The following is a 47,662-nucleotide window of genomic DNA, read 5'->3' as shown; positions in this document are numbered from 1 at the left end:
ACGGCGATCACGGGTACGCCCCCCGCCGCCAGCCGCTCCAGCTGAACCTGGAGCCGGCCCGGATCGAGACCGCCCTCGGGCCCGGTGGGCACCCGCACCAGGGCCTGGGGCGGCAGCCCCATCACCGTCAGCGCCTTGGCCAGGGAGACATGGGCATCGGCGCTGCAGACCACCACGGCATCGCCGCGGCAGCCCAGTCCAGCGGCCTGACGGGCCGTCACCAGGGCCATGAGGTTGGAGAGCGAGCCGCCACTGGCTGCCACCCCCCCGGCCCCCTTGCCGAGTCCGAGCTGCTCGGCCAGCCAGGCAGCCAGGCTCCGCTCCAGCCTGGAGAGGCTCGGCGAGAGCTCCTCGGCCAGCAGGTTGTTGTTGAGGCCGGCACAGATCAGATCCGCCGCAATCGAGGCGGGCAGAGGCGGGGGATCCAGGTGGGCCAGGGCGCCGGGATGGCTGGGGCTGAACGCGCCATCCATCACCAGCTGCAGATCCGCCAGCAACACCTCATCGGACAGGCCCAGCCGCTGGGGCTCGATGCAGGGCAGCACGCTGAGGCCCGGCAGCGGCGAACGGCTCGCAGCGCTTCCCAGCCAGGCACAGAGCTGGGCCGACGCCTGCTCGAGAAAGGCCTGCAGCCTGGCGTCGGGCTGGTCGGGGCTGGCGAAGGGGAGGGGCGGGATCGCCCGCGGTGCTGGTGGCGCGCTTGCCAACGGCGGGCTGTCGGGTGGGGCCATTCTCACCTGTGGTCGTGGGCTACAAGGGAGGGATGGAAGCCAGAGGCATGGAGGCCAGAGCAGCCGGGCCCAGCCCCGGCGAGGCCGAGGAGCGGCGCCATCGCTTCTGGATGGAGCGCCTGCTGCGCTGTGCCGAGCGGGTGGGGATGCGGGGCGAGATCCCGGTGGCGGCTGCCGTGCTCGATGGGCAGGGGCGCTGCATCGGCTGGGGCAGCAACCGACGCCACCGCGAAGGGGATCCCCTCGGCCACGCCGAACTGATGGCCATCGGCCAGGCCTCGCGGCTGCTGGGTGACTGGCGGCTGAACAGCTGCACCCTGCTGGTGACCCTCGAGCCCTGCCCCCTCTGTGCGGGAGCCCTGGTGCAGGCCCGGGTCGGCACCCTGGTGTTCGGCGCGCCCGATCCGAAGCGCGGTGCGGTGGGGGGCAACCTGGATCTGGTCCATCACCCCAGTGCTCACCACCACACCCGCGTGCTGCCGGGCGTGATGGCGGCGGAGGCGAGCCAACAGCTCGGCGACTGGTTCAGACGGCGACGGCGGCTGGGCGGCCTGTCTGGGCACCGGGCCTGAAGGCCGGCAGCTCCGTGCGGAACAGTTCCAGCAGGAGCTCCACATTCTCCGCACGGCTGTTGTAGCCCATCAGGCCGATCCGCCAGACCTTGCCGGCCAGGGCACCGAGCCCACCGCCCACCTCGATCCCGTGCTTGTTGAGAAGGTGGAGCGTGAAGGCCTTGCCATCCACCCCCTCCGGGATCCGCACGGTGGTGAGGGTGGGGAGGCGGAGATGCTCCGGGGCATGGAGTTCGAGACCCAGGGCTTCGAGCCCGGCCCAGAGACTCTCGGCGTTGCGCCGGTGCCGCGCCCAGGCGTGCTCAAGCCCCTCTTCAGCCAGCAGGCGCAGGGCCTCCCGCATCCCGAAGTTCATGTTCACCGGAGCCGTGTGGTGGTAGACCCGGTCCGTGCCCCAGTACTGGTTCAGCAGGGTCACATCGAGGTACCAGTTGGGCACCTTGCCCCGGCGCGCCTCCATCTTGGCCTCGGCGCGGGGGCCCATGGTGAAGGGGCCCAGACCCGGCGGGCAGCTGAGCCCCTTCTGGCTGCAGCTGTAGGCGAGGTCGACCTGCCAGTCATCGAGGTGGACGGGAACGGCACCCAGGGAGGTGACGGTGTCCAGCAGCAGCAGACAGCCGTACTGGCGGCAGAGTTCACCGACGCCCTCCATCGGCTGGAGGATGCCGGTGGAGGTCTCGGCATGGACCATGCCGAGGATGGCGGGGCGATGCTCCCTGAGCGCCGCTTCGATCTCCTCGAGCGTGAAGGCCTCGCCCCAGGGGCGCTCGATCGTGACCACATCGGCCCGGTAGCGGCCGGCCATGTCCGCCAGGCGCAGGCCGAAGTAGCCCTTCACGGCGATCAGCACCTTGTCGCCGGGTTCGAGGGTGTTCGCGAGGGCGGCTTCCATGGCCGCACTTCCCGTGCCGCTCATGGGAATGGTGAGGCGGTTGTCGGTCTGCCAGGCGTAGCGCAGCAACTCCTGCACCTCACCCATCAGCTCGACGTAGAGGGGATCGAGATGGCCGATCGGGTTGCGCGACAGGGCCTGCAGCACCGTCGGATGGGCGTTCGAGGGGCCCGGTCCGAGCAGAAGCCGATCGGGTGTGGCGATCGGTCCCAGCGCGCGGCGGTGGGCGTTGTTGACGGTGTGCAGCGCAGACAAGGGGCCGGAAACGGGGTGGACGGGAGGGATGGCCTGAGCCTACGCAGCTGAGGATCCGGACACGGAGGTCAGCGCAGCCGCACGTCGCTGGCGGCCAGGCCGCGACAGAGATGGTCGAACGGGACGCGAACCACCGCCGCCAGGGCGGCAGCATCGCTGAGCCCCTCGCTGCCGAGCATTTCGCAGACCACATCGGCCATCAGCGCGATGCTGCGCACGGTGGGGCCGGTGGGGACGCCCAGGCTCTTGTAGGTGTCATCGAGACCGTTCAGCACCCGCTCGTTGAGGATGGTGGCGTCGTCGGCGATCAGCGCGTAGCTGGCGTAGCGGAGGAAGTAATCCATGTCCCGCAGGCAGGCCGAGAGACGGCGGGTGGTGTAGGCATTCCCCCCGGGCAGGATCAGCTCGGGATCGTCGAGCCAGAGGCGCTGGGCCGCTTCCCGCACGATTTCGGTGGCCTCGGCGTTGATCAGCTCGACGGCCCGGAGCCTCAGCTCGGCTTCGGAGTAGTAGGTGTTGATCCGATCCATGGCCGCCCGGTCCAGATAGCGGCCCAGCTGGTCGTAGCGGCCAATCAGACCGGTGATGGCATCCCGCATGGCTGGAGTGGATCGACGCACCTGGGCCGGAAGCTAGCACCAGCAACTGGCCAGATCGCAGGTTGGAGCAGGGATCTGGCGGATCTGACAGAAACAGTTACGCAGCCCGGTCCTGTCATTCGGTTACGACAGCTACATAGCGGCGGTCCGGCTGCTCCGTACGTTCCAGCGACGCCGGCACCGGGACGGCACCCAACCGACATCGTCATGGCCAACACAGCCCAGGAGGTCCTTCGTCAGATCCAGGACGAGGGCATTGAGCTGATCGACCTCAAATTCGTCGACCTGCATGGCAAATGGCAGCACCTCACGGTGTGCAAGGACCTGATCGATGACGAGGCCTTCACCAGCGGCGTTGCCTTCGATGGTTCCTCGATCCGGGGCTGGAAGGCCATCAACGAGTCGGACATGGCCATGGTGCCCGACCCGAAGACCGCCTGGATCGACCCCTTCTACGGCCACAAGACCCTCAGCCTGATCTGCTCGATCCAGGAGCCGCGCAGCGGCCAGCCCTACGGCCGCTGCCCCCGCGCGCTGGCCCAGAAGGCCCTCGAGTACCTCGGCTCCACCGGCATCGCCGACACGGCCTATTTCGGACCCGAACCGGAGTTCTTCGTCTTCGACGACGTTCGCTACACCTCCGGCAGCGGCAGCAGCTTCTACAGCGTCGATTCGATCGAAGCTCCCTGGAACAACGCCCGTCTGGAGGAGGGGGGCAACCTCGCCTACAAGATCCAGTTGAAGGAGGGCTACTTCCCGGTGTCGCCCAACGACACCCTCCAGGACATGAGGACCGAGATGATCCTCACCATGGCGGCCCTGGGGGTGCCGATCGAGAAGCACCACCACGAGGTGGCCACGGCCCAGCATGAACTGGGCATGAAGTTCGCCGAACTGATCAGCGCGGCGGACAACGTGATGATCTACAAGTACGTCGTGCGCAACGTCGCCAAGAAGTACGGCAAGACGGCCACGTTCATGCCCAAGCCCGTCTTCGCCGACAACGGCAGCGGCATGCACGTGCACCAGAGCCTCTGGAAAGGCGGCAACCCGCTGTTCTTCGGGGAGGGCACCTACGCCAACCTGTCCCAGACCGCCCGCTGGTACATCGGCGGACTGCTCAAGCACGCCCCGAGCTTCCTGGCCTTCACCAACCCCACCACCAACAGCTACAAGCGTCTGGTGCCCGGATTCGAGGCGCCGGTGAACCTGGTTTACTCCCAGGGCAACCGCTCAGCGGCGGTGCGCATTCCCCTCACCGGGCCGAGCCCCAAGGCCAAGCGCCTGGAGTTCCGCTCCGGTGATGCCCTCTCCAACCCCTACCTGGGCTTTGCGGCCATGCTCATGGCCGGCATCGACGGCATCAAGAACCAGATCGATCCCGGCGACGGCACCGATGTGGACCTCTTCGAGCTGTCCGCCGAAGAGCTGGCGCGCATCTCCACCGTGCCCGCCTCCCTCAACGGTGCCCTCGAGGCCCTCGACGCCGACAAGCACTATCTGATGGAAGGCGGAGTCTTCACCGAGGACTTCATCAGCAACTGGATCGCGATGAAGTACGAGGAGGTGCAGCAGCTGCGTCAGCGGCCCCACCCCCATGAGTTCGTGATGTACTACGACGCCTGATCCCCGCCGGGACCTCGGCAGCTCCACTGGGGGGCCTGACCTGGGCCCCACCTAACCTGGCCCGATGGCGACCGTCGTTTCCAGCCCTCCTGCCCTGCGACAGCCGCAGCGGCCGGAGGGCTTTCCGCAGCACCGCAGCAGCCCGCCTCCGCCGCTGTTCCAGGCCCTCGGCCTCGCCGAGGACCCCCGCCGGTTCCGCGCTGCGGCCCGATGCCTGCGGCGTTCCGGCCTGGTGGTCATTCAGGGCGCGGTGGGGCCGGACGAGCTGGCTGCCCTGCAGCCGGTGGTCGCCGCGGCGCGCGCCCATGCCGCCAGCCCCGCCGCCGGGGATGGAAGCGCCCGTGTGCTGCTCAACCGGGGTGGCCAGCGGGCCATCCGCGGCTACCGGCGCATGGTGGACTCCGCGAAGGCGGTGATCAGTGTCCGCGACGATGAGGACGGCGGCATGGTCGATGTCTTCCATCCCGAACTGCTCCTCGAGAGCTGTACGGAGAATGTCGTCGGCGCGCTGCAGGACAGCCTGGTCACCGGGCTGCTGGAGCGGGCGTTCCGGCGGCCCTTCCGGGTGCACGTGCGCAACCTGTACCTGAACGCAGGTGTGACCACCACCCGCGGCCTGCACACCGACGGCGGCGGCATCAAGGCCAAGGCCTTCCTCTACCTCTCGGACGTGACGAGCCTGGCCGAGGGGCCGTTCTGCTACGTACCCGGCTCCCATCGGATGCCCTGGCTGCGCGGCTTGAACCGCCTGTGCAACGCCCGCCGCGGACGGCGACGGGATGACTGCCCCATCCTGCTGGGCCTGAAGCCGATCCCGGTGTTCTGCCGCGCCGGCGACATGGTGGTCGCCATGCAGCAGGGGGTGCATCGCGGCCATCCCCAGGCCCCATGGGCCGAGAGGGCCGTGCTGCTCAGCATGCTGCAGCCCTCGGGCTGAGGCGGCTCAGCCGCCCTGGAAGCGGATCTGGGCGATGGCACTGTCGTGGAGATGCTTGGCATGGGCCTGACGCAGGGCCCAGGCCTGCAACTGATGCACCGCGTCTCCGGAGGGGTTCAGATCGTGATGCTCGGTGATCTGGGCGATCTCGGCACCGTGACGGCGGCGATCCCGCTGGTGATGGTCAGCCCAGGCGAGAAATTCCCGGGGATGCAGGCCCTGGGCGGCGGCATTGGCAGGGAGGGGGAGGTTGAGCGCAGCCATGGGACAACTCCTCTGGTTCGACTTCACTCTCCTGCAGTTCTGTAGCTGTTGATACCAGAACTAGGATTGCTTCACAAGTCTTGAGCTCCCCGCTCGGGCCGCCGCGCTGACCCTGCTGCCGGCTGCGGAGGCTGCGTGCGTCTGCCGGAGCGGCAGCCTGCGGCTTGGGGCGCCGCCCTCGGGTTACTCGAGTTGCTCGAGCTGGGCGCCGATCCTGGCGTTGGCGGGATGGAGCTGGCGGGCTCGCTCCAGCACCTGACGGGCCTCGGCAGGACGTTCCGCCTGCAGCAACAGAGACGCCAACTCGAGAAAGCTGCGGGGGTGGGGACGCGGCCGGGACAGCACCGTGGCATGGAGCGTCGCGATCGCCTTGTCGCGGTCATCGAGGGCGCCGGCCTGGCAGCGGGCCAGATGGATCCGCCCCCTTTCATCGTTGAGGCGGCGCAGGGTCCGCTGGGGCCAGCCGCGGAAGCGCATGGCGCTGTTGACGTACCAGTCGTCATGGCCGCTGAGTTCCCGGAAGACGCGTTGGAAACCCTGCTGCTTCATCAGGCGACGAATCCGCGGACGCTGGGCGGAATAGTTGTGTTCAACCGTGAGGCAGGCAAAACGATAGCGATCCAGGGGCAGATGGGAGAGAATCATCTCCTCGGCGCCTTCCACATCCAACGAGAAGTAATCAATCCGCTTCGGCGCTTTCTCCCGATCGAGGAGATCGCCGAGCGTGATGGTCTGCACCTCGATCGACTCGGTGTAGGCGGCGCGGGCCTCCTGGACGAGCCGTTCACCCGCCTCCTCCAGCCCGCCATAGAGCCCGTTGCAGGCGAAGTGCAGCACATCGCCGCTGGTGGCATAGAGCGCCTCCGCGACCACGGGGATCGAACGCCTGGCCTGGGCCAGTTCCCTCAGCACAGGGTTGGGCTCACCGCCGAGACCCTTCCAACCCAGCAGTTCGAGCAGCAGCGTGTTGGAGAGTGACGTGCCGTTGGCCAGTCCGAACTCCAGGAAATAGCCGGGTCCAGGCCCCTTGCAGTAGAGGGCAAAGAGATCCTGGAGGGACTGGGAATTGGTGAGGTGTTGAAAGGCCTCGCAGAAACGAAGGAACCGCTCGCTGGAATCAAACAGCCCGATCACACAGCAGCAGCGCCCGTGGGCCAGAAGCTAGCACCGTTGCGTTGGCCCACCGGGCCAGGCGGCGGCTCAGCGCCGCAGCAGCCAGGTGATCAGCAGACCCACCGTCCCCCAGCGCAGCCAGCGCCAGAAGAGGATCTCGAGGCGGTGCGGCGGCACGAGCTCCGGGGGGGGTGGATCGAGCAGCCGCTGGCTCAGGGCGAGCCGCTGCCGCTGCCGCCGCCGCACCGCCCCGCTGCTGTGGCTGGCCAGGGAGGCCTGGGTGAACAGCCCATCGAGGAGATGCAGCACCCGCACGGGCTGACGGACACCCGGCGGGGTCTCCGAGCGGAAGCGGCGGGGATGGGAGGGCCGCATGGCTGGGAACGGCCCGGGGCCGACGTTCTCCGGCCAGGATGGAACCCCGTCCCGTGGTTCGTCCAGTGGAGCTCGCCTCGATGCACGCCGCCGAGTCCCCATCAGCCAGCTCCCCAGTGACCAGCTCCCCAGGGGTCGGCAGGGGTTGGCCGGAGGGCACGGCCGACCAGGCCCGAGAACTCCAGCGCCGGCTCGCCATCCACGAGCGGGAGTGGCATGCCCTCAAGAGCCAGCGCCCCAGGCGCGCTGCTGAGCAGCTGGCAGCGGCGATGGTGCATCTCCTCCAGGCCGACGATCCCGCCCAGCGCCAGATCACGCCCGCCCGGGAGCGGGCCATCGAACTGGTGGAGCACGCGCTGCTCTGGCTCAAGGCCGAGATCAGCGACCCCGGCTGCCCAAGCCACGGGCGCTGACGGCCGGGCCCAGGCGTCCTCGCCGCACGGCCAGCTGGAGGCGGTTGCCGCGGGCGCTCCAGCGCACGTCATCGAAGCAGTGGTGGATGAGGAAGAGCCCGCGTCCATCGGTGGCCTCGGCTTCCGGCAGCAGCTGCCCGCCACGGGCTTCGCGGGGCACCCCATGACCTTCGTCCTGCACCTGCCACACAACCCAGCGGGGGGTTTCGATCCGCCGGATCCGCAGCGTCTTGGCAGGGTCGCAGCCGTTGCCGTGCCGCACCGCATTGACGAGGGCCTCGTGCAGGCCGAGCTGCAGTTCCGCCTGCGCCTGAAGGCAGCGGATCGGCTCGAGCAGCAGTTCGACCAGGGGCGCCAGTTGCAGGGTGGACGGGGTGATGAAGTCTGACCAGCGCAGGGCCATCAACCTGGATCCGCAGGTGCCGTCTTGACCCTAAGCCGCTGGCGGCACGACAGCCTTCAGGCGTTGATGCGTTGTTGCAGCGCCGGATGGTTCAGCAGGGCATCCATCAGGCGCACCCCCCGCAACTGGTTGACCAGGGGCATGTGACCCTCGGGAGCCTCGATCGACCACTGGAAGGAGCCGGGATAGCGCGTCCACTGGCCGCCGTCCTTCCAGGCGAGCCTGGGCCAGAGCTGCTCCCAGCGGCCATTGCAGGCCCGCAGCAGGCGACCCTGCACCGAGAAGCCGAACCGCCCGCGGGAATAGCAGACCCACAGCCGGTCCAGGCTGTCGAGATCGGGGCCAGGTATCGGCGGCACCTCGCTGTAGTACACGTAGCCGCGCCGCACGGCATCCGGGCCGGCCAGCTCGCGCAGGAAGGTGCTGGTAAGGCGGTCCGCAGCCTCGTACTCCATCAGGGCCAGGTGGTGCTGGAGCGGGCTGTAGTCGATCGCTGCCGCACTGGGGGTGGCGAGCCAGCCGTCGGGATGGCGCTCGAGAAACGCCTGCCGCTCGGCCCCGTCCCCGGCCAGCAGCAGCTGAATCAGAGCCCCCGCGCCCCAGTCATCGCCGGTGGCATCGAGGGCCGCCAGGTGATCCGGAAGGAGCGGCCGCAGTTCCTCGGCTCGCTGCTCAAGCTGCCTCAGAAGGGTGCGCCGCTGGCGCGCGGCGGCAGCCTGGAACCGTTCGAGCAGGCCCTCAGGGGTGACATTGGCGGAAACCGGAGGGCCGGAAAGCATGGAAGACCGTGCCTGAGCGGAGCCAGCTTGCGCCCACTATGTCAGGAGGTGTCAGGCCCGGGGCTGTCCAGGCCGGGCCAGCCGAGCGGAAGTCCCCCCCTAGGATCCATTTTTGCCACACCCCTATGGGCGCAGCCATACAGTTCTTCCGCGGCGTGGACGAACCGGTCGTGCCCGACATCCGTCTCACCCGGTCCCGCGACGGTCGCACCGGCCAGGCCATGTTCGTGTTCGAGGAGCCCGAAGCCCTGGCCCCCGAAGCGATGGGCGACATCACCGGGATGTTCATGGTGGACGAGGAAGGGGAACTGGTCACGCGGGAGGTGAAGGCCCGGTTCGTGAATGGCAAGGCCAGCGCCCTCGAAGTGACCTACACCTGGAAGAGCACCGCCGACTTCGAGCGGTTCATGCGGTTCGCCCAGCGCTACGCGGACAGCCATGACCTCGGCTTCTCCGGGAACCAGGCTGACGAACAGGCTTCCGCTCAGTAGGGAGACACCCCCCTTGCGATTCGGCCAGTGGCTCGGCCTTCTCGGCCTCACCTCCGCCTTGGTGCTGCTGTGGAACCTGCGGCAGAGCCTCATGTTCCTGTTCGCCGCCGTGGTGCTGGCGATGGCGCTCTGCACCCTTGTGGGCTGGGTACGCGAGCGCCTGGGATGCCGGCGCCCCCTGGCGGTCGTGCTCAGCCTTCTGCTGGTGCTGCTGGTGGTGACCGTGATCGGCACCGCCGTCATCCCTCCGTTCGTGGAGCAGTTCGCCGAACTGATCGGCAAGCTGCCGGCAGCCGCCGAGACCCTGCTGAATCTGCTCCGCCAGGCCATGGCCTCGGCCAGTCGGATGCTCTACGGACGCTCCGATGGAACGCTGGAGTGGCTGCGGCAGGGCCTGGTCAGTGGGGACAGTCCCGCCAACCTGCGGGAAGGACTGCTCCGCCTGCTCGGGCTGGCCGGTGGAGTGGGCTCGGGGCTGCTGCAGCTGCTCTTCGTGGTGGCCGTGGCCCTGATGGTCACTGCCCAGCCCGAGGCCTACCGCGAGGCCGCCGTGCTGCTGGTGCCGTCCTTCTACCGCCGTCGCTTCCGGCGGGTTCTGATCCAGTGCGGCGATGCCCTGAGCGGCTGGATGGTGGGGGTGCTGATCAGTTCGCTCTGTGTCGGCATCCTGGCGGCGATCGGGCTGTCGCTGCTCGGGGTCAAGCTGGTGGCGGCCAATGCGGTGCTGGCCGCTCTGCTCAACATCATTCCCAACGTCGGGCCCACCCTGAGCACCGTGTTCCCGATGTCCGTGGCGCTTCTGGAGTCGCCGCTCAAGGCCGTCGCGGTGCTGGTGCTCTACGTGGCCGTGCAGAACCTCGAGAGCTACGTGATCACCCCCTCGGTGATGCACCACCAGCTCAAGCTGCTGCCGGGCCTCACCCTCACGGCCCAGCTCCTCTTCACCGTGCTGTTCGGCCCGCTCGGACTCCTTCTGGCCCTGCCCCTGGCAGTCTGCCTCCAGGTGATGGTGCGTGAGGTGCTGATCCACGACATCCTCGACCCGTGGAAGCGCCATGCCGAAACCAGCTGATGGAGGCTTCAGCCTGACCGGGCGCACGGTGCTCGGCGCCCTGGTGCTCGTGGTGCTGGGTCTGTTGACCTGGGAGCTGCGCTGGGTGCTGCTGGTGCTGTTCGGCGCCGTGGTGCTGGCGGTCTCCCTCGATGTGCCGATCAGCCTGCTGATGGCCCGCTGCCGCCTCAACAGGCCCGCAGCGCTGGGGGTGGTGGTCGCGATCCTGATCGTGCTCGGCAGCTGGCTGACCCATCAGCTCCTGCCGGAACTGCTGCAGCAGGTCAGCGAGCTGGGCGAACTGATTCCCGCGGTGGCGGCGAGGCTGGTGGCGATGACCTCCACGGTCGACTGGTTGCCGAACCTCGATGGCGATCTGGCCAGTCTGGACAGCTGGGATCGTCTCCAGCCCCTCGGGGGGCAGCTGATCGGGTTTGCCGGAGGGGCCGCGAACACCACCATCCAGCTCTCGCTGATGGTGCTGCTGGCGATCCTGCTCGCCCTGGATCCACGCAGCCACCGCCGGCTGGTGATCGCCCTCACCCCAAGTTTCTGGCGTGGGCGGATGGATAACTTGCTGGACGAATGCCGCCATGCCCTCGGCGGTTGGTTGGCCGGCATGACCCTCTCGGCCGTCACCGTGTTCCTGCTCACCTGGGCGGGGCTGGCGCTTCTGAAGGTCCCCCTGGCCCTGCTGAGCGCCCTGGTCTGCGGACTGCTCACCTTCGTGCCCACGATCGGCCCCACGGCGGCGACCCTGCTCCCCCTGGCGGTGGCCCTGCTGGTCTCGCCGGCCAAGATGCTTCAGGTGCTGCTGCTGCGGCTGGTGCTTCAGAACGGCGAGGCGTTTCTGCTCACGCCGATGCTGCTCAGCCGCACGGTCAGCCTGCTGCCCACCGTGGCGCTGATGGCCCAGCTCTGCCTCGGCACCCTCCTCGGCCTGCCCGGCGTGCTGCTGGCCCTGCCCCTGGTGGTGGTGCTGCAGGTCATCTGCCGAGAGGTGGTCGTCCGCGGCGTGATGGACCGCTGGACCTGATCGAACCCTTGTCCCGCGGCACTTTCAGCGAGCGCCGGGAGGATCAGCGCCGGGCGGATCAGCGGTAGCGACGCCAGAGGTCCGGCGTGAGGATCAGCACCGTCACGGCCAGCGGGTGGTAGAGGAGCGCGAACCAGAGCGATGTGAGGGTGAAGTGATCGGCGAGCAGCTGCAGCTCGGGCCGCAGATCGAGCAGGGCCAGCAGGGCCAGGCCGATGGGGAGAACCCGCATCGAACGCCTCACGGCAGGAACCTCATGGACGCGAGAAGAGGGGGAGCAGGGTCGGGGCGATCGCCACGCTCGACCAGGCGCCGACCACCACACCGATGCTGAGCGCCACAGCGAACCAGAAGAGGGTGCTGCCGCCGAACAGCACCAGGGCGAGCAGGGGCAGCAGGGTGGTGAAGCTGGTGTAGAGGGAGCGGGTCAGGGTGGCGGCCACGGCCGCATCCGCCTGGTCGGCCAGCGAGGATCCCTGCAGCTGGGTGCGCTTTTCCCGGATCCGATCGAAGATCACCACGGTGTCGTTCACCGAATAGCCCGCAATGGTCAGCAGGGCCACGGCGAAGAGGCTGTTCACCTCGACGCCGGCCAGCAGGCCGAGCCAGGCGAACAGGCCACAGGTGATCAGCACATCGTGCGCCAGGCAGAGCAGGGCCAGCAGGGCAAACACCCGGTCGTAGCGCACGCTGATGTACAGCGCGATGCCGAGGAAGCTCACCAGCAGGGAGATCAGGCTGGCGCGCAGCAGGCGGGAGCCCAGGGTCGGACCGATGGTCTCGACCGAGAGGCCCCCAGGGACGGTCTCACCCAGGACCGGCGTCAGGGCGTCGATCACGGCCTGGCCCTGTTCCGGGCTGAGGCTGGGCAGACGCAGCAGCAGCTGCCGGCCGCCGTCGAGCAATTGCACCCCCGCCCCCCGCAGGTTCGGTGGCAGCTGATCGTTGTCGGGAGGCAGGGCCAGCGAAGCGAGCCGGGCCTCCACCTCCGAGCCCCGCAGGGCGCCACAGCCGTCAGCGCAGCGGCGTTCGATCTGGATCTGGGTGCCGCCGGTGAAATCCAGACCCGGGCGCAGCGGCGCCCCGATCGAGGGGGAAGTCCAGCACAGGGCGATGCCGATCACACTCAACAGCAGGGCCACCAGGGAGATGGCCCAGAGCTGCCGGCGGCGCTGGTTCACCCGCAGGCTCACGATGGCGTGGCGTAGGAACATCCGTACAGGGGGCTCTTCGGGGAGGGGGGCTGGTCAGGGGGGCTCGTCAGGAGGAGGCCGCAGGCAGTTCGGCCCGTGGGAGGAAGTTGGTGGGCCGGCGCAGGGCGGGGTAGCTCATCAGCAGCCGCAGCAGGGTGCGGGTGCAGGTGAGGGCGCTGAACAGACTGAGCAGCACTCCGATGCCGAGGGTCACCGCAAAGCCCTTGACCAGTCCCGTGCCCAGGGAAAACAGGGCCAGGCAGCTGATCAGGGTGGTGAGCTGGCCATCGAGGATCGAGGAAAAGGCCAGGGAGAAGCCGGTGTCGATCGAGCGGATCAGGGTGTTGCCCTCCCGCAGCTCGTCCTTGATCCGCTCGAAGATCAGCACGTTGGCATCCACCGCCATCCCCAGGGAGAGGATGAAGCCGGCAATCCCCGGCAGGGTGAGCGTGACGGGAATCAGGGCATAGGCCGCCAGGTTGAACAGGGCGTAGAGGCTCAGGGCCAGAACCGCCACGACCCCGGCCAGCCGGTAGACGACGACCATGAACACCGCCACCAGGGCCAGGCCGCAGAGGGCCGCCACCAGGCTGGTTCGCACATTGTCGGCTCCCAGCGAGGGCCCCACGGTGCGCACCTCCACCACCCGGACCGGCAGGGGGAGGGAGCCGCCGCGCAGCTGCACCTCCAGCTCCCGGGCCTCCTCGGCGCTGAAGTTGCCGGTGATGCTGGCCGAGCCGCCGGTGATCCCGGCGGCCTGGAATTCGGGTCCCACGGTGGCCTCACTGATCGAGCGGCCATCCAGCACGATCCCCAGCAGGCGACCGCTGCCGGCGATCGCCTGGGTGAGGCGGGCGAACGCCTCACCGCCGGTGGGAGTGAAGCCCAGGGTCACCTCCCAGCCGGTGCCGCTCTGCTGCTGCTGACGGCCCGCGGTCTTCAGCTCCTTGCCGGTGAGGGCGGCCGGTTCATACAGCGCCACGATGCGGGTGTTCACAGCATCGAGCAGGAGTTCGAGCTGCTCGGTCTCACTGGCGCCGGCGGGGACCGCGATGCCCAGCTCCCGAAGGGCGGTGGCCAACTCCTGGGCGGGGAAGGTGGGGGTCGACGGGGACGGTGAGGGGGTGCCGTCGTCAGGCGAGGTGAGGGCGGTGCGACGGGCCCGCTCGCGGTTCAGCACGGCCTCGGCCTGGCGCTTGAGGCGCAGCAGACCCTGCATCTGCTGTTCGGTTCCGGCCTTCTGGGCGCGGAACTCGAGCAGGGCGGTGGAGCCCAGCACCCGGGCGGCCCGGCTGGGATCCTGCTCGCCCGGCAGCTGGAGCACCAGCTGGTCGGCGCCGACGGTCTGGAGCGTCGATTCAGCGACGCCGAGACCGTTCACCCGCCGCTCGAGCACCTCCTGCACGGCCTCGAGCTGTTCCTGGTCGACCCGGGTGATCGCGCCGGCCGGCATGACCTGGAGCGTGAGCTGGCTGCCACCGCGCAGGTCAAGCCCCAGCTGCAGGGGGAAGCTGGCCAGCAGGGCGCCTGCGGCGATCGCGAGGGCCAGGATGAGGGCGAACCAGCCCTGTTGACGCGCCATCTCAGAGCAACCCGGCCTTGAGTTGCCGCGCCGCTTCAACGATCTGGTGCGGCTGGATGATCGTGAGGTTCTCCAGAGCGCCGTTGTAAGGGGTGGGGATGTCCTGGGAGGAGAGGCGCACCGGACGGGCGTCCAGATCGTCGAAGCACTGCTCGGTGATCAGCGCGACCAGTTCGGCCCCGATGCCACCGGTCTTCATGCACTCCTCCACGACGATCACGCGGTGGGTCTTGCGGATCGAGCGGGCAATGGTCGCCATGTCGAAGGGCTTGAGGCTGATCAGGTCGATCAGTTCGACGTCGACACCCTCGGCCTCCAACTGCTGCACGGCCTTGAGGCAGTGATGACGCATGCGGGAGTAGGTGAGGACGGTGACGTCACGGCCCTCCCGCACCACCTCGGCCTGATCGAGGGCGCAGATGTAGTCCCCCTCCGGGATGTCCTCGGAGAGGTTGTAGAGCAGCACATGCTCGAAGAAGAGCACCGGGTTGTTGTCCCGGATGGCCGCCTTCATCAGCCCCTTGGCATTGGTGGGGGTGCTCACCGCCACGATCTTGATGCCCGGAACGGCATGGAAGTAGGCCTCCAGCCGCTGGCTGTGTTCGGCGCCCAGCTGCCGGCCGACGCCACCGGGGCCGCGCACCACGGCCGGGATGGTGTAGTTGCCGCCGCTGGTGTAGCGCAGCATCCCCATGTTGTTGGAGATCTGGTTGAACGCCAGCAGCAGAAAGCCCATGTTCATGCCCTCCACGATCGGCCGGAGACCGGTCATGGCGGCGCCCACCGCCATCCCGGTGAAGCTGTTTTCGGCAATCGGTGTGTCGAGCACGCGCAGCTCGCCGTACTTCTCGTAGAGATCCTTGGTGACCTTGTAGGAGCCGCCGTACTGCCCCACGTCCTCCCCCATCACGCAGACGTGGGGATCACGGGCCATCTCCTCGTCGATGGCTTCGCGGAGAGCGTTGAACAGCAGCGTTTCGGCCACGCGTTGGCTTGCACCGGGTGGGCGCCAACCTATCTCAGGCGGCGACGGGGGCAGATCAGCCGCCGGCCGCAAAGGTGCTGAGGATCAGCACCGAGAGCAGCATCCCGGGCAGGAGCAGGGTGACGAGCAGGCCCAGATCGTGGGGAGTCATGGCCGGAGGCTAGGGGGTTTCCTCGGCACCGGCCCGCTCCGGTGAGGATCCGGGCAAGAGGCTGCGCACGAACACCAGGGTCAGCCCCAGGGCGATGAACCCGAAACTGAAGGTGGCCAGGAACACCATGCCCACGAGCAGGGTCTTCACCGCCGTGGCGATGCTCTGGGCGACGGCGGAGCTGTAGTGGGGCGGGTGCGCGCCGTAGTACAGCACGGTGCGCTGGCTCAGACCCAGGCAGAGCCAGCCGAGCAGTCCTGCCGTCAGGGCGCCCGAGAGGTAGCTCAAGGGGCCCTTGCGGGGAGGCTCCGAGGCCGTGGCGCGGGCCTGGGTCCCACGCGCCTCATCAGCAGCGGGGTCTGAGGCGGTGCCGCCCATGGCGGAGCTGGGGCGTGGGTCGTTCACGGCTCCAGGCTGACACCCCGGGGGCGGAAGGCACAGGCCCAGCTCTCGAATCCCGCGGCCGTGCAGGCGGCGGCCAGCGCGGCCTGGGCCGCCTGGGCGCAGTCGAGGTCGGGGAACACGGCAAACAGACTCGGTCCGGATCCGCTCATCGCCACCGCCAGGGGCCGATCGCTGCGGCGCAGCAGCTCCAGCCCCTCGCGCACGCTCGCGACCTCCGGCTCCACCACCTCCTGGAGGTCGTTGCGGACGGGGGGCATCGCAGCGGTCCCCGCCAGGCCGGCCAGGAGCGGCGATCGGCGCAGGGCCTCCCGGCGCTGGGCGAAGGCGTGCGGATCGCGGAGGTAGGCATGGCCGCGCAGCTCCCGGCAGCGGCCATAGGCCCAGGGCGTGCTGACGCTGCTGGCCGGGTGTTTCAGCAGCAGCACCGCCAGGGGGTCGCCCTCCGCTGGGGGAACCTTCTCCAGCACCTCTCCCCGACCGAAGCAGAGCTGGGTGCCTCCGTCCAGACAGAAGGGCATGTCCGAGCCCAGCTCGGCGGCCATGGCCAGCAGTTCGGGGTGGCTGAACCGCAGCCCCCAGAGCGCCTGGAGACCCACCAGGGCAGCCGCCCCATCACTCGATCCCCCCGCCAGGCCGGCGCCCACCGGAATCCGTTTCTCGAGCCGGATGTGGGCCCCCAGCTCCGGCAGACCACTGCGCTCACGCAGCATCGTGGCGGCCCGCACGATCAGGTTGCTGCCATCCACCGGCAGATCCGGGCGATCGCACCGCAGGCTGATGGTTCCATCCGCGCTGGGGGCGAGGTGAAGGGCATCGACCAGCTCGATCGACTGCATGACCATGGCCAGCTCGTGGAAGCCATCCGCCCGCAGGCCGAGCACCTCGAGGTGGAGGTTGATCTTGGCGGGAGCGCACACCGTCAGTTCAGCCATCACGCCGCCCCTCAGCACGCCGCCCCTCAGCACGCCGGTCCACCATCGGGTCCACCCTCCGCTGGCCCGCATCATCGGAGCTCGGCTTCGGGGAGCTCTCGCTGGCGCGCTGCAGGCCGGCCGCCAGCTCGAGCCAGGCCCGGGGGGCGATCTCCTGGGGACGCTGCTCCAGGGAGATGCCGATGCCGCTGGCGATGTGCTGGAGCTCCGCAGCGCCCACCAGGCCGCCGAGGCTGTTGCGCAGCATCTTGCGACGGGCCGCGAAGCAGCGCCGCAGCAGCTGTTCGGCAGCGCGGGCCAGCCCGAGCTCCGGCCGGAGCTCCGGCGGGAAGGGTTCGATCAGGATCACCTCCGACTGCACCCGCGGCGGCGGCTGAAAGCAGCGCGGCGGCACGGCACAGACCGGGCGGCAGTCGCCCAGCAGCTGCATCCGCACACTCAGGGCCGAGTAGGCGCTGCTGCCCGGGCTGCAACGGATCCGCTCGCCGACCTCCTGCTGCACCAGCAGCACCAGACGCCGGTACGGCTCTGCCACCGGCCGGTCCAACCGCCCCACCAGCCGTTCCAGCAGCGGGCCGGTGATGTTGTAGGGGATGTTCGCCACGACCTTGTCGGCGGCGGGCAGCGGCACCGACAGGGCATCGCCCTGCAGCAGCGCAAAGCGGGCATCCGCGTCGAAGCGCTGGTGCAGCCCCTGGACCAGGTCGCGGTCCAGCTCCACCGCCCCCACCGCGGCGACGGGCGTCTGCAGCAACCGCTCGGTGAGGGCCCCCCGCCCCGGACCGATCTCCAGCACCCGCTCCCCCTGGCGCAGATCAGCCGCCGCCACGATCCGATCCAGCACCGCGGCATCGGTCAACCAGTGCTGGCCGAAGCGCTTGCGGGTGCGGTGGGCGGCGAAACTCATGGAGGCCGGCGGATCCGATCCAGATTGCCTGCCGGGGTGGCTTTCCGGAGCTAGAGCGGAGATCAGAGTCTCCGCTGAACCGATGCGCCGCTCCCTCGGCCGGCCGGCCTCCCCGTCGTCCAGCCGTCCCTGGGTGCTGGTGCTAGCCGGCGCCGCTCTGCTGCTGCCAGCCCCGGCCGTGCTGGCCGGGAGCATCACGTCGTCCTCGGTCTGGAACCGTGAGAACGCCCTGCAGCGGGCCCGCGAGCAGATGCCTGCGGGGGCCACGGTCACCCGCGAGCGCTGCGAGGAGATCGGGGTGGGCTTCGACAACTTCCGCTACCGCTGCACCGTCTGGTTCACCACCGCCCCGGATCCAGCCCCAGCCCCAGCCCCGGATCTGGCCCCGGATCCGGCACCCAGTCCTGCCCCAGCTCCCTGAGGCCCCGCAGCCCTGGGTCAGGGCCAGGCGCGGATCCATCGCACCGGCCGTCGCGACGGTGGCAGGGGCACCAGCGCGAACACCAGCTCTGCCGTGGCGTTCGCCCAGCCGGGGTGCTCCACCAGCCAGCAGCTCCAGGCCCGTTCCAGACGCAGCCGCTTGGCCCTGCCCAGCGCAGCCCGGCCCCAGCCATCGGGGCCGGGCCGGCCCCGACCCTTCACTTCCACCAGCAGCAGTCGCTCTCCCTTGGCGACGACCAGGTCCAGTTCGCCCCAGCGGCAGCGCCACTGGCGGGAGAGCAGCACCCAGCCCCGGGTGCGCAGCAGCCGCAGGGCCCGCTGTTCGGCCCAGTCGCCCAGCAGCGCCGTGCGCCCCCGGCTGGCCATCGGCTGAAGCTCCATCCACGGCTTCAGCATGGCCACAGCATCCGCCTGGCCAATGCTCTCCAGCGGCCCCCGGGTCGGCCAGGATGGTCAGGGCCCCCGGTTCCGCCAGCATGGCTTCTGCGATGACCCTCCCCCAGCCGCCTGAACCGATCCAGCCCGCGCCGCGCCGCAGCCGGTGGCGCGGGCTGTGGCGCGGGCGGCTGGGCAGCGCTCCGCTGGTCGCTGTGGTGCTGCTCCTCGGCGCCCTGTTGCTGCCCCTCGGCCTGTGGTTCCCATCGCCGGCCCTGGCGGCCATGGATGTGGCCAAGCAGGTGCTGATCGGGGCGGACTACCACGGCGAGGACCTCAGGGGCGCCACGTTCAACCTCAGCAACCTCCGGGACGCGAATCTCGCGGGCGCCGACCTGCAGGGGGCCAGCCTGTTCGGCGCCAAGCTCCAGGACGCGGACCTGAGCAACACCAACCTGCGTGAAGCCACGCTCGATTCGGCCATCTTCAACGGCACCGACCTCACCAACGCCGTGCTGGAGGACGCCTTCGCCTTCAACACCAAGTTCACGGACGTGACCATCGACGGTGCTGATTTCACCAACGTGCCGCTGCGCGGCGATGCCCTCAAGGCGCTCTGCGCGGTGGCCAGCGGCACCAACCCCGTGACGGGCCGCCAGACCCGCCAGACCCTCGGCTGCAGCTGACGGCACCCTCACGACGATCCCCGCGCCATCGCCATGAGCTTCGACCCCCGCAGCCTTGAGCGGCTCCGCCAGCTCGGACGCACCCTGCCCCAGCCCCTGCCGCAGCCCCTGGCGGCGCCCCCACCCCAGCCGGCGCCCCAACCATCCGGCCAGGGGCGTCACAAGGTGGAGACGGAGACCGATCCGGAGGCCCTGTTCCGCGAACTGATGCAGGCCAGTGCCGACGGCACCGTGCCCCCCCACCTGCTGGACCGGCTGCGTCAGCTCGAGGCTGGCCGCCGGCTCAGGCAGGCCGATGCCGGGGCTGGAGAGGGGGCCATGGCGCCAGGCTCTGGTTCTGCTGCCCAGCCACGGCCTGCCCAGCCGCGGCCTGCCCAGCCACGGCCTGCCCGCCAGCGGGACCCGGCAGGGCAGGGCCGCCCGGATCCGCGGCTGGCCCGTGAGCACGGCGACCTCTATACCGCATTCCAGCAGTTGCTTCTGGAGGACGAGGAGCCCTGAGCGTGCATCCTCCAGCGGCGTGGAGCTCTCCGCCAGGGGCGTCTGCCCGGTTCACCGCGCTGGTCGGCCTGCTGCTGCTGGCCGCCGGCCCCTGCGCCCCCGCGGCCCGGAGTCAGGCCGAGCCCCCCAAGCCGCCCCTGGGCAGGAAGGAAGCCTTCATGCTCATGTTCGGCAAGGGGAACGGGGCGATGCGCACCCTCTGCGCCCTCGAGCGCGACGGAGTGATCAGCCAGGCCCAGCGCCGCCACTACAGCGAGGCGCTGCTTCCCGTGCTCACCGAGGCGGCGGACGGAGCCAGCGCCCGCCGGGACGTGCGCATCGGCATGGCCTTTGCCGATGGGCGTTCCAGCCTCTGTCCCGAGGGGATCTTCAGCTCTGGGGAGGGCGCTCCGTAGGCTGAGACCCACACCGTTTTCCCTTCGCTGCGCACCATGACCATCCGCATCGGCATCAACGGTTTCGGCCGTATCGGTCGCCTCGCCTTCCGCCGCGCCGTGAGCCTCGGCGATGTGGAGGTGGTGGGCATCAATGATCTGATCGCTGTGGAGTATCTGGCCTACATGCTCCGCTACGACTCCACCCACGGCCGCTTTCAGGGGGATATCGCCGTGGAGAACGGTCAGCTGGTGGTGAACGGCAAGACGATCCGCATCACCGCGGAGCGCGATCCCAACAACCTCCGCTGGGGTGAGATCGGTGCGGACTACGTGCTGGAGAGCACCGGCTTCTTCCTCACCGATGAGTCGGCCCGGGCCCACATCAACGCCGGCGCCCGGCGGGTGGTGATGAGCGCCCCCTCCAAGGACGCCACGCCGATCTTCGTGATGGGCGTGAACCACAGCAGCTACGCCGGGCAGGACATCGTCTCCAACGCCAGCTGCACGACGAACTGCCTGGCCCCGATGGCCAAGGTGCTGCACGACAACTTCGGCATCGCCAGTGGTCTGATGACCACCGTGCACGCCACGACGGCCACCCAGAAGACCGTGGACGGCCCCTCGGTGAAGGACTGGCGCGGTGGCCGCGGTGCCGGTCAGAACATCATTCCCAGTTCCACCGGTGCCGCCAAGGCGGTGGGTCGGGTGATTCCCGAGCTCAACGGCAAGCTCACCGGCATGGCCTTCCGCGTGCCCACACCCGATGTGTCGGTGGTGGACCTCACCGTGAACCTGGCCACCCCCGCCAGCTACGACCAGGTGAAGGCCGCCATGAAGGCCGCCGCCGAGGGCGAGCTGGCCGGCATCCTCGGCTATACCGAAGACGACGTGGTCTCCAACGATTTCGTCGGCGAGAGCTGCACCTCGGTGTTTGATGCCGGTGCCGGGATCGCCCTCACCGACACGTTCATGAAGCTGGTGGCCTGGTACGACAACGAGTGGGGCTACAGCTGCAAGTGCATCGATCTGATGCGGCACATGGCGAGCGTCGGCTGAAGCCTCCGGCCCGCCGCCCCTACCCCAGCGTGGAGCACAACGCTTCACGACAATCGCCGGCAGACACGGGCGACGACGTCTAAACAGCGTCGTCGCCCTTCCCCTCCCATGCCCCTGATCGACGCCTACACATCCGCCTGGATCCGCTCCTTCGATTACGAGGGCCGCTCCAACCGTGGGGACTACTGGTGGTTTGTGCTGGCCAACCTGATCGTGGCCATCATCACGGCCCTGATCTCCCCGCGACTCAACACGATCTACACGGTGGCGACCCTGCTGCCGGGCATTCCCCTCTGCGTGCGCCGGCTCCGCGACATCGGCAAGCCCTGGCCCTGGATCTTCATCGGGCTCATTCCCATCCTCGGGGCGATCTGGCTGATCGTGCTGTTCTGCCAGCCGTCCGTGACCGGCTGATCCCCGCCCTGGAGGCGCTCTGCGGTTCTGCCGCCTCGGGCTGGGACGGCCCGGGCACTGGCAGGGGGAGGTCTCCCCACCCCCTGCCGTGGTCGCCGCCGTGATTTCCCTGCTCTCCCTGAGCCGTCCCGTTCAGCACCACTGGTGGCTGGCCGCGGGAGGCTCTCCCCACCAGCTCGCCGATCTGCTCGGCACTCCGCTCCGCCGTACCGGTGCCCCTGCCACCAGTCTGCGGGAACTCCTGCTGGTCTTCGCCCCCCTCCCGGCTCTGGAGGCCGCCACGGCCAACCCGGCCAGCCGCCAGGCCCGTTTTCGCTATCTGATCTGCTTCCACCGCGCTGGCCCGCGCCTCTCCTGCTGGCGCCGCAGGCCGGACGGCATCGGCTGGCAGCGCCGCTGCGGCCCCATGCCCCTGGCGGGTTTCGTCGCCCGCTTCCGTGCCGCCCCGGCCTGATCGGCTTCCTGCTCAGGGCGTGCGAGCGGGGTTGGAGCCGGCCGGGAGCCAACTGCGGCCAGGCAGCCAACACCGGGCAGGCAGGCTGGCACCCCCGCGCCTGGATTCGGGTTCCATGGCTGCCAGGCTCGTGCAGCATCCCCACCCGCCTGCACCGCCGATCCGCCCACGGCGCGACGCCCGGCACCCGGCCAGTACATCTGTACTACGCTGATGGGCCGTGGTGCTCCGGCCGTGGTCGACAGCTCCAGGGGGCATCCGGCGCCCCCGTACCCCCTCCAGCGCGGCGATCGGCCCGAGCCGACCGCGCCCCCGGCGCTCAACCTGCAACACCTGCTGGTGAGCCATCCCGAGGCCACCCTGCTGCTGCGGGTGAGTGGCGATTCGATGCGGGGGGCCGGGATCCAGCATGGCGATCTGCTGGTGGTGAACCGGCGGCTGGAACCACGGCCCGGCCAGGTGGTGGTGGCCCTGCTGAATGGCGGCTTCACCGTCAAGCGCCTGGCCGCCGCGGGGCCCCGGCGGTGGCTGGAGCCGGCCCATCCGGCCTATCCCCCCCTGCCGCTGTGCGGCCACGACGACGGTCGCATCTGGGGAGTGGCGACCCACGTGATCCACCGCTGCTGAGGCCCCATGCCCGCCACCCGCCAGCGGGCCATCGCCCTGATCGATGGCAACAACTTCTATGCCTCCTGCGAGGCGGTGCTGGAGCCGGCCCTGCTCGGGAGAGCGCTGGTCGTGCTCTCCAACAACGATGGCTGCATCGTGTCCCGCAGTGCCGAGGCCCGGCGGCTCGGGATCGCCATGGGCCAGCCCTACTTCCAGGTGAAGCGCGAGCTGGAACGGCTGGGGGTGGTGGTGCGCAGCTCCAACTACGCCCTCTACGCCGACATGAGCCAGCGGTTGATGACCATCCTGGAGCGCTGGGTGGAGGACCTGGAGATCTACTCGATCGACGAAGCCTTCGGCCTCGTGCCACGCCGGAACGGCGCCGATCTCACCGCGTGGGGCCAGCAGCTGCGCCGGGCGGTGCGGCGGGAACTGGGACTGCCCGTGGCGGTGGGCCTGGCCCCCACCAAGGTGCTGGCCAAGCTGGCCAACCGCCTCGCCAAGGCCGATCCCACCCAGGGGCAGGTGTTCGACCTGGGGGCCGTCGCCGACCCCACGCCCCACCTGGAGCAGGTGGCGATCGAGGACGTCTGGGGCATCGGTCGGCGGCTGTCGCGCTGGTGCCGGCTGCGGGGCATCGCCCATGCCCGCGCCCTGCGGGACATGCCGAGCGGCGAACTGCGCCAGAAGTGTGGGGTGGTGGGCCTGCGGCTGCAGCAGGAGCTGCGGGGCCACAGCTGCCTTCCGCTGATCCTCACGCCGCCGCCGAAGCAGGAGACCTGCGTCAGCCGCAGCTTCAGTGAGCCGGTGCGCAGCCTGGCGCAGCTGCGGGAAGCGATCGCCACCTACACGGCGCGGGCGGCGGAAAAACTGCGTCGCCAGCACCAGCGGGCCGGGGCTCTCAGTGTGTTCGTGCGCAGCAACCCGTTCAACGGCACCAGCTTCTACAGCAACAGCGCCACCGTGACCCTGGCGCTGCCCAGCAACGACACCGCCGTGCTGCTGGCGGCAGCCCTGCCGCTGGCCGAGCGGCTGTTCCACCCGCACCGTCCGCTGCAGAAGGCCGGCGTGCTGCTGCAGCACCTCCAGGGCGAAGAGATGCTGCAGCACCACCTGCTGCAGCCGCTGCCGCCGGAACAGCAGCAGCGGCGCGCTGCCCTGCTGGCCACGATCGATCGGCTCAACCAGCGCTACGGCCGTGGCACGGTGCAGTGGGCCGCCTGCGGGCTGCAGCCCGCCTGGGCGATGCGGCGGGAGCGGCTGTCGCGGGCCGCCACCACCCGGCTGGAGGCGATTCCCCGGGTGCTGGCCTGCTGAAGAGGGCGCAGCCGGGGCCTGCTCGGGGACGGGGCGAACGCCATGAAGGGACAGGGCGAACGCCGTGAAGGGGAAGGATGCCTGGCGTCAGGGGAGCTGGGCCATGGCCGAAGCGATCATGGCGGCCGTCACCGGAATGGTCTCGAGCTCATCGGCGTTGTCGAGGTAGGCCTCGAAGGAGGCGTAGCGGCGAATGCAGGGATCGGCGCCGGGATCGGCGCAGGCGTCATCCCAGCTGCCGTCCTCGGGCCTGACCAGGGCATAGGCCGTGAGCGCCTCATCCAGATCGCCACCATCGCCGATGGCCTCGCCATGCCAGAACACCTCGAAGAAACCCATGGCGACGGCGGGGCTGGGGTTGGCCCTCAGGCTACAGAGGGCGACGCGAGCAGGCCCGCGAGGGCGGCCTGCCCCGCACTCCAGGAAGGTCTGCGGCACCCGCTCCGATGCGCGGCGGATGGGAAACAATCGGGACGGCACGCGCAGGACGGCATGCGGGACAGCGGAGCGAAACAAGAGAAGCGAAAGAGATCGCCGAAATGCTGCTGAGGGCTTGGGATCTGCCCGATCTGCCCATGCCTGGATGGCAGCAGATGCGGCGTTTCGATGTTGACAATCCAGAACATCGTGGTACGTTGAAGACATCGGATGCAGATCGCGACAGCACGTCATGTAATTAGTCAGCGCTGACCCTTGAGCTTGAACAGTCCCGGGTGAGCGCCAGATTGCGTGCAGGTCTGAGTCTTCACAGATCCGATCGTCACGGATCTACGTTTTCACAGATCTGAGTCTTCACAGATCAGATTGTTGCCGGTCTGGTCTTGGCCGATCCGACCTTCAGGGTCCTGGCTCACACCAGCACGCAGGGATCCGGCTCAAGCCAGGCTCAAGCAAGGCCAGGGATCACGATCACGGCCAGCATCACGGTCAGGGATTCAGATGATCTGGTGCATCCAGATCTCGCCGCACCGGCGCCTTGTGAACAAGGCTGTGGCGCCGATCGAAGCCACGCATCCGTTGTCCAACCACAGGAGATGACCCCCATGATCACCAGCACGAAGCAGACCAAGAGCAGCCAGGGAGTGGACCAGAACCAGGTGAATGAGCACCTCAGGACGGCGATCCTGGAGAAGAAAACGGCCCAGGTGGAGGCGTGGTCCCAGCAGATCGAGACGCTGCAGGAGAGCCTGCAGCATGTGGCCTCCGATCTATGCCATGGCACCGAACAACGCCTGGAGGATCTCACCGAGGCACGGAACCGTGCACGGGATCAACTGCATCAGCTCCAGCAGGCCACGCAGGAGAGCTGGAGCTCCATGCTCCAGCAGAGCGATGAGGTGTTCCAGGATTTGGCGGAACGGTTCCATGCCTTCACCCAGAAGCAGGGCTGAGCGCTGATCGCCAGACCATGGCGCCGTGGCAAAGGGCTGAAGCCCCTTGCCACATCCACGGGGACGGGTTGATCCAGGCCCGCAGATTCAGCTCCAGGCCCTTGGCCCATCGCGTCCCGCTTTCGTCGAATTCAAAAATCTGCCTCATGACCAGCACAACAACGACCAGCACAACCCTCCAAACCCAGACCAGCCCCGCCACGTTCGGCCCTGCCGTTGTCGATTTCGCCACGGCCCTGGGTGACCCATCGGCTGGCCGCAGCGCCGCCGCGCTCACCGAGGCACTGCTGCCCCAGGTCAGCGAGGCGTTCTGGCTGCGCGTGTCCAGCAACGCCCTCCTCGAAACCACCGAGAACGAGGTGCTCAGCATGGTCCTCGAGCGCGCCCTCCCCCGTGGTGTCTCCATCGCCCTGGACGTGGACTGGTCGCCGGAGCGCTGGGGGCTCCCGGTCGGTGCGGCACCGACCGCCGAAGTCAAGCGTCGCCTGCGGCCCCTGGCCCAGGCGGCCCAGCTGATCCGCTGCGATGCCGATGAGGCGGAGGCCTTCTTCGCCAGCACGGATCCGGCGCTGATCCAGGAGCGGCTGGCACAACGCCCGGCGGTACTGGTGCAGGATCGGCGGGGCGGTCTGCTCTGGAGCGTCGGGGGACGGCGCGGATGGATGGAGCCGGCGCTCCTGGACGATCACGACGCCTTTCTGGCCAACCTGCTGGTGCGGCTGGGTTCCCAGCCGCAGTTGCTCGGCACGGCCGGAGCGGGAATCGAGGCCATCGCCGATCCGGATGCCCTCGCCGAACAGTTGCTCGCAGCGGCCGCAGCCGATTCCCCGCTGGCGCAGGGTCCTCCATCGGCAGCGTCAGCCAGGCAGGGGCACCCAGGCAGCGCCCGTGAGGGACTGTGCGATGAAAGCCGGCGCACATCCTTCGCACCAGAATCGATGCCAACCCACGTTCACCCAACCCCTTCCCAAGGAGGCTGCCCATGGACAAGCCGATCGTGGCCGCGAACGAGCCCATCGCCGTCGACCTGAAACAGGGGAAGACGTATCTGTATTGCAGCTGCGGACGCTCGAGCGCTCAGCCCTTCTGCGACGGCGCCCACAAGGGCACGGCGTTCAGCCCCCAGCCCTTCAAGGCTGAAGACGAGGGAGAAGCCTGGCTCTGCCGCTGCAAGCAGACGGGCCATCCCCCCTACTGCGATGGCAGCCATGCCCAGGTTCCGGATGATCAGGTCGGTCAGCCGTTCAGCCTGACGAATCCGGCCTGATCGCCGCAGCCCGCAAACCCCACCCAGCCGCTGCAGGAGGAGGCCCTCAGGAGGGTCTGGCCTAGTTTTCCGGATGCAGTCCCAAGCTCTCCGCGATGGCCGTCACGATGCATCAGGCCGCGTTGCCGCCACTGCAGCGCAGCCTGGGCCAGCTGATCCAGATCCTCCACAAGGGCCAGGCCCACGCCGACAGCCAGGGTTTCGATGCAGCCGTTCTGGTGGGGAGTCGGCTCTATCCCGACATGTTTCCGCTGGCGCGCCAGGTGCAGATCGCCACGGACATCGCGCGACGGGGCGTCGCGCGCCTGGCGGGAGGCGAGGCGCCCGCCATGGAGGACAACGAGACCACCCTCGCGGAGCTGATCCAGCGGGTGGAGCACTCGCTCGACTACCTGGCGACCATCACGCCGGACCAGCTGGAGGCGGCGGAGACGCGGGAGGTGACGGTGCCGATCGGCCGGGGGGAGACGATCACCATGCAGGGCTGGCCGTTCCTCTCGGCCTTCGTGCTGCCCAACGTGTACTTCCATGTGACCACGGCGTACGACATCCTGCGGCACAACGGGGTGCCGGTCGGCAAGCGCGACTTCCTGGGCGAGGTGTGAGGCGGTTCAGGCCGAGAGGGGCTGGGAGCTGGGCTCAACCCGGGAGCGGGGCTCAACACTGAGCTCGGCGTAACCGGCCCGGCGTCGCTCATCGAGTTGCTCGAGATAGCGGCGTTCGTTGTAGTAGAGCTCCTGGAAGTGCAGGGCGTCACTGTTGAGGTCGGCGAACAGGGCCTCGATGCGGCTCTCCATGTCGCTCACCGGAACCAGCCCTTCGGAGGCCTCGGCCTCGGGATGTTCGCCGGCCAGCAGCCGGGCGATGCAGCGCTCCAGGGTCTCCAGCCGCTGGCTGCCCCAGGCATCCAGCAGGTGGCGGCAACGCTTGAGGCTGCGCTGACGCTCGAGGGCCGCCAGGGCCCCGCGCAGCTGCAGCAGGGGCTGGGCCAGCTGCAGCAGCTGCAGTTCGCTGGGTTCGATCAGCGGGGTGAGCCGGGCCAGCAGGGCACTCTCCTCAACGACCAGCTGATCGCCGAGCAGGCGGGGCAGCTCGAGATCGGCCAGGTCATGGCCGGGATCGAGGCCGCGGTTGATGGCCTCGAGGCGCCCGACCCCCAGGTTGTCCTCCTCCAGGGCGCTGATCGCCGCCCACAGCCGCCGGTGGTGGGAGAGGGCGAAATCATCGAGCTCATGGCGGCGCAGCTCGGCCCGGATCGCGGCCCGGTGGGTGGGGGCATGGAGGTAGAGGCGCAGCACCTCGGCCTCGGCCAGCTCCCGCAGGCCCGCCTCACCGGGCTGTTCCCACTTCTGGGAGCGGCCATGCCAGCGCTGGCCCTTCACCTGCTGGCGCAGGTCGTCCTCGAGCTGGATCGCCAGGCGGGCCTGGCCGCCGCTGAGCCGCTCGGCCACCTGCTGGAGATAGTGGCTGCGCACCGCGCTCTGGGGGAGCTTGCCCAGCAGGCCCACCAGGGCCGTCACGGCCTGCTGGAACTGGTCCGAGCGGGAGAGATCCCGATCGCCCAGCACCTGCTCGATCTGCCAGTCGAGCCAGAGCGGCGCCTGGTCGAGCAGGGCCCGGTACTCGCCGGCACCGTGCTGGCGCAGGAATTCATCGGGATCCTTGCCGGCCGGCAGGTGCAGCACCCGCAGCTCCAGCTGGCCCTGCAGCGCCAGCTGCTCCACCTCGCCGATCGCCCGCTGGGCGGCGCGCACCCCGGCACCGTCGCTGTCGAAATTGAGGATCAGGCGCCGGCTCTCGCAGCAGCGGCAGAGCTGGGTGATCTGCTGGCTGCTCAGGGCGGTGCCCAGGGCCGCCACGGCGTTGGTGATGCCGGCGGCGTGGAGAGCGATCACGTCGAAATAGCCCTCCACCACCACCGCCCGGTCATCACGGCGGATCTCGTTGGCCGCCCGGTCCAGACCGAACAGGTGCTTTCCCTTCTCGAACACCTCCGTTTCCGGGGAGTTGAGGTACTTGGGCTCGGCCCCATCGAGGCTGCGCCCGCCGAAACCGATCACGCGCCCCTGGCGGTCCCGGATCGGCACCATCACCCGGCCGCGGAAGCGGTCGTAGTAGCCCCGGCTGCTGTCGCCGGGCTGGCCCTTGCGGGGCACCACCAGGCCGGCGGCTTCGAGCCACTCGGGGCCCAGCCCCTCCACCTGGTCCAGGTGCCGGAGCAGGCCGTCCCACTGGTCGGGGGCGTAGCCCAGTTCGAACGCCTCGATCGTGCCCTCGCTCAGGCCCCGCTGCTCCCGCAGGTAGCTGAGGGCCGCGGCACCGCCAGGCGCCCGCAGCTGGCTGCGGAACCAGCCGGCCGCCAGGCTGAGCACCCGGTGCAGCTGGTCGCGGCGCGACAGCTGCTTGCGCAGGCGCTCCTGCTGGGGCCCGTCGAGGGTCTCGACCGGCAGCTGGTACTTGCGCGCCAGCTCCAGCACCACATCGCCGAAGCTCTGGCGCTGCAGCTCCATCAGGAACTTGATGGCGTTGCCGCCCGCACCGCAGGAAAAGCAGTAATAGAACTGTTTGGCCGGTGACACCGTCATCGACGGTGACTTGTCGTCGTGGAAGGGGCAGATCCCCACGAACTCGCGCCCCTTCTTCTTGAGCACGACGTGCTCGCCCACCACATCCACGATGTCGGCGCGCTCCTTGACGGCCTCGATCGTGCGGGGATGGAGGCGCGGCAGGCTCAACAGCACGGCCAGGGCAGGGGACCCGATTCTGACGGCGGGACTGCCAACATGCCGGCAGCAACCCGGGGGCAACACCGCCATGGGCCGCCCGGTGCCGAGCCCCACCCTGCAGATGGTGGCCAGTGCCCTGGCCTTCAGTGCCATGGGCGTCTGCGTCAAGCAGGTGGGCGGGCGGATCCCCACCGCGGAGGTGGTGCTCGCCCGGGCCCTGGTGAGCGTGGTGCTGAGCTGGTGGCTGCTGCGCCGGGCCGGCATCGATCCCTGGGGCCAGCGGCGGGGCCTGCTGCTCTGGCGCGGCAGCATCGGCACCGTGGCACTGGCGTGCGTCTACGCGGCCCTGGCCACCCTGCCCCTGGCCTCCGCCACGGTGCTGCAGTACCTCTACCCCACCTTCACGGCCCTGCTGGCCTGGCTGGTGCTGGGTGAGCGCATCGGTGGCCGGGTTGTGGTCGCCATGGTGCTCGGCTGGGCCGGCGTGCTCCTGGTGGCCCAGCCGGCCCAGCTGTTCAGCGGCGGCACCCCCCTGGCGCCGCTGCCGGTGCTGGTCGCCGTGGCCGGCGCCCTCACCACGGCCATCGCCTACGTGAGCGTGCGCTCCCTGGGCCGGAGCGAACACCCGCTGGTGATCGTGTTCTATTTCCCCCTGGTGGCCGTGCCGTTGAGCCTCCCCTTCGTCCTGCTGGATCCGGTGGTCCCCACCCCCACCGAACTTCTCTGGCTGCTGGGGGTGGGCCTGTTCACCCAGCTGGGCCAGGTGAGCCTGACGCGGGGACTGACGGCGCTGCCGGCGGCCCGGGCCACCGCCCTCAGCTACGTCCAGGTGGTGTTCGCAGGGGTGTGGGGCTGGCTGCTGTTCCAGGAGCGGATCGAAACGGCCACCATCGGCGGGGCCGCCCTGGTGCTGCTGGCCACCCTGATCAGCCTGAGTTCGCGCCGTTCCGACCCGGAAGGGGCAGCGGATCGGTGAGCCAGAGCTGGGTGTCGGCGTCGAGGGCGCCGCTGGGCCTGGCCAGCCGCCAGCTCTCACCCCGCTCACCCCGCTCGAGGTAGAGCTCGAAGGGACTGTCGACCCGCACCGGATCCCCCGGCAGGCGCCAGTCGAAGGTCCCCCTCAACCGCAGCCCCCGGGCTTCGCCGATCCGCACCGGCTGCTGGTCGCTCACCCGCACCCGGCTCACCTCCGGCAGCCCCTGGGCCTCCAGCCCCAGGGCCTCGGCGATGGAGCCCTGGGTGAGCTGGATCTGCAGCCCCAGGGCCCGCAGCAGGACGGTGCGCGGTGGCTGGCCCACCCCGGAGCAGCCGCCGAGGGGCAACAGCAACAGCCAGGACAGGGCCAGCGCCAGGAGCGACTGGGCAAGGGTCCGCAGGGCGGGCAGCATGGAGCGCGTGACACTGCCCCCATGATCGGCTGGCTGCAAGGAGAACTCACCGATCCCTGGCAGCAGGAAAAGCGCTGCGGCCTGATGCTGGTCTGCGGCGGGGTGGGCTACGAGGTGCAGGTGAGCCAGCGGCAGTGGCGCGAGCTGCCGGCCGTGGGCTGCCGTCTCACGCTGCACATCCACCAGAGCATCCGCGAGGACGGCTGGACCCTCTACGGCTTTGCCCAGCGCCATGAACGCGACCTGTTCCGGCAACTCGTGGCGGTGAGCGGGGTCGGGCCCCAGATGGCCCTCGGCCTGCAGGGGGCGATGCACACCGAGGAGCTCGTGCAGGCCATCGTGCAGGCCGACCTGCGGCGGCTCTGCCAGGCCCCGGGGGTGGGCAAGCGCACTGCCGAACGCCTGGCCGTGGAGCTGCGGGGCAAGCTGCAGGAACGCTTTCTCGGCCAGCTCCCCACCGGCGGCGAGGACCCGGACCTGGCGCCCCTGCCGGCGCTGGACACGGACAGCCGCGAGGAGGTGCAGCTCACCCTCTCGGCGCTGGGGTACGAGGGCCTCGAGATCCACCGGGCCCTGCGGGCGGTGGCGGCCCAGGGGCTGGCCTCCACGGCCTGCTCCGAGGACTGGATCCGCGACTGCCTGCGCTGGCTGTCCCGCCCCGCGGCCTGAGGATCAGGGCCCTGCCGGGCGGTAAAGTATCGGTTTGCACCGCGTAGCCGGGGCAGGTCGGTCGGGTTCGGGCTCCTTGGCCCCGATTCGACGCCATGCCAGCGCGCTCAGGCTGCAGGCTCGGGCCCCGCCATTCCCATCTCCATGCCGCTCACCACCGACAAGAAGCAGGAACTCATCAACAGCCACCAGACCCACGGCACCGACACCGGGTCGGTGGAGGTTCAGGTGGCGATGCTGAGTGAGCGCATCAGCCAGCTCACCGGCCACCTGCAGCAGAACAAGCACGACTTTTCGTCCCGCCAGGGTCTGCTGAAGATGATCGGCCGGCGCAAGCGGCTGCTCGGCTATCTCAAGGGCATCAGCCAGCAGCGCTACAGCACCTTGATCGCCAAGCTCGGCATCCGCGGCTGAGCACACCGATGGCCGCCAAAGGCATGGGAAACGGGGTGCCCCGGAACGGTGCACGGTCGTCCAGGAGCAGCAACCGGCCGGCCGCCGGCAAGCCCGGGCCTGCCCGCCAGCAGGTGATCCCGGATGCTGTCGCCAACCGGATGGCACGTCGCGTGGCCATCGCCACCGGCATCCCGACCCTGATGGGCATGGGGGTGTTCGTGGCCAGCTACGTGCTGGTCAGCCGCCAGATCGTCGACATCCCTCCCGGCGCCACGCTGGTGGCCTCCGGGGGCTGCTTCCTGCTCGGGCTGGTCGGCCTGAGCTACGGCGTGCTCTCGGCCAGCTGGGAGGACCAGCCCGGCAGCCCGCTGGGCACCGAGCAGATCGGCCTCAACATCAGCCGCCTGCGCGCCTCGGTGCGGGCGATGCGCCAGGGCGGCGGCGACAGCACCTGAGCCCGCCCGGTGGGCCGCTCAGGCGGCCCGCATCGGCGAGCTGAGCCGCGCCCTGAATTCGGCCGCCGTCAGCGTGGCCAGCGCGGCGGAGGCATCGGCCACGCAGAACTGGGGGCCGAGACGCACGAAGCGCACGGCCTCCCGCTCCTGCACCAGGGCCACCACCGGCACCCTCAGCCCGGCCTCATCCTGGGGCGGACGGTGGCGCTGCAGGCACTCCCGCAGCCGGTGCTGGATGGCGATGTCGGCGGCCTGGTCGGCGGGCATCTCCACCATCAGCAGCTGCAGGTCGTCGATCGAGCGGCAGTCGTCCACGATCAGCTGCACCCGGTCGTCCCGCCGGTCCACCGACGCCCACACCAGCAGGCGGGCATCGACCATCAGGTGATCGGCCAGCCGGGCGTAGCTCTTGGGGAACACCACGGCTTCACAGCTGCCGGTGAGATCCTCCAGCTGCAGGATCGCCATGCGGTCGCCCTTGCGGGTGGTCACCTGGCGCAGCTCCGGCACCATCACCACCGCGCTCACCTTGGCCTTGTCGGCCATCTCCTCGAGGTTGCCCAGGGCCACCGGCGACAGCAGCTTCACCTGGCGGGCCAGCTGCTTGAGCGGGTGGTCGGAGAGGTAGAACCCCACCAGTTCCTTCTCCAGACGAAGCTTCTCCGTGGGGGGATAGTCGTTCACGGGGGCCGCCTTGGGGGCCGTGCTCAGATCGGTGACGCCGGGCTCCGGGGCGGCCGCCGGATCCGCGGCGGCGGAGCCCCCCAGCAGGTCGAAGAGGTTGCCCTGCCCGCTGGCCCGGTCCCGGGCGCGGGAACTGGCCCAGTCGAGGATGAGATCCAGATCCGCCATCAGCTGGGCCCGGTTGGCGCTGGGCTCCAGCGAGTCGAGGGCACCGGAGTGGATCAGGGCCTCGATCGCCCGGCGGTTGAGCTGCTGACCCGGAATGCGATCGCAGAGATCCGCCAGGGAGCGGAACGGACCATCGAGGCGGCGGGTTTCGATCAGCTGCCGGATGGCGCCGTCGCCGAGGTTGCGGACGGCGGAGAGTCCGAACAGGATGCGATCGCCCACAGGGGTGAAATCAATGCCGGAGGCGTTCACATCCGGCGGCATCACCTCGATGCCCATCGCGTTGCAATTGGCGATGTAGCGCTGCACCTTGTCCGAGGCGCCGGCATTCACCGTCAGCAGGGCCGCCATGTAGGCGACGGGATAGTGGGCCTTGAGATAGGCGGTCTGGAAGGTGACGGCGCCGTAGGCGGTGGAGTGGCTCTTGTTGAAGCAGTACTCGGCGAACAGCACCATCTGCTCGAACAGCCCTTCGGCGAGCTTCGGATCCACCCCCCGTTCGGTGGCCCCCTGCACGAAGAGGCTCTGATGCTTCTCCATCTCGCTCTTCTTCTTCTTGCCCATGGCACGCCGCAGCAGGTCGGCTTCGCCGAGGGAATAGCCGGCCAGATCCTGGGCGATCTTCATGATCTGCTCCTGGTAGACCATGATGCCGTAGGTCTCGGTGAGAATCGGCTTGAGCTTCTCGTGGGCGAAATCGATCAGCTCGCGCCCATGTTTCCGGTTGATGAACTTCGGGATCAGTCCGGCATCGAGGGGGCCGGGACGGTAGAGCGCCAGGATCGAGGAGATGTCCTCCAGCGAGGAGGGCTTGAGATCCCGCACGATCTGGCGCATGCCGCTCGATTCCAGCTGGAAGATCCCCTCGAGGTCACCCCGTGCCAGCAGGGCGTAGGTGGGGGCATCGTCGAGGGGCAGCTGATCGGGATCGATCTTGGTTCCGGTGCTCTGTTCGACCAGATCGAGCGTCTTGTCAATCATGGTGAGGTTCTTGAGGCCGAGGAAGTCCATCTTCAGCAGACCCATCGACTCCACGTCCTCCATGAAGTACTGGGTGATCACCTGACCGTCGTTGTTGCGCTGCAGCGGCACGACCTGATCGAGGGGATCGGCGGCGATCACGACGCCGGCGGCGTGCACGCCGAAGGTCTTGTTGGTGCCCTCGATGCGCATGGCCATGTCGACCCAGCGTTTGACGACCGGGTCCTTCTCGTACTTCTCACGAAACTCCGGTGCCGGTGATTCCGGCCCGATCATCTCCTTGAGCTTGGCGGGTTTGCCCCGCACCACGGGGATGAGCTTGGCCAGGCGATCCGCATCGCCGTAGGGGATGTCGAGCACGCGGGCGACATCCTTGAGCACCGCCTTCGATGTCATCCGGTTGAAGGTGATGATCTGGGCCACCTTGTCCTCGCCATAGCGCTGGGTGACGTACTCGATCACCTCACCGCGCCGTTCGATGCAGAAGTCGGTGTCGATGTCAGGCATCGACTTGCGCTCCGGGTTGAGGAAGCGTTCGAACAGCAGCCCATGCACCACCGGGTCGATGTTGGTGATGCCCAGGGCATAGGCCACCAGCGATCCAGCGGCCGAGCCCCGCCCCGGCCCCACCGGGATGCCGCTGTCCCGGGCGAAGCGGATGTAGTCCCACACCACCAGGAAGTAGGTGGGGAAGCCCATCTGCTCCATCACCGTGAGCTCGAAGGCCAGCCGTTCGCCATAGCGGGGTTCGAAGGCCGCATCCGCGGGGAGCTGCAGGCGCTCTCGCAGGCCCTGCTCGGACACTTCGGTGAGGTAGCTCACGGCCGTGTGCCCGTCCGGGATCGGGAAGCGGGGCATCTGGTAGCGGCCGAGGATGTCGTAGTCCTCCACCTTCTCGGCAACCCGGGCGGTGTTGCTGACGGCCCGACTGATCTGCTCGGGCTCGAGGTGATCGGCGAAGAGCGCCAGCATCTCCGCCTCGCTCTTGATGTATTCGGTGCCCGTGTACCGCAGCCGCTTCTCGTCGCTGATCAGCTTGCCGGTGAGCACGCAGAGCAGGGCATCGTGGGCCTCCACATCGCCGACGCTCAGGTAGTGGGCATCGTTGGTGGCGATCAGCTCGATGCCGAGCTCGTCGCCGATGCGGGCGATCCCGGTGTTGACGATGCGATCCTCGATGCCGCCGTGGTCCTGGATCTCGAGGTAGAAGTCCTCGCCGAACACCTCCTGGTACCAGCGGGCCACATCACGGGCCACCTCGGGACGGCCGCGCAGGATGGCCTGCGGAATCTCGCCACCGAGACAGGCGGTCGCCACGATCAGCCCCTCGCTGTGCTGCCGCAGCAGCTGCTTGTCGATGCAGGCACGGGCGAAGATGCCCCGCCCGCGCATGCCGCGCAGGTGGCTGAGGCTGGTGAGTTTGACGAGGTTGCGATAGCCGACCGCATTCTTGGCCAGCACCACCAGGTGGTAGCGCCGCTCCTTCTTCGGCGGGTTGGGATCATCCAACGAGCCGTTGATCACATACATCTCGTTGCCGATGATCGGCTTGATGCCGGCCTTCGTGCAGAGCTTGAGCAGCTCGATGGCGCCATACATGACGCCGTGGTCGGTCAGTGCCAGGGCCGGCATGCCGAGGGCGACGGCCCGCTCGACCATGGCCGGCAGCTGGCTGGCGCCGTCCAGCAGACTGTAGTCGCTGTGGTTGTGGAGGGGAACGAAAGCCACGAACGCCAGCGCCGATGGTGGCCAGGGTAGGACCCGCCCACCAGATCTGGTGTCAGACGGCTCTGCTGTCAGACAGCCAGGGCCGCCGCCGGCCGACGCTCCATCACCCGGGCGGCCTGTTCGTATTGGTGGGCCACCTGCAGCAGGCGCGCCTCCTCCAGCACGTTGGTGATGAACTGCACGCCGACCGGCAGACCGCGGGAGTCGAAACCGCAGGGCACGCTGATCGCGGGGAGGCCGGCCATGTTGGCGGGGATGGTGAGCAGGTCGGCCAGGTACATGGCCAGGGGGTCGTCGGCGTGGGCACCGAACGGAAAGGCCGTGGTGGGGGAGGTGGGGGTGAGCAGCACGTCGACGCTGCTGAAGGCGCGGTCGAAGTCGCGCCGGATCAGGGTGCGGACCTGCTGAGCCTTGCGGTAGTAGGCATCCACGTAGCCCGCCGAGAGGGCGTAGGTGCCGATCAGGATGCGGCGCTGCACCTCGTCGCCGAAGCCCTCGGCGCGGCTGCGCGCCGTCATCTCGGCGAGGCTGCCCTCGCCGGGGGCGCGATGGCCGTATTTCACCCCGTCGTAGCGGGCGAGGTTCGCGGAGGCCTCCGACGGCGCGATCACGTAATACGTGGCGATGCCGTCGTTGAAACGGGGGCAGCTCACCTCCACCAGTTCGCCGCCGAGCCGCTCCAGCTGGGCGGCAGCCTCGAGCACGGAGGCCTTCACCTCGGCGGCGAGGCCTTCGGCCTCGAGGCACTCCCGCACGATGCCGACCCGCAGGCCGGTGAGCGGTTGCTCCAGGGCGGCGCGGTAGTCGGGCACCGGCAGCCGCAGGCAGGTGGCGTCGCGGGGATCCTCGCCGGCGATGACCTGGAGAATCTCGGCCGCATCGGCGACGCTGCGGCTGAAGGGTCCGACCTGGTCGAGCGAACTGGCGAAGGCCACCAGGCCGTAGCGGCTCACCCGGCCGTAGGTCGGCTTGAGCCCCACCACCCCACAGAAGGAGGCGGGCTGGCGAATCGAGCCGCCGGTGTCGGAACCGAGCGCGGCGACGCACTCTCCTGCCGCAACGGCGGCGGCACTGCCTCCGGAGCTGCCACCGGGCACCCGCTCCGGGTCCCAGGGGTTGTGGCTCGGGCCGAAGGCGGAGGTCTCGGTGGAGCTGCCCATGGCGAACTCATCGAGATTGGTCTTGCCGATCAGCACCGCCCCGGCCTGCCAGAGCCGCTCGGTGACCGTGGACTCGTAGGGGGGAACGAAGTTCTCCAGCATGCGGCTGGAGCAGGTGGTGGAGATCCCCGCGGTGCAGAGGTTGTCCTTGATGGCCAGGGGGATGCCGGCCAGGGGGGGCAGGTCTGCGCCGGCGGCACGGGCGGCGTCAATGCGGTCGGCATCCGCCCGTGCCCGCTCGGCAGTGACCTCGAGGAAGGCCTTCACCGTGCCGTCGACCGCCTCGATGCGGGCGAGGTGATGGTCGGTGAGTTCCCGGGCGGAGACTTCGCCGCTGCTCAGTTGCTCACGCCACTCGGCGATGCCCATCCCCGCGTTCTCCAGATCGGGTGGACGCTATCAGCCAGGCTCGGTGAGCGGCTCGCCGCGGCGGGTGCGCAGGAGGGCCACGTCGATCGAGCCCGGGGCCTCGGCCCGCAGATCCTCCAAGAATCCCGGCAGATGGGCCTCGAGGCTGCGCCGCCGTGCGAAGGGCCCGAACCAGTAGGTCACATCAGGTGCCGTGGTCTGGATCCGGGCCCACCAGGCCAGGCCCATTCCGTTGACGATGCTGCGCATCGGCCACAGCAGGGGATTCATGCAGATGGGGCAATCAGGTGCCCATTGTGCTCCTTGGTGGCAGCCAGGACGCCGCCCTGCGTTCAGAGCTGAACATCCCCGTGGAACTCAGGCTCTGCCGGGATCGTGAGGGCCGGCAGCCCAGGGTGCAGGGTCGGCGGGGCCTCGGGGCTCGCCGCTGACGGGATCTGGCTCCCGCCCTCGCTCCGGGCCTCCGGCTCCGGCTCCCGAGAGGCCTCCGGCTGGGCGGAAGGGGGCTGGGGTTCGAGTTCCGAAGACTCGGTCACAGCCGAATCCGGCGAATGCGGGGACTCCGGCGACTCGGTCCACTCGGTTGACCCGGTCGGTTCCTCGTCCACTTCGTCCACTTCGTCCACTTCGTCCGCAGGAGCTGCCTCAGCCAAGGCCTCGGCTGAGCCCACGTCCGGGGTCTCCGGAGCGGTCTGGGGGGAGGCGGCGGCCCCGGTGAGGGTCTCGATCACGCCGTCGAGGGTCGCCGCGATCGTGGACGCGATCGCCGTGCCGGTCTCCACAGCCGCCTCGGAGGCCAGGTTCACCTGCTCCTGCACGAGATCCGTGAGCGCCGCGCTCGCCGCTGGCAGCTGGGGCCGCTGGATCCGCGGCGCGGGCTGACCGCCGCGGAGGCCCTTCATCCACCCCCGCCGCGCCACTTCATAGAGCAGCAGCGCGGTGGCCACCGAGGCGTTGAGGCTGGGTGTGGCGCCCCGCAGCGGGATGCGCACCAGCTGGTCGCAGTGTTTGCGGGTGAGCATGGCGAGCCCGTCGCCTTCCGAGCCGGTCACGATCACCAGGGGACCCTCCAGGTCGGCCTCCTCGAGGCTGACGCTGCCCTCCGAGGCCAGACCCACCACCCGGTAGCCCTCCTGCTTGAGGGAGTCGAGGGCGCGGTTCAGGTTCACCACCCGGGCGACGGGCAGATGCTCGAGGGCTCCGGCGGCGACCTTCGCCACCGATCCGGTGAGGCCGGCGCTGCGGCGCTGCGGCAGCACCAGCCCATGGGCGCCGAGGGCCTCGGCGCTGCGGGCGATGGCCCCGAGGTTGTGGGGATCGGTGATGCCGTCGAGGGCCATCAGCAGGGGCGGTTCGCCCACAGCGCGGCAGCCGTCGATCAGCCCCTGGAGGTCGAGGGTCTCGGCCGCCGCCGTCTGCAGCACGATCCCCTGGTGCACGCCACCGCCGGTGAGCTGGCCCAGCCGTGCCCAGGTGACCTCCTCCACCAGCACCCCCGAGGCCTTGGCTTCACGCAGGAGCTGCAGGAAGCGGGGGCTGAAGCGCATCTCCGTGGTGCACCAGATGCGATGGATCGGCCGGCCGCTCTCCAGCACGGCCTGGGCGGAATGGCGGCCCCAGACCAGGTCGGTGGGTTGCTCGTCGCTGTGGCGCTCGGCCTCCGAAACCGGGGCCGGCGCCGGACGCTCGGCATCGATGACCACAGGGCGCAGCGGCGGACGGGTTGCCCCGGGGCGGCGGGGGCCGTCGAAACGGCGGGCGGCGGGACGGGAACCCTGGTCGCGACGCCCGGCGAAGCGGGGACGATCTCGGGGGTCCAGGGAGCGGCCTGCGCCCTCCCGGGGAGCGCCGCCGCGACCGGAGGGGGCGGGGCGTTCCGGCGAGCGCCGCACGAAGCCGCTGCGCTCGCCCTGGCTGCGGGCAGCGGAACCGCGGCCGGCTCCAGGCCTGGCGGCGTCCCAGGCCCCCGGCTCAGTCTCGGGCCTTCGGCTCCGGAAGCGACCGGGGTCCCGGCCGCCTTCGCGGGAGAAGTCGGGGCGGCCATCCCGCGGCGAGGGGCGGCCCCCATCGCGGCCGAAATCCCGACCGAGATCGCGGCCGGGTCGCGCGGCCCCGCGGCCCCCGTTACCCATCCGTCTGTCCGGACGGCGCTCGAATCGAGGGCTCATGGTGTGACCAGCCTAGGGATCGTTGTCGTTCAAGTGATCTAGCAGTTCGACCAGCCGGGGGGGATCGTGGAGAAAGAGCCAGCCCAGCAGCGCCTCGAAGCCCGTCGCCTGGCCGTAGGCACCCGGATCACCGCCACGGGGGCCCTGGCCGGCCCGGTTGCGTCCGCGGCGGACCAGATCCCGCTCCGCCTCGGACAGCCAGGGCTCGAGCCGCGACAGCAGCCGGGCCTGGGCGTCGGCCCGCACGGTGGCCACCACCTCACGGTGGAGATCCTGGGCCCGGCCGGGGGTGCGGCAGCGCTCCAGGCGCTGGTGCAGCTCCCACACCGCATCGCCGAGCCAGGCGAGCTGCACCGGGCTGAGCGCCCCTCGGGGGGGCTGGGGATGCAGGCCGGCCAGCCAGCTCGCCGCGCCTGCGGGGGACTCAGGCGGCGAGGCTGCCAAGGGCGGTGTCGAGGTCGGGCTGGAGATGCAGGAACTCCTCCAGCCGCACCAGTTTCACGGTCTGCACCACCCGGGCGTTGCCGACGAGCAGAAACTTCTGCGCATCGGCGTTGCACTGCTTGGCCAGCTGCACCAGGGCACCGAGACCGGAGGAGTCGATGAAGTCGATGTGGGTGAGATCGACCACCAGGGGCTGGCCAGGGCTGCGGTGGCTGGCGATGAAGGTACCGAACTGCTTGTCGGAGTAGGCATCCAGCTGGCCGGTGAAGCGAAACAGCTGGCACCGGGCCTGCTGCTCAAAGCCCCCGCGCAGTGACACCGTGAGACGCTGCAGGTCGTTGATGGCTCTGCCCCCGAGGCGTATCTGCGGGGAGTGTAGGGGTCCGTTGCGGATGTGGCAGGAGGGGCTCGAGGCTCGCCGCAGAGCAGGGCGAAAGGCCCGTCTCAGCGCGCGTCCCGCGCCCGCCGTTCCGCCATCAGGGCGACGAAACGGGCGAAGTGATGGTCGGCGTCGTGGGGGCCTGGACTGGCCTCCGGGTGGTATTGCACCCCGAACACCGGCTGATCCCGCAGGGCGAGGGCGGCGACGGTGCCGTCGTTGAGGTTGTGGTGGGTGATCGCCACCCGGTCGGCCGGCAGCGAGTCGGCCTCGATGGCGAAGCCGTGGTTCTGGCTGGTGATCTCCACCTGGCCGGGGCTGCCGCAGGGGTGGTTGAGACCGCGGTGGCCGTAACCCAGCTTGAAGCGCCTGCCGCCGAGGGCCAGCGCCAGGATCTGGTGGCCCAGGCAGATGCCGAAGACCGGCAGATCGGGCTGAACCAGGAGGTCCCGGGCCAGGGCGATGCCGCTGGTCACCGCCGCCGGATCACCGGGCCCGTTGGAGAGGAACACCCCCTCGGGCTGATGGCTCAGCACCTGCTCCAGGCTGGCGCTGGCCGGCAGCACGGTGACGGAGCAGCCATGGGCCACCAGCCGCTCGAGGATCGCCCGCTTGATCCCGTAATCCACGGCCACGACCCGGTAGGGGCGATCGGGAAGGCTCTGGGGGCGGACGTCGAAGTCGGCGCTGCAGGTCGCGTCCCACTGGTAGGGCTCGGAGGTGGTGACCACCGAGGCCAGATCGAGGCCCTGCATCGCCGGTGCGGCGCGCACCTGGTCGAGCAGGGCCTCCGGGCTGGTGCCGTCGCTGCTGATCGCCCCGTTGATCGCCCCGCCCTCGCGCAGGTGACGCACCAGGGCGCGGGTGTCGACGCCGCGGATGCCCACCACCCCGTGGGAGCGCAGCCAGCCGTCGAGGTCGCCCTCGGAGCGCCAGTTGCTGGCGACGGGCGAGGTCTGGCGGGCGATCACGCCGCGCACGTGGGGGTGGTCGGCCTCCTGGTCGGACGCATTGATGCCGGTGTTGCCCAGCTCCGGATAGGTGAAGGTGACGAGCTGGCCCGAATAGCTCGGGTCGGTCATCACCTCCTGGTAGCCGGTCATGCCGGTGTTGAACACGACCTCCCCGATCGCCGTGCCAACCGCGCCGAAGGCCTCGCCTCGCAGCAGGGTGCCATCGGCAAGCACCAGCAGGGCAGCGGAACTGGGAGCCGTCACGGCATCTCCCATGGCTGGATGGGCTCGAGTAAGGCCATCATGGCGGGTGGTGCTGGCAGGGCTGGCGGGTGGTGCGGGCAGGCGCCTCAGGCTCCGCCGTCAGGCGCAAGAGCTTCGCGCAGATCGACCAGCTTCTGCCAGGCCGCCCCCTCGGCCATGGCCTGCCGGGCGGGTGCACAGCCCTCGGCCGGGCTGTCCACCCGGCCCGCCGCCCAGAGCACCAGGGCCGTGTTGAGGGCGACCACGTCCTGCTGGGGCTGGGTTCCGCGGCCCTGCAGCACCGCTTCCAGGATGGCCTGGTTGGTGGCGAGGTCGCCGCCGGCCAGGGCCTCGTTGGGGGCCGTGGCCATGCCGAGGCTGGCGGGGTCGAGCTGCTCGGCGCGCAGCGTGTTCCCCTCCACCAGCCGCAGCTCGTTCACGCCGGCCAGGGAGGCCTCGTCAAGCCCACCGGCCCCGTGCACCACCACCGCCCGCCGCAGGCCCAGCCGCTGCAGGGCGCCGGCGATCGGATCGAGCAGGTCGTGGCGGGCGACACCGAGCACCTGGGCCTCGGGCCGCAGGGGATTGACCAGCGGCCCGAGCAGGTTGAACACCGTGCGCACGCCGAGGCTGCGGCGCAGGGGCGCCAGGCCGACCAGGGCCGGATGCCAGCCCGGGGCGAACAGGAAGGTCACCCCGGTGCGCGGCAGGGCGGCCACGACCTGCTCCTGGGGGGCCTGGAGGTGGAGGCCGAGTGCCTCGAGCACATCGGCGGAGCCGACCTTGCCGCTGGCGCTGCGGTTGCCGTGCTTCGCCACGGCCACGCCACAGGCGGCGGCCACGAAGGCCACGGCGGTGGAGATGTTGAAGGTGTCGGCCCCGTCCCCGCCGGTGCCGCAGGTGTCGACCAGCGCCAGATCCGGCCGCGCAGCCTGCAGGGGGCAGGCGTCGCGCAGCACCGCGGCCATGGCGGCCAGCTCCTCGGCGTTCACCCCCTTGGCCCGCAGGGCGGCCAGCAGGGCACCGGTGAGCTCCGGGGGCAGCTCCTCGGCCAGCCAGCCGCGCATCAGCGCGCTGGCCTGCTCAGCGGTGAGGGAGACACCCTGCAGGAGCGACTCCAGCAGCGGGGGCCAGGAGGGGGCTGGGGCCATGGCGGGCGGAACGACTCGGGGCCAGATTGGCGGCCAGAGACTGACGGCCAATAAAAAGCCCGGGTGCGAAGCACGCCGGGCCGGGTGATGGGGACTCTCCCACTATCACCCGAAGCGGGAGAAAATGTCGAAGTGCAACCCGCACCGATCCGGGCGCCATGACGCGGCGGCGGCGGGCTGCCACCACCCGGCGCAAAGCGAGCGAGCTGAGACCCATGGGCTGGGCTGGGCAGCGGGCTCAGCTCTCCTGATCCGCCGTGTCGAAACCCGATCCCACCGCCTCGGCGGCGGTGGGGGACGGGCGGAAGCCGGCCGCCCAGATCGCCCGCGTCCGCTCATGCAGGGCCGGGCGGGTGAGCTTCCAGAAGCGCAGCGCCTTCGCCAGATCGTCCTGGATGTCGCGGGCACCGGGAAATCCTTCGTAACGCATCAGCAGCCGGGCCGCATCCACCAGATCGCCGTCGCTGGGTTCCTGCACCGCCAGGAGCCGGTCGACCACCTCCCGGTCCAGGGCATGGAGGGGATGGATCTGGTCCGGGGCGCTCTCGGAGCCGGGCTGGGCCATGGGGGCGGAACACGGGACGGCGGGGCTCCCAGCGTGGCGGAAGGGGCCCCGTGGCGGAAGCCCCCGGCGCGGCATGGGGAGCCGCGATCCCTAGGTTGGGGCCCTGTTGGTGATCGCTGTGTGGGTGCCCTCCGGCTCGATCTGATCCGGCGCTACCTGCGCCCCCACCGGCGCACGGTGCTGTTCGGCATGGGCGCACTGGTGGTGGTGAACCTGCTGAGCGTGAGCATTCCGCTGCTGGTGCGGCGGGTGATCGACGACCTGCAGGATGGCTTCGCGCTCCGCGACGTGCTGGCCCAGGCGGCGCTGATCATGGCGCTGGCCACGGTGATGGGCGGAGTGCGGCTGCTCTCGCGGCTGCTCGTGTTCGGGGTCGGCCGCCAGGTGGAGGCGGACCTCAAGCAGCAGATCTTCGACCACCTGCTGCTGCAGGAGCCGGGCTGGGTTCAGAGCACGGGCAGCGGCGAGGTGATCAGCCGCGCCACGAGCGATGTGGAGAACGTGCGGCGCCTGCTCGGGTTCGCGGTGCTGAGCCTCACCAACACGGCGCTGGCCTACGCGCTCACCCTGCCGGCGATGCTCTCGATCGACCCCTGGCTGAGCCTGGCGGCCGTGGGCCTCTACCCGCTGATGCTGGTGACCGTGCGGATGTTCGGCGGCCGGATGATGCGCCAGCAGCGTCGCCAGCAGGAGGCCCTGGCGGGGCTGAGCGACCTGATCCAGGAGGACCTCTCCGGCATCAGCGCCATCAAGATCTACGGCCAGGAGGCCACCGAACAGCAGGCCTTCGCCGGCCGCAACCGGCGCTACCGCGACGCGGCCCTCGGCCTGGCCCGCACCCGCAGCACCCTGTTCCCGCTGCTGGAGGGCATCTCCTCGATCAGCCTGCTGCTGCTGCTGGCGCTGGGCAGCGGCCAGCTCGCGAGCGGCCGGCTGAGCATCGGCGATCTGGTCGCCCTGATCCTGTTCGTGGAGCGGCTGGTGTTCCCCACCGCCCTGCTGGGCTTCACGCTCAACACCTTCCAGACGGGCCAGGTGAGCCTGGAGCGGGTGCAGGAGCTGCTGGAGCGGCGCCCCCTGGTCGAGTCGCCCACCGACCCCCTGCCCCTGCGGCGCCGGGGCCATGGGGCGCTCGAGGCCCGGGGGCTGACGGTGCGCTACCCGGGCGCCCAGCGCCCGGCCCTGGTGGATGTGAGCTTCCGGCTCCAGCCGGGGGAACTGGTGGCCGTGGTCGGTCCGGTGGGCTGCGGCAAGACCACCCTGGCCCGCGCCCTGGGACGGATGGTGGAGGTGGAGCCCGGGGAGCTCTGGATCGACGGCAACGACGTCACCCGGCTGAGCCTGGGGGACCTGCGCCGCCAGGTGGCCCTGGTGCCCCAGGAGGGCTACCTATTCACGGCAAGCCTGGCGGACAACCTCCGCTACGGCGATCCGGACGCCGACCTGGCGGCCGTGGAACAGGCCGCCAGGCAGGCCCGCCTGGAGGGGGACATCAAGGGCTTTCCGGATGGCTACCGCACCCTGGTCGGCGAGCGGGGCATCACCCTCAGCGGCGGGCAGCGCCAGCGCACCGCCCTGGCCCGGGCCCTGCTCGTCGATGCCCCGCTGCTGGTGCTGGACGACGCCCTGGCCAGCGTGGACAACACCACCGCCGCCGAGATCCTGCGGACGATCCGCGGCGAGCAGGGGCGCACGATCCTGATGATCAGCCACCAGCTGTCGGCGGCGGCCGCCTGCGACCGGGTGCTGGTGCTCGAGGACGGTCGCCTGGTGCAGGAGGGCCACCACGAGGAGCTGCTGGCGACGCGCGGCACCTACCGGCGTCTGTGGGCGCGGGAGCAGGCCTCGGAACAGCTGCGGGCCGCCGGCTGAGCCGGCGGGGCCCCCGGGGCGGGGGCGCTTCTCTCAACAGATGTTGAGGGAAGCGAAGATCAGCGCCGGTGCTGGCTTGAGTGGGACGTGTCGATCCCCCTTCCGTTCCGTCCGGTCCCTGCCATGGCGTCCGTCAGCCCTTCGGACAACCAGGTCTACGACCTGCGCTGCACGCTCACCTTCGGTGACATCTACGGCCAGATCCTGATCTGGATGGTGGTGATTTTCGTGAGCCTGGCGGCCGGTCTGGCGCTGATGGGGGCCAGCAAGCCGATCTTCGCCCTGGTGGGCGTCGGGCTGATCCTGGTGGTGTCGCTGCCCTTTCTGCTGTTCGCCTTCACCACCACCCTGCTGAACCACATCGCCCTGGAGCCCCGGGCGGCCACCCCGCCGGCCTGACTAGGCTCCGACCAGTCGCGCCTCGGCGGTGTTCGGTCTGTTTCAGCAGGGTCAGCGCCAGGAGACGCCCCTGGGTTCCGCGGACGGGTCCAGCACGGCCGGGCCCCTCCATGCCGTTCTGGGCACACCGATCCTGGCCGAGCCCGGCGCAGGGCAGGGCGAAGCCCTGTTCGGCTGCGGCTGCTTCTGGGGGGCCGAGAAGGGCTTCTGGCGGCTGCCGGGCGTGGTGACCACCGCCGTGGGCTACGCCGGCGGCGCTCAGGCCCAGCCCACCTACCAGCAGGTCTGCTCCGGCCGCACCGGCCACAGCGAAGTGGTGCGGGTGGTGTGGGACGAGGCGACGATCGGCTTCAGTGATCTGCTCAAGCTGTTCTGGGAGTGCCACGACCCCACCCAGGGCGACCGGCAGGGCAACGACCGGGGCTCCCAGTACCGCTCGGTGATCTACGTGGACGCCCCGGAGGCCCTGGCCCTGGCCGAGGCCAGCCGCGACGCCTACCAGGCCCTGCTGGGCCAGGCCGGCTTCGGCCCGATCACCACCGAGATCAGCAGCCACCAGCCGTTCTGGCCGGCGGAGGTCTACCACCAGCAGTATCTGGCCAAGCCCGGCAGCCGCCCCTACTGCTCCGCCCAGCCCAGCGGCCAGCGGCTCGGCGCCTTCCCCGGTGCGGAGTTCCGGCTCGACCCACGCGTCTGGGACTGCTACGACTGGTCGGTCAGCCACTGCGTGCTGCGTGGCGAGAACACCCCCATCCGTCTCAGCTGAGCCCGCCACCGATGCCGTCCCTCCTGCTGTCCCTGGCGCTGCTGGCCCAGGGATCCCCCTGGTGGGAGCACTACGACAGCTCCGAGACCTTCCTGTGCCCCAACCAGGGCAGGGTGCGGGTCGAGCGCAACGACGCCCAGGCCTCGCTGATCAGCGGCGGCTCGCGTTCCACCTACTTCCGCGAGCGCTCCGAGCTGGCCGGGATCCGCTACACCAACCGGCGTACCACCCTGATCCTGCGGGGCGACATCCTCACGCTCGAGCAGCTGCCCAGCCGCATCGACTGCACCCGCACGGAACAGGTGTGATGCCGCTCGCCCTCCCCCCTCGCCCGAGTCCATGAACCCGCTGCCGGATCGCGTCGTCGTCGTGGTGCTGCTGACCACCATCGGCCTGTGCTTCGCCCTGGTGCTCTGGACGGTGCGCCTCAACCCGCGGCTCGAGCCGCCGCTGCAATGGCGCGACGCGCCCTCGGCGGAGCGGCCCGGCTGGCCATCCGGAGCGGCCGACCGTCTGCTGTGAGTGCCCCGAGCGAACCGCCGAGCCGGGAGCCCGGGCAGCCCCAACGCCAGCTCCACCCCTTGCCGCGGGGGCTGGTGGAGCTCTACGGCCTGCTGGCGGTGCTGTTCGTGCTGGTGCCCGAGTGGATGGCCGGCAGCCTGCTGCTGGGCCTGAAGGACCAGCGCGAGGGGGAACCGCTGCCGCCGGCCACGGCGGCCTGGAGCCGTTTCCCCGAACTGCGGCTGGCGAGCCTGTCGCTCGCCGAGCTGCGGCAGCTGGCCCGCCGGCTGCGGCTGTGCGGCTATGCCGCCGAGTCGCGGGAGCGGCTCGCCGCCCGGCTGCTGCGGCGGCTCAGACGGCGGAAAGCGTTGTGATAACTTCCTTCTGCCGGGGCGTAGCGCAGCTTGGTAGCGCACCACTTTGGGGTAGTGGGGGTCGTGGGTTCAAATCCCGCCGCTCCGATCCAACCGGCTCCTGCTCCTCCTCCCGTGGGGGGTGAGAGCCTCACTCGTAGCTCTCTCCGCCGGCTTCCCCAGCCGGCTTTTTGATGGCCTGCCGCTCCAGCTGACAGGGGCTGAGCCGGGTGCGCACTCCGAAGCCGGCGAGCCAGCGGTTCACCCGCCCCCGCAGCAGCGGGGGCACCTCCTGGAGGAGCAGACCCAGTTCGCCGGCGGCAAGGCGCCGCAGGCTGGGCACATCGACATGCCAGAGGGCCTCCGCCTCGCGGATCAGCCGCGCCCAGCTGCGGCACACCTGCCAGCGCATCAGCTGCTGGCGCGGGATGGGAGCGTCGCTGGCCATGGCGTCACGGCCTCGGTTCCCTTCAGGGTGGTGCGACCTGCGGCGGGGGGGAGCCGAAGCCACCGCTGGCCTTCAACCAATGGAAGGAAATCGGTTGGCAGGTAAGCCTGCCCGAG

The 47,662-nt window shown here is 69.9% G+C and carries 59 protein-coding genes and 1 tRNA gene; 31 read left to right on the top strand and 29 right to left on the bottom strand.

What is annotated here, in order from left to right:
* A partial coding sequence (locus ACLD7X_RS07685; RefSeq protein WP_411422956.1) for a pyridoxal-dependent decarboxylase occupies positions 1–731 on the bottom strand: 731 nt, incomplete at its 3' end.
* A gap of 47 nt (positions 732–778) precedes the next feature.
* On the opposite strand from ACLD7X_RS07685, the gene ACLD7X_RS07680 reads away from it, so the two are divergent.
* Positions 779–1,303, top strand: coding sequence for a nucleoside deaminase (locus ACLD7X_RS07680; RefSeq protein WP_411422955.1), 525 nt, complete (start codon positions 779–781; stop codon positions 1,301–1,303).
* On the opposite strand, the gene ACLD7X_RS07675 is transcribed toward ACLD7X_RS07680, so the two are convergent.
* Together ACLD7X_RS07675 and ACLD7X_RS07670 are read right to left on the bottom strand one after the other, a co-directional pair.
* Positions 1,257–2,450 (bottom strand): pyridoxal-phosphate-dependent aminotransferase family protein, encoded by a 1,194-nt coding sequence (locus ACLD7X_RS07675; RefSeq protein WP_411422954.1) that lies wholly within the window; start codon positions 2,448–2,450, stop codon positions 1,257–1,259. The genes ACLD7X_RS07680 and ACLD7X_RS07675 overlap by 47 nt on opposite strands.
* A 68-nt stretch (positions 2,451–2,518) precedes the next feature.
* A complete protein-coding gene (locus ACLD7X_RS07670; RefSeq protein ID WP_411422959.1) occupies positions 2,519–3,049 on the bottom strand; it encodes a globin family protein in 531 nt (176 codons plus the stop codon).
* Between the two features lie 207 nt (positions 3,050–3,256).
* Between ACLD7X_RS07670 and glnA the strand changes: the two genes are divergently transcribed.
* Positions 3,257–4,675 (top strand): type I glutamate--ammonia ligase, encoded by a 1,419-nt coding sequence (glnA, locus tag ACLD7X_RS07665; protein ID WP_411422953.1) that lies wholly within the window; start codon positions 3,257–3,259, stop codon positions 4,673–4,675.
* A 64-nt stretch (positions 4,676–4,739) separates the two neighbouring features.
* Entirely contained in the window at positions 4,740–5,612 is an 873-nt protein-coding gene (locus ACLD7X_RS07660) for a phytanoyl-CoA dioxygenase family protein (protein WP_411422952.1), read from the top strand.
* Between the two features lie 6 nt (positions 5,613–5,618).
* On the opposite strand, the gene ACLD7X_RS07655 is transcribed toward ACLD7X_RS07660, so the two are convergent.
* The 3 genes from ACLD7X_RS07655 to ACLD7X_RS07645 form a co-directional block, all read right to left on the bottom strand.
* Positions 5,619–5,876, bottom strand: a complete 258-nt coding sequence (locus ACLD7X_RS07655; RefSeq protein ID WP_411422951.1) for a hypothetical protein — start codon at positions 5,874–5,876, stop codon at positions 5,619–5,621.
* A gap of 183 nt (positions 5,877–6,059) precedes the next feature.
* The gene (locus ACLD7X_RS07650; protein WP_411422950.1) at positions 6,060–7,010 is read right to left on the bottom strand and encodes an FkbM family methyltransferase; all 951 of its coding nucleotides are present in this window, start codon (positions 7,008–7,010) and stop codon (positions 6,060–6,062) included.
* A gap of 66 nt (positions 7,011–7,076) precedes the next feature.
* Complete coding sequence (locus tag ACLD7X_RS07645) at positions 7,077–7,364, bottom strand: hypothetical protein (RefSeq protein WP_411422949.1); 288 nt, start codon at positions 7,362–7,364, stop codon at positions 7,077–7,079.
* A gap of 53 nt (positions 7,365–7,417) precedes the next feature.
* Here ACLD7X_RS07645 and ACLD7X_RS07640 point away from each other — a divergent pair, with 53 nt between their 5' ends.
* Complete coding sequence (locus ACLD7X_RS07640; protein ID WP_425625124.1) at positions 7,418–7,777, top strand: DUF6439 family protein; 360 nt, start codon at positions 7,418–7,420, stop codon at positions 7,775–7,777.
* On the opposite strand, the gene ACLD7X_RS07635 is transcribed toward ACLD7X_RS07640, so the two are convergent.
* Complete coding sequence (locus tag ACLD7X_RS07635) at positions 7,743–8,180, bottom strand: ATP-binding protein (protein ID WP_411422947.1); 438 nt, start codon at positions 8,178–8,180, stop codon at positions 7,743–7,745. The two genes, ACLD7X_RS07640 and ACLD7X_RS07635, sit on opposite strands and share 35 nt — an antisense overlap.
* A 56-nt stretch (positions 8,181–8,236) precedes the next feature.
* Positions 8,237–8,959, bottom strand: coding sequence for a GUN4 domain-containing protein (locus ACLD7X_RS07630; RefSeq protein WP_411422946.1), 723 nt, complete (start codon positions 8,957–8,959; stop codon positions 8,237–8,239).
* A gap of 125 nt (positions 8,960–9,084) precedes the next feature.
* Here ACLD7X_RS07630 and psb28 point away from each other — a divergent pair, with 125 nt between their 5' ends.
* The 3 genes from psb28 to ACLD7X_RS07615 are packed head-to-tail and all read left to right on the top strand — an operon-like array spanning position 9,085 to position 11,537.
* The gene (psb28, locus tag ACLD7X_RS07625) at positions 9,085–9,450 is read left to right on the top strand and encodes a photosystem II reaction center protein Psb28 (protein WP_411422958.1); all 366 of its coding nucleotides are present in this window, start codon (positions 9,085–9,087) and stop codon (positions 9,448–9,450) included.
* A 13-nt stretch (positions 9,451–9,463) separates the two neighbouring features.
* Complete coding sequence (locus ACLD7X_RS07620) at positions 9,464–10,522, top strand: AI-2E family transporter (RefSeq protein WP_411422945.1); 1,059 nt, start codon at positions 9,464–9,466, stop codon at positions 10,520–10,522.
* Entirely contained in the window at positions 10,506–11,537 is a 1,032-nt protein-coding gene (locus ACLD7X_RS07615) for an AI-2E family transporter (protein ID WP_411422944.1), read from the top strand. The genes ACLD7X_RS07620 and ACLD7X_RS07615 overlap by 17 nt, the downstream gene beginning before the upstream one ends.
* Positions 11,538–11,595: 58 nt before the next feature.
* On the opposite strand, the gene ACLD7X_RS07610 is transcribed toward ACLD7X_RS07615, so the two are convergent.
* From ACLD7X_RS07610 to rsmA, 7 genes are all read right to left on the bottom strand, one after another.
* A complete protein-coding gene (locus ACLD7X_RS07610) occupies positions 11,596–11,769 on the bottom strand; it encodes a hypothetical protein (protein WP_411422943.1) in 174 nt (57 codons plus the stop codon).
* 22 nt (positions 11,770–11,791) lie between these two features.
* Positions 11,792–12,751, bottom strand: coding sequence for a protein translocase subunit SecF (secF, locus tag ACLD7X_RS07605; protein WP_411422942.1), 960 nt, complete (start codon positions 12,749–12,751; stop codon positions 11,792–11,794).
* A gap of 46 nt (positions 12,752–12,797) precedes the next feature.
* Complete coding sequence (secD, locus tag ACLD7X_RS07600) at positions 12,798–14,312, bottom strand: protein translocase subunit SecD (RefSeq protein WP_411422941.1); 1,515 nt, start codon at positions 14,310–14,312, stop codon at positions 12,798–12,800.
* Between the two features lies 1 nt (position 14,313).
* On the bottom strand, positions 14,314–15,297 hold the full coding sequence (locus ACLD7X_RS07595; protein ID WP_411422940.1) for a pyruvate dehydrogenase complex E1 component subunit beta: 984 nt from the start codon (positions 15,295–15,297) through the stop codon (positions 14,314–14,316).
* Between the two features lie 160 nt (positions 15,298–15,457).
* Positions 15,458–15,853, bottom strand: coding sequence for a DUF3082 domain-containing protein (locus ACLD7X_RS07590; protein WP_411422939.1), 396 nt, complete (start codon positions 15,851–15,853; stop codon positions 15,458–15,460).
* On the bottom strand, positions 15,850–16,785 hold the full coding sequence (gene ispE, locus ACLD7X_RS07585; RefSeq protein ID WP_411422938.1) for a 4-(cytidine 5'-diphospho)-2-C-methyl-D-erythritol kinase: 936 nt from the start codon (positions 16,783–16,785) through the stop codon (positions 15,850–15,852). The genes ACLD7X_RS07590 and ispE overlap by 4 nt, the downstream gene beginning before the upstream one ends.
* Positions 16,778–17,692 (bottom strand): 16S rRNA (adenine(1518)-N(6)/adenine(1519)-N(6))-dimethyltransferase RsmA, encoded by a 915-nt coding sequence (gene rsmA / locus ACLD7X_RS07580; protein ID WP_412006679.1) that lies wholly within the window; start codon positions 17,690–17,692, stop codon positions 16,778–16,780. The genes ispE and rsmA overlap by 8 nt, the downstream gene beginning before the upstream one ends.
* Before the next feature lie 82 nt (positions 17,693–17,774).
* Between rsmA and ACLD7X_RS07575 the strand changes: the two genes are divergently transcribed.
* Positions 17,775–18,113, top strand: coding sequence for a hypothetical protein (locus ACLD7X_RS07575; protein ID WP_412006680.1), 339 nt, complete (start codon positions 17,775–17,777; stop codon positions 18,111–18,113).
* A gap of 17 nt (positions 18,114–18,130) precedes the next feature.
* Here ACLD7X_RS07575 and ACLD7X_RS07570 read toward each other — a convergent pair whose 3' ends face one another.
* Complete coding sequence (locus ACLD7X_RS07570) at positions 18,131–18,529, bottom strand: YraN family protein (RefSeq protein WP_411422935.1); 399 nt, start codon at positions 18,527–18,529, stop codon at positions 18,131–18,133.
* Between the two features lie 80 nt (positions 18,530–18,609).
* Between ACLD7X_RS07570 and ACLD7X_RS07565 the strand changes: the two genes are divergently transcribed.
* The 8 genes from ACLD7X_RS07565 (at position 18,610) to ACLD7X_RS07530 (ending at position 23,922) form a co-directional block, all read left to right on the top strand.
* Positions 18,610–19,194, top strand: coding sequence for a pentapeptide repeat-containing protein (locus ACLD7X_RS07565; protein WP_412006681.1), 585 nt, complete (start codon positions 18,610–18,612; stop codon positions 19,192–19,194).
* A 33-nt stretch (positions 19,195–19,227) separates the two neighbouring features.
* Positions 19,228–19,695: a hypothetical protein gene (locus ACLD7X_RS07560; RefSeq protein ID WP_411422933.1), complete on the top strand. Its 468-nt coding sequence runs from the start codon at positions 19,228–19,230 to the stop codon at positions 19,693–19,695.
* A 2-nt stretch (positions 19,696–19,697) separates the two neighbouring features.
* The gene (locus ACLD7X_RS07555) at positions 19,698–20,090 is read left to right on the top strand and encodes a hypothetical protein (protein ID WP_411422932.1); all 393 of its coding nucleotides are present in this window, start codon (positions 19,698–19,700) and stop codon (positions 20,088–20,090) included.
* Between the two features lie 36 nt (positions 20,091–20,126).
* On the top strand, positions 20,127–21,128 hold the full coding sequence (gap, locus tag ACLD7X_RS07550) for a type I glyceraldehyde-3-phosphate dehydrogenase (protein WP_411422931.1): 1,002 nt from the start codon (positions 20,127–20,129) through the stop codon (positions 21,126–21,128).
* A gap of 108 nt (positions 21,129–21,236) precedes the next feature.
* Positions 21,237–21,542: a DUF805 domain-containing protein gene (locus ACLD7X_RS07545; RefSeq protein ID WP_411422930.1), complete on the top strand. Its 306-nt coding sequence runs from the start codon at positions 21,237–21,239 to the stop codon at positions 21,540–21,542.
* An 88-nt stretch (positions 21,543–21,630) separates the two neighbouring features.
* Complete coding sequence (locus ACLD7X_RS07540; protein ID WP_411422929.1) at positions 21,631–21,996, top strand: hypothetical protein; 366 nt, start codon at positions 21,631–21,633, stop codon at positions 21,994–21,996.
* Positions 21,997–22,230: 234 nt separating this feature from the next.
* Positions 22,231–22,623: a LexA family protein gene (locus ACLD7X_RS07535; protein ID WP_412006683.1), complete on the top strand. Its 393-nt coding sequence runs from the start codon at positions 22,231–22,233 to the stop codon at positions 22,621–22,623.
* Positions 22,624–22,629: 6 nt separating this feature from the next.
* Positions 22,630–23,922: a Y-family DNA polymerase gene (locus ACLD7X_RS07530; protein WP_411422927.1), complete on the top strand. Its 1,293-nt coding sequence runs from the start codon at positions 22,630–22,632 to the stop codon at positions 23,920–23,922.
* A gap of 87 nt (positions 23,923–24,009) precedes the next feature.
* Here ACLD7X_RS07530 and ACLD7X_RS07525 read toward each other — a convergent pair whose 3' ends face one another.
* Positions 24,010–24,261 (bottom strand): hypothetical protein, encoded by a 252-nt coding sequence (locus ACLD7X_RS07525; protein ID WP_412006684.1) that lies wholly within the window; start codon positions 24,259–24,261, stop codon positions 24,010–24,012.
* A 704-nt stretch (positions 24,262–24,965) separates the two neighbouring features.
* Between ACLD7X_RS07525 and ACLD7X_RS07520 the strand changes: the two genes are divergently transcribed.
* The 4 genes from ACLD7X_RS07520 to ACLD7X_RS07505 all read left to right on the top strand — a co-directional run bounded on the left by ACLD7X_RS07520 (position 24,966) and on the right by ACLD7X_RS07505 (position 27,185).
* Positions 24,966–25,313 (top strand): sll1863 family stress response protein, encoded by a 348-nt coding sequence (locus ACLD7X_RS07520; protein ID WP_411422925.1) that lies wholly within the window; start codon positions 24,966–24,968, stop codon positions 25,311–25,313.
* 146 nt (positions 25,314–25,459) lie between these two features.
* Complete coding sequence (locus tag ACLD7X_RS07515) at positions 25,460–26,344, top strand: hypothetical protein (RefSeq protein ID WP_412006685.1); 885 nt, start codon at positions 25,460–25,462, stop codon at positions 26,342–26,344.
* Positions 26,296–26,580: a CDGSH iron-sulfur domain-containing protein gene (locus tag ACLD7X_RS07510; protein ID WP_411422923.1), complete on the top strand. Its 285-nt coding sequence runs from the start codon at positions 26,296–26,298 to the stop codon at positions 26,578–26,580. Before ACLD7X_RS07515 ends, ACLD7X_RS07510 begins: the two co-directional genes overlap by 49 nt.
* Positions 26,581–26,675: 95 nt before the next feature.
* Positions 26,676–27,185, top strand: a complete 510-nt coding sequence (locus ACLD7X_RS07505; protein WP_411422922.1) for a DUF1993 domain-containing protein — start codon at positions 26,676–26,678, stop codon at positions 27,183–27,185.
* A 6-nt stretch (positions 27,186–27,191) separates the two neighbouring features.
* Here the strand turns inward: ACLD7X_RS07505 and dnaG are convergent, their stop codons facing one another.
* Positions 27,192–29,315, bottom strand: a complete 2,124-nt coding sequence (gene dnaG, locus ACLD7X_RS07500; protein ID WP_412006686.1) for a DNA primase — start codon at positions 29,313–29,315, stop codon at positions 27,192–27,194.
* Between the two features lie 79 nt (positions 29,316–29,394).
* On the opposite strand from dnaG, the gene ACLD7X_RS07495 reads away from it, so the two are divergent.
* Positions 29,395–30,282, top strand: a complete 888-nt coding sequence (locus tag ACLD7X_RS07495) for a DMT family transporter (RefSeq protein WP_411422920.1) — start codon at positions 29,395–29,397, stop codon at positions 30,280–30,282.
* Here ACLD7X_RS07495 and ACLD7X_RS07490 read toward each other — a convergent pair.
* Positions 30,233–30,694 carry a hypothetical protein gene (locus tag ACLD7X_RS07490; protein WP_411422919.1) on the bottom strand — a complete coding sequence of 154 codons (462 nt, stop codon included), beginning with the start codon at positions 30,692–30,694 and terminating at the stop codon, positions 30,233–30,235. The two genes, ACLD7X_RS07495 and ACLD7X_RS07490, sit on opposite strands and share 50 nt — an antisense overlap.
* Positions 30,695–30,715: 21 nt before the next feature.
* On the opposite strand from ACLD7X_RS07490, the gene ruvA reads away from it, so the two are divergent.
* The 3 genes from ruvA to ACLD7X_RS07475 all read left to right on the top strand — a co-directional run bounded on the left by ruvA (position 30,716) and on the right by ACLD7X_RS07475 (position 32,214).
* On the top strand, positions 30,716–31,363 hold the full coding sequence (ruvA, locus tag ACLD7X_RS07485; RefSeq protein ID WP_411422918.1) for a Holliday junction branch migration protein RuvA: 648 nt from the start codon (positions 30,716–30,718) through the stop codon (positions 31,361–31,363).
* A 144-nt stretch (positions 31,364–31,507) separates the two neighbouring features.
* On the top strand, positions 31,508–31,777 hold the full coding sequence (gene rpsO, locus ACLD7X_RS07480) for a 30S ribosomal protein S15 (RefSeq protein ID WP_411422917.1): 270 nt from the start codon (positions 31,508–31,510) through the stop codon (positions 31,775–31,777).
* Positions 31,778–31,785: 8 nt separating this feature from the next.
* Positions 31,786–32,214 (top strand): photosystem II biosynthesis protein, encoded by a 429-nt coding sequence (locus tag ACLD7X_RS07475; protein ID WP_411422916.1) that lies wholly within the window; start codon positions 31,786–31,788, stop codon positions 32,212–32,214.
* Positions 32,215–32,232: 18 nt separating this feature from the next.
* Here the strand turns inward: ACLD7X_RS07475 and ACLD7X_RS07470 are convergent, their stop codons facing one another.
* From ACLD7X_RS07470 to ACLD7X_RS07430, 9 genes are all read right to left on the bottom strand, one after another.
* Positions 32,233–35,775, bottom strand: coding sequence for a DNA polymerase III subunit alpha (locus ACLD7X_RS07470; RefSeq protein WP_411422915.1), 3,543 nt, complete (start codon positions 35,773–35,775; stop codon positions 32,233–32,235).
* A 68-nt stretch (positions 35,776–35,843) separates the two neighbouring features.
* Positions 35,844–37,304 (bottom strand): Asp-tRNA(Asn)/Glu-tRNA(Gln) amidotransferase subunit GatA, encoded by a 1,461-nt coding sequence (gatA, locus tag ACLD7X_RS07465; RefSeq protein WP_411422914.1) that lies wholly within the window; start codon positions 37,302–37,304, stop codon positions 35,844–35,846.
* A gap of 30 nt (positions 37,305–37,334) precedes the next feature.
* The gene (locus ACLD7X_RS07460; RefSeq protein WP_412006687.1) at positions 37,335–37,574 is read right to left on the bottom strand and encodes a DUF1816 domain-containing protein; all 240 of its coding nucleotides are present in this window, start codon (positions 37,572–37,574) and stop codon (positions 37,335–37,337) included.
* A gap of 62 nt (positions 37,575–37,636) precedes the next feature.
* Positions 37,637–39,472 (bottom strand): 23S rRNA (guanosine(2251)-2'-O)-methyltransferase RlmB, encoded by a 1,836-nt coding sequence (gene rlmB, locus ACLD7X_RS07455; protein ID WP_411422913.1) that lies wholly within the window; start codon positions 39,470–39,472, stop codon positions 37,637–37,639.
* A 12-nt stretch (positions 39,473–39,484) separates the two neighbouring features.
* Positions 39,485–39,916, bottom strand: a complete 432-nt coding sequence (locus ACLD7X_RS07450) for a Mini-ribonuclease 3 (RefSeq protein WP_411422912.1) — start codon at positions 39,914–39,916, stop codon at positions 39,485–39,487.
* Positions 39,897–40,235 (bottom strand): STAS domain-containing protein, encoded by a 339-nt coding sequence (locus ACLD7X_RS07445; protein WP_411422911.1) that lies wholly within the window; start codon positions 40,233–40,235, stop codon positions 39,897–39,899. Before ACLD7X_RS07445 ends, ACLD7X_RS07450 begins: the two co-directional genes overlap by 20 nt.
* Before the next feature lie 125 nt (positions 40,236–40,360).
* On the bottom strand, positions 40,361–41,524 hold the full coding sequence (carA, locus tag ACLD7X_RS07440; RefSeq protein WP_411422910.1) for a glutamine-hydrolyzing carbamoyl-phosphate synthase small subunit: 1,164 nt from the start codon (positions 41,522–41,524) through the stop codon (positions 40,361–40,363).
* Between the two features lie 74 nt (positions 41,525–41,598).
* Positions 41,599–42,642: an anthranilate phosphoribosyltransferase gene (trpD, locus tag ACLD7X_RS07435; RefSeq protein WP_411422909.1), complete on the bottom strand. Its 1,044-nt coding sequence runs from the start codon at positions 42,640–42,642 to the stop codon at positions 41,599–41,601.
* A gap of 238 nt (positions 42,643–42,880) precedes the next feature.
* Positions 42,881–43,207, bottom strand: coding sequence for a DUF3288 family protein (locus ACLD7X_RS07430; RefSeq protein ID WP_411422908.1), 327 nt, complete (start codon positions 43,205–43,207; stop codon positions 42,881–42,883).
* A 120-nt stretch (positions 43,208–43,327) separates the two neighbouring features.
* On the opposite strand from ACLD7X_RS07430, the gene ACLD7X_RS07425 reads away from it, so the two are divergent.
* The 7 genes from ACLD7X_RS07425 to ACLD7X_RS07395 all read left to right on the top strand — a co-directional run bounded on the left by ACLD7X_RS07425 (position 43,328) and on the right by ACLD7X_RS07395 (position 47,207).
* Positions 43,328–45,079 carry an ABC transporter ATP-binding protein gene (locus tag ACLD7X_RS07425; protein WP_411422907.1) on the top strand — a complete coding sequence of 584 codons (1,752 nt, stop codon included), beginning with the start codon at positions 43,328–43,330 and terminating at the stop codon, positions 45,077–45,079.
* A gap of 123 nt (positions 45,080–45,202) precedes the next feature.
* The gene (locus tag ACLD7X_RS07420; protein WP_411422906.1) at positions 45,203–45,478 is read left to right on the top strand and encodes a hypothetical protein; all 276 of its coding nucleotides are present in this window, start codon (positions 45,203–45,205) and stop codon (positions 45,476–45,478) included.
* A gap of 28 nt (positions 45,479–45,506) precedes the next feature.
* Entirely contained in the window at positions 45,507–46,244 is a 738-nt protein-coding gene (gene msrA, locus ACLD7X_RS07415; RefSeq protein ID WP_411422905.1) for a peptide-methionine (S)-S-oxide reductase MsrA, read from the top strand.
* An 11-nt stretch (positions 46,245–46,255) separates the two neighbouring features.
* On the top strand, positions 46,256–46,552 hold the full coding sequence (locus ACLD7X_RS07410; protein ID WP_411422904.1) for a hypothetical protein: 297 nt from the start codon (positions 46,256–46,258) through the stop codon (positions 46,550–46,552).
* Between the two features lie 31 nt (positions 46,553–46,583).
* A complete protein-coding gene (locus ACLD7X_RS07405; RefSeq protein WP_411422903.1) occupies positions 46,584–46,766 on the top strand; it encodes a hypothetical protein in 183 nt (60 codons plus the stop codon).
* Positions 46,763–47,119 carry a hypothetical protein gene (locus tag ACLD7X_RS07400; RefSeq protein ID WP_411422902.1) on the top strand — a complete coding sequence of 119 codons (357 nt, stop codon included), beginning with the start codon at positions 46,763–46,765 and terminating at the stop codon, positions 47,117–47,119. Before ACLD7X_RS07405 ends, ACLD7X_RS07400 begins: the two co-directional genes overlap by 4 nt.
* Positions 47,120–47,133: 14 nt before the next feature.
* A tRNA-Pro gene (locus tag ACLD7X_RS07395) sits at positions 47,134–47,207 on the top strand.
* 42 nt (positions 47,208–47,249) lie between these two features.
* Here ACLD7X_RS07395 and ACLD7X_RS07390 read toward each other — a convergent pair.
* Positions 47,250–47,546: a hypothetical protein gene (locus ACLD7X_RS07390; RefSeq protein WP_411422901.1), complete on the bottom strand. Its 297-nt coding sequence runs from the start codon at positions 47,544–47,546 to the stop codon at positions 47,250–47,252.
* Positions 47,547–47,662 lie beyond the last annotated feature (116 nt).

The sequence above is a fragment of the Aphanothece microscopica RSMan92 genome, from assembly GCF_046613545.2.
GTDB lineage: Bacteria > Cyanobacteriota > Cyanobacteriia > PCC-6307 > Cyanobiaceae > NIES-981.
Note: the sequence above shows the minus strand (reverse complement) of the source record. Positions and strands in the feature narration are given on the sequence as shown.

Bases quoted from the DNA above. Each gene is read 5' to 3' on its own strand.
- ACLD7X_RS07460 (WP_412006687.1), bottom strand. From the start codon at position 37,574: ATGAATCCCCTGCTGTGGCCGATGCGCAGCATCGTCAACGGAATGGGC.
- ACLD7X_RS07660 (WP_411422952.1), top strand. From the start codon at position 4,740: ATGGCGACCGTCGTTTCCAGCCCTCCTGCCCTGCGACAGCCGCAGCGG.
- ACLD7X_RS07495 (WP_411422920.1), top strand. From the start codon at position 29,395: ATGGGCCGCCCGGTGCCGAGCCCCACCCTGCAGATGGTGGCCAGTGCC.
- ACLD7X_RS07635 (WP_411422947.1), bottom strand. From the start codon at position 8,180: ATGGCCCTGCGCTGGTCAGACTTCATCACCCCGTCCACCCTGCAACTG.
- trpD (WP_411422909.1), bottom strand. From the start codon at position 42,642: ATGGCCCCAGCCCCCTCCTGGCCCCCGCTGCTGGAGTCGCTCCTGCAG.
- ispE (WP_411422938.1), bottom strand. From the start codon at position 16,785: ATGGCTGAACTGACGGTGTGCGCTCCCGCCAAGATCAACCTCCACCTC.
- psb28 (WP_411422958.1), top strand. From the start codon at position 9,085: ATGGGCGCAGCCATACAGTTCTTCCGCGGCGTGGACGAACCGGTCGTG.
- ACLD7X_RS07510 (WP_411422923.1), top strand. From the start codon at position 26,296: ATGGACAAGCCGATCGTGGCCGCGAACGAGCCCATCGCCGTCGACCTG.
- ACLD7X_RS07520 (WP_411422925.1), top strand. From the start codon at position 24,966: ATGATCACCAGCACGAAGCAGACCAAGAGCAGCCAGGGAGTGGACCAG.
- rsmA (WP_412006679.1), bottom strand. From the start codon at position 17,692: ATGAGTTTCGCCGCCCACCGCACCCGCAAGCGCTTCGGCCAGCACTGG.
- ACLD7X_RS07570 (WP_411422935.1), bottom strand. From the start codon at position 18,529: ATGCTGAAGCCGTGGATGGAGCTTCAGCCGATGGCCAGCCGGGGGCGC.
- ACLD7X_RS07545 (WP_411422930.1), top strand. From the start codon at position 21,237: ATGCCCCTGATCGACGCCTACACATCCGCCTGGATCCGCTCCTTCGAT.
- ACLD7X_RS07505 (WP_411422922.1), top strand. From the start codon at position 26,676: ATGGCCGTCACGATGCATCAGGCCGCGTTGCCGCCACTGCAGCGCAGC.
- ACLD7X_RS07680 (WP_411422955.1), top strand. From the start codon at position 779: ATGGAGGCCAGAGCAGCCGGGCCCAGCCCCGGCGAGGCCGAGGAGCGG.
- ACLD7X_RS07525 (WP_412006684.1), bottom strand. From the start codon at position 24,261: ATGGGTTTCTTCGAGGTGTTCTGGCATGGCGAGGCCATCGGCGATGGT.
- rpsO (WP_411422917.1), top strand. From the start codon at position 31,508: ATGCCGCTCACCACCGACAAGAAGCAGGAACTCATCAACAGCCACCAG.
- gap (WP_411422931.1), top strand. From the start codon at position 20,127: ATGACCATCCGCATCGGCATCAACGGTTTCGGCCGTATCGGTCGCCTC.
- ACLD7X_RS07560 (WP_411422933.1), top strand. From the start codon at position 19,228: ATGAGCTTCGACCCCCGCAGCCTTGAGCGGCTCCGCCAGCTCGGACGC.
- ACLD7X_RS07655 (WP_411422951.1), bottom strand. From the start codon at position 5,876: ATGGCTGCGCTCAACCTCCCCCTCCCTGCCAATGCCGCCGCCCAGGGC.
- ACLD7X_RS07430 (WP_411422908.1), bottom strand. From the start codon at position 43,207: ATGGCCCAGCCCGGCTCCGAGAGCGCCCCGGACCAGATCCATCCCCTC.
- ACLD7X_RS07405 (WP_411422903.1), top strand. From the start codon at position 46,584: ATGAACCCGCTGCCGGATCGCGTCGTCGTCGTGGTGCTGCTGACCACC.
- ACLD7X_RS07410 (WP_411422904.1), top strand. From the start codon at position 46,256: ATGCCGTCCCTCCTGCTGTCCCTGGCGCTGCTGGCCCAGGGATCCCCC.
- ACLD7X_RS07610 (WP_411422943.1), bottom strand. From the start codon at position 11,769: ATGCGGGTTCTCCCCATCGGCCTGGCCCTGCTGGCCCTGCTCGATCTG.
- rlmB (WP_411422913.1), bottom strand. From the start codon at position 39,472: ATGAGCCCTCGATTCGAGCGCCGTCCGGACAGACGGATGGGTAACGGG.
- ACLD7X_RS07475 (WP_411422916.1), top strand. From the start codon at position 31,786: ATGGCCGCCAAAGGCATGGGAAACGGGGTGCCCCGGAACGGTGCACGG.
- ACLD7X_RS07575 (WP_412006680.1), top strand. From the start codon at position 17,775: ATGCGCCGCTCCCTCGGCCGGCCGGCCTCCCCGTCGTCCAGCCGTCCC.
- gatA (WP_411422914.1), bottom strand. From the start codon at position 37,304: ATGGGCATCGCCGAGTGGCGTGAGCAACTGAGCAGCGGCGAAGTCTCC.
- ACLD7X_RS07420 (WP_411422906.1), top strand. From the start codon at position 45,203: ATGGCGTCCGTCAGCCCTTCGGACAACCAGGTCTACGACCTGCGCTGC.
- ACLD7X_RS07515 (WP_412006685.1), top strand. From the start codon at position 25,460: ATGACCAGCACAACAACGACCAGCACAACCCTCCAAACCCAGACCAGC.
- ACLD7X_RS07645 (WP_411422949.1), bottom strand. From the start codon at position 7,364: ATGCGGCCCTCCCATCCCCGCCGCTTCCGCTCGGAGACCCCGCCGGGT.
- ACLD7X_RS07490 (WP_411422919.1), bottom strand. From the start codon at position 30,694: ATGCTGCCCGCCCTGCGGACCCTTGCCCAGTCGCTCCTGGCGCTGGCC.
- glnA (WP_411422953.1), top strand. From the start codon at position 3,257: ATGGCCAACACAGCCCAGGAGGTCCTTCGTCAGATCCAGGACGAGGGC.
- secF (WP_411422942.1), bottom strand. From the start codon at position 12,751: ATGTTCCTACGCCACGCCATCGTGAGCCTGCGGGTGAACCAGCGCCGC.
- ruvA (WP_411422918.1), top strand. From the start codon at position 30,716: ATGATCGGCTGGCTGCAAGGAGAACTCACCGATCCCTGGCAGCAGGAA.
- ACLD7X_RS07530 (WP_411422927.1), top strand. From the start codon at position 22,630: ATGCCCGCCACCCGCCAGCGGGCCATCGCCCTGATCGATGGCAACAAC.
- ACLD7X_RS07630 (WP_411422946.1), bottom strand. From the start codon at position 8,959: ATGCTTTCCGGCCCTCCGGTTTCCGCCAATGTCACCCCTGAGGGCCTG.
- ACLD7X_RS07565 (WP_412006681.1), top strand. From the start codon at position 18,610: ATGGCTTCTGCGATGACCCTCCCCCAGCCGCCTGAACCGATCCAGCCC.
- carA (WP_411422910.1), bottom strand. From the start codon at position 41,524: ATGGGAGATGCCGTGACGGCTCCCAGTTCCGCTGCCCTGCTGGTGCTT.
- ACLD7X_RS07390 (WP_411422901.1), bottom strand. From the start codon at position 47,546: ATGGCCAGCGACGCTCCCATCCCGCGCCAGCAGCTGATGCGCTGGCAG.
- secD (WP_411422941.1), bottom strand. From the start codon at position 14,312: ATGGCGCGTCAACAGGGCTGGTTCGCCCTCATCCTGGCCCTCGCGATC.
- ACLD7X_RS07670 (WP_411422959.1), bottom strand. From the start codon at position 3,049: ATGCGGGATGCCATCACCGGTCTGATTGGCCGCTACGACCAGCTGGGC.
- ACLD7X_RS07615 (WP_411422944.1), top strand. From the start codon at position 10,506: ATGCCGAAACCAGCTGATGGAGGCTTCAGCCTGACCGGGCGCACGGTG.